General features: G+C 47.6%; 53 protein-coding genes, 1 tRNA gene and 3 pseudogenes (1 of these 57 only partly in view). 26 read left to right on the forward strand and 31 right to left on the reverse strand.

Annotation, left to right across the window (positions count from 1 at the left end; genetic code table 11):
* The first annotated feature begins 73 nt into the window (after window positions 1-73).
* The 3 genes and pseudogenes from ACN0TT_RS05905 to ACN0TT_RS05915 all read left to right on the forward strand — a co-directional run bounded on the left by ACN0TT_RS05905 (window position 74) and on the right by ACN0TT_RS05915 (window position 4,855).
* Window positions 74-1,149 (forward strand): annotated as a pseudogene (locus ACN0TT_RS05905) (IS3 family transposase).
* 212 nt (window positions 1,150-1,361) lie between these two features.
* Window positions 1,362-2,933, forward strand: coding sequence for an EAL domain-containing protein (locus ACN0TT_RS05910; protein WP_417761216.1), 1,572 nt, complete (start codon window positions 1,362-1,364; stop codon window positions 2,931-2,933).
* A 29-nt stretch (window positions 2,934-2,962) separates the two neighbouring features.
* Window positions 2,963-4,855 (forward strand): methyl-accepting chemotaxis protein, encoded by a 1,893-nt coding sequence (locus tag ACN0TT_RS05915; protein WP_417761217.1) that lies wholly within the window; start codon window positions 2,963-2,965, stop codon window positions 4,853-4,855.
* Window positions 4,856-4,996: 141 nt separating this feature from the next.
* Here the strand turns inward: ACN0TT_RS05915 and ACN0TT_RS05920 are convergent, their stop codons facing one another.
* Together ACN0TT_RS05920 and ACN0TT_RS05925 are read right to left on the reverse strand one after the other, a co-directional pair.
* A complete protein-coding gene (locus tag ACN0TT_RS05920; RefSeq protein WP_417761218.1) occupies window positions 4,997-5,356 on the reverse strand; it encodes a hypothetical protein in 360 nt (119 codons plus the stop codon).
* Window positions 5,340-5,610 (reverse strand): annotated as a pseudogene (locus tag ACN0TT_RS05925) (IS110 family transposase); the annotation flags it as partial. The gene ACN0TT_RS05920 and the pseudogene ACN0TT_RS05925, both read right to left, overlap by 17 nt.
* A 206-nt stretch (window positions 5,611-5,816) precedes the next feature.
* Here ACN0TT_RS05925 and ACN0TT_RS05930 point away from each other — a divergent pair.
* A complete protein-coding gene (locus ACN0TT_RS05930) occupies window positions 5,817-6,722 on the forward strand; it encodes a hypothetical protein (protein ID WP_417761219.1) in 906 nt (301 codons plus the stop codon).
* A 347-nt stretch (window positions 6,723-7,069) separates the two neighbouring features.
* Here ACN0TT_RS05930 and ACN0TT_RS05935 read toward each other — a convergent pair.
* Both ACN0TT_RS05935 and ACN0TT_RS05940 read right to left on the reverse strand, forming a co-directional pair.
* Window positions 7,070-7,240: pseudogene (locus tag ACN0TT_RS05935) on the reverse strand (glutathione-dependent disulfide-bond oxidoreductase); the annotation flags it as partial.
* Between the two features lie 194 nt (window positions 7,241-7,434).
* Complete coding sequence (locus tag ACN0TT_RS05940) at window positions 7,435-7,734, reverse strand: hypothetical protein (protein ID WP_417761220.1); 300 nt, start codon at window positions 7,732-7,734, stop codon at window positions 7,435-7,437.
* An 809-nt stretch (window positions 7,735-8,543) separates the two neighbouring features.
* On the opposite strand from ACN0TT_RS05940, the gene ACN0TT_RS05945 reads away from it, so the two are divergent.
* Window positions 8,544-8,828 carry a hypothetical protein gene (locus tag ACN0TT_RS05945; protein WP_417761221.1) on the forward strand — a complete coding sequence of 95 codons (285 nt, stop codon included), beginning with the start codon at window positions 8,544-8,546 and terminating at the stop codon, window positions 8,826-8,828.
* 115 nt (window positions 8,829-8,943) lie between these two features.
* On the opposite strand, the gene ACN0TT_RS05950 is transcribed toward ACN0TT_RS05945, so the two are convergent.
* From ACN0TT_RS05950 to rpsU, 5 genes are all read right to left on the reverse strand, one after another.
* A tRNA-Ile gene (locus ACN0TT_RS05950) sits at window positions 8,944-9,020 on the reverse strand.
* A gap of 176 nt (window positions 9,021-9,196) precedes the next feature.
* Window positions 9,197-11,047, reverse strand: coding sequence for an RNA polymerase sigma factor RpoD (rpoD, locus tag ACN0TT_RS05955; protein WP_417761222.1), 1,851 nt, complete (start codon window positions 11,045-11,047; stop codon window positions 9,197-9,199).
* Between the two features lie 130 nt (window positions 11,048-11,177).
* Window positions 11,178-12,902, reverse strand: a complete 1,725-nt coding sequence (gene dnaG, locus ACN0TT_RS05960; RefSeq protein ID WP_417761223.1) for a DNA primase — start codon at window positions 12,900-12,902, stop codon at window positions 11,178-11,180.
* Window positions 12,903-12,981: 79 nt separating this feature from the next.
* Window positions 12,982-13,428, reverse strand: a complete 447-nt coding sequence (locus ACN0TT_RS05965; RefSeq protein WP_417761224.1) for a GatB/YqeY domain-containing protein — start codon at window positions 13,426-13,428, stop codon at window positions 12,982-12,984.
* A gap of 7 nt (window positions 13,429-13,435) precedes the next feature.
* Window positions 13,436-13,651: a 30S ribosomal protein S21 gene (rpsU, locus tag ACN0TT_RS05970; RefSeq protein ID WP_006080725.1), complete on the reverse strand. Its 216-nt coding sequence runs from the start codon at window positions 13,649-13,651 to the stop codon at window positions 13,436-13,438.
* Window positions 13,652-13,849: 198 nt separating this feature from the next.
* Between rpsU and tsaD the strand changes: the two genes are divergently transcribed.
* Window positions 13,850-14,863, forward strand: coding sequence for a tRNA (adenosine(37)-N6)-threonylcarbamoyltransferase complex transferase subunit TsaD (tsaD, locus tag ACN0TT_RS05975; protein WP_417761225.1), 1,014 nt, complete (start codon window positions 13,850-13,852; stop codon window positions 14,861-14,863).
* A gap of 32 nt (window positions 14,864-14,895) precedes the next feature.
* Here tsaD and plsY read toward each other — a convergent pair whose 3' ends face one another.
* Window positions 14,896-15,501 carry a glycerol-3-phosphate 1-O-acyltransferase PlsY gene (gene plsY, locus ACN0TT_RS05980; protein ID WP_417761226.1) on the reverse strand — a complete coding sequence of 202 codons (606 nt, stop codon included), beginning with the start codon at window positions 15,499-15,501 and terminating at the stop codon, window positions 14,896-14,898.
* A 241-nt stretch (window positions 15,502-15,742) separates the two neighbouring features.
* Between plsY and folB the strand changes: the two genes are divergently transcribed.
* The 3 genes from folB to ACN0TT_RS05995 are packed head-to-tail and all read left to right on the forward strand — an operon-like array spanning window position 15,743 to window position 17,419.
* Window positions 15,743-16,093 carry a dihydroneopterin aldolase gene (gene folB, locus ACN0TT_RS05985; RefSeq protein ID WP_417761227.1) on the forward strand — a complete coding sequence of 117 codons (351 nt, stop codon included), beginning with the start codon at window positions 15,743-15,745 and terminating at the stop codon, window positions 16,091-16,093.
* 8 nt (window positions 16,094-16,101) lie between these two features.
* A complete protein-coding gene (gene folK, locus ACN0TT_RS05990; RefSeq protein ID WP_417761228.1) occupies window positions 16,102-16,593 on the forward strand; it encodes a 2-amino-4-hydroxy-6-hydroxymethyldihydropteridine diphosphokinase in 492 nt (163 codons plus the stop codon).
* A gap of 22 nt (window positions 16,594-16,615) precedes the next feature.
* Window positions 16,616-17,419, forward strand: a complete 804-nt coding sequence (locus ACN0TT_RS05995) for an undecaprenyl-diphosphate phosphatase (protein ID WP_417761229.1) — start codon at window positions 16,616-16,618, stop codon at window positions 17,417-17,419.
* 339 nt (window positions 17,420-17,758) lie between these two features.
* Here the strand turns inward: ACN0TT_RS05995 and ACN0TT_RS06000 are convergent, their stop codons facing one another.
* Window positions 17,759-18,025 carry an Lpp/OprI family alanine-zipper lipoprotein gene (locus tag ACN0TT_RS06000; RefSeq protein WP_417761230.1) on the reverse strand — a complete coding sequence of 89 codons (267 nt, stop codon included), beginning with the start codon at window positions 18,023-18,025 and terminating at the stop codon, window positions 17,759-17,761.
* A gap of 203 nt (window positions 18,026-18,228) precedes the next feature.
* Window positions 18,229-19,464 (reverse strand): multifunctional CCA addition/repair protein, encoded by a 1,236-nt coding sequence (locus ACN0TT_RS06005; protein ID WP_417761231.1) that lies wholly within the window; start codon window positions 19,462-19,464, stop codon window positions 18,229-18,231.
* Window positions 19,465-19,780: 316 nt separating this feature from the next.
* Here ACN0TT_RS06005 and ACN0TT_RS06010 point away from each other — a divergent pair, with 316 nt between their 5' ends.
* Window positions 19,781-21,370 carry an ExeA family protein gene (locus ACN0TT_RS06010; protein ID WP_417761232.1) on the forward strand — a complete coding sequence of 530 codons (1,590 nt, stop codon included), beginning with the start codon at window positions 19,781-19,783 and terminating at the stop codon, window positions 21,368-21,370.
* On the forward strand, window positions 21,370-22,266 hold the full coding sequence (locus tag ACN0TT_RS06015) for a general secretion pathway protein GspB (RefSeq protein ID WP_417761233.1): 897 nt from the start codon (window positions 21,370-21,372) through the stop codon (window positions 22,264-22,266). The genes ACN0TT_RS06010 and ACN0TT_RS06015 overlap by 1 nt, the downstream gene beginning before the upstream one ends.
* 63 nt (window positions 22,267-22,329) lie before the next feature.
* On the opposite strand, the gene nhaD is transcribed toward ACN0TT_RS06015, so the two are convergent.
* The 3 genes from nhaD to ACN0TT_RS06030 all read right to left on the reverse strand — a co-directional run bounded on the left by nhaD (window position 22,330) and on the right by ACN0TT_RS06030 (window position 26,174).
* Window positions 22,330-23,574, reverse strand: a complete 1,245-nt coding sequence (gene nhaD, locus ACN0TT_RS06020) for a sodium:proton antiporter NhaD (RefSeq protein WP_417761234.1) — start codon at window positions 23,572-23,574, stop codon at window positions 22,330-22,332.
* Between the two features lie 269 nt (window positions 23,575-23,843).
* On the reverse strand, window positions 23,844-25,130 hold the full coding sequence (hemL, locus tag ACN0TT_RS06025; RefSeq protein ID WP_417761235.1) for a glutamate-1-semialdehyde 2,1-aminomutase: 1,287 nt from the start codon (window positions 25,128-25,130) through the stop codon (window positions 23,844-23,846).
* A gap of 24 nt (window positions 25,131-25,154) precedes the next feature.
* On the reverse strand, window positions 25,155-26,174 hold the full coding sequence (locus ACN0TT_RS06030; RefSeq protein ID WP_417761236.1) for an aspartate carbamoyltransferase: 1,020 nt from the start codon (window positions 26,172-26,174) through the stop codon (window positions 25,155-25,157).
* Between the two features lie 357 nt (window positions 26,175-26,531).
* On the opposite strand from ACN0TT_RS06030, the gene clcA reads away from it, so the two are divergent.
* From clcA to erpA, 3 genes are all read left to right on the forward strand, one after another.
* A complete protein-coding gene (clcA, locus tag ACN0TT_RS06035) occupies window positions 26,532-27,989 on the forward strand; it encodes a H(+)/Cl(-) exchange transporter ClcA (RefSeq protein ID WP_417761237.1) in 1,458 nt (485 codons plus the stop codon).
* Window positions 27,990-28,115: 126 nt separating this feature from the next.
* Window positions 28,116-28,913 carry a DUF6776 family protein gene (locus tag ACN0TT_RS06040; RefSeq protein ID WP_417761238.1) on the forward strand — a complete coding sequence of 266 codons (798 nt, stop codon included), beginning with the start codon at window positions 28,116-28,118 and terminating at the stop codon, window positions 28,911-28,913.
* A 2-nt stretch (window positions 28,914-28,915) separates the two neighbouring features.
* Window positions 28,916-29,266: an iron-sulfur cluster insertion protein ErpA gene (erpA, locus tag ACN0TT_RS06045; protein WP_238894608.1), complete on the forward strand. Its 351-nt coding sequence runs from the start codon at window positions 28,916-28,918 to the stop codon at window positions 29,264-29,266.
* Between the two features lie 50 nt (window positions 29,267-29,316).
* Here erpA and ACN0TT_RS06050 read toward each other — a convergent pair whose 3' ends face one another.
* The 4 genes from ACN0TT_RS06050 to ACN0TT_RS06065 all read right to left on the reverse strand — a co-directional run bounded on the left by ACN0TT_RS06050 (window position 29,317) and on the right by ACN0TT_RS06065 (window position 32,715).
* Window positions 29,317-29,724, reverse strand: a complete 408-nt coding sequence (locus tag ACN0TT_RS06050) for a hypothetical protein (protein ID WP_417761239.1) — start codon at window positions 29,722-29,724, stop codon at window positions 29,317-29,319.
* 19 nt (window positions 29,725-29,743) lie between these two features.
* The gene (locus tag ACN0TT_RS06055) at window positions 29,744-30,115 is read right to left on the reverse strand and encodes a DUF2750 domain-containing protein (protein ID WP_417761240.1); all 372 of its coding nucleotides are present in this window, start codon (window positions 30,113-30,115) and stop codon (window positions 29,744-29,746) included.
* A gap of 70 nt (window positions 30,116-30,185) precedes the next feature.
* On the reverse strand, window positions 30,186-31,295 hold the full coding sequence (locus ACN0TT_RS06060) for an anhydro-N-acetylmuramic acid kinase (protein WP_417761348.1): 1,110 nt from the start codon (window positions 31,293-31,295) through the stop codon (window positions 30,186-30,188).
* A gap of 13 nt (window positions 31,296-31,308) precedes the next feature.
* A complete protein-coding gene (locus ACN0TT_RS06065; protein WP_417761241.1) occupies window positions 31,309-32,715 on the reverse strand; it encodes a peptidoglycan DD-metalloendopeptidase family protein in 1,407 nt (468 codons plus the stop codon).
* 126 nt (window positions 32,716-32,841) lie between these two features.
* On the opposite strand from ACN0TT_RS06065, the gene tyrS reads away from it, so the two are divergent.
* Window positions 32,842-34,041: a tyrosine--tRNA ligase gene (tyrS, locus tag ACN0TT_RS06070; RefSeq protein WP_417761242.1), complete on the forward strand. Its 1,200-nt coding sequence runs from the start codon at window positions 32,842-32,844 to the stop codon at window positions 34,039-34,041.
* 65 nt (window positions 34,042-34,106) lie between these two features.
* Here the strand turns inward: tyrS and ACN0TT_RS06075 are convergent, their stop codons facing one another.
* From ACN0TT_RS06075 to gltB, 7 genes are all read right to left on the reverse strand, one after another.
* Complete coding sequence (locus ACN0TT_RS06075) at window positions 34,107-34,544, reverse strand: hypothetical protein (RefSeq protein WP_417761243.1); 438 nt, start codon at window positions 34,542-34,544, stop codon at window positions 34,107-34,109.
* Window positions 34,545-34,633: 89 nt separating this feature from the next.
* Window positions 34,634-35,113, reverse strand: coding sequence for a nuclear transport factor 2 family protein (locus ACN0TT_RS06080; RefSeq protein WP_417761244.1), 480 nt, complete (start codon window positions 35,111-35,113; stop codon window positions 34,634-34,636).
* Window positions 35,114-35,274: 161 nt separating this feature from the next.
* Window positions 35,275-35,667 carry a DUF2721 domain-containing protein gene (locus tag ACN0TT_RS06085; RefSeq protein ID WP_417761245.1) on the reverse strand — a complete coding sequence of 131 codons (393 nt, stop codon included), beginning with the start codon at window positions 35,665-35,667 and terminating at the stop codon, window positions 35,275-35,277.
* A gap of 125 nt (window positions 35,668-35,792) precedes the next feature.
* Complete coding sequence (locus ACN0TT_RS06090) at window positions 35,793-36,764, reverse strand: cobalamin biosynthesis protein CobD/CbiB (RefSeq protein WP_417761246.1); 972 nt, start codon at window positions 36,762-36,764, stop codon at window positions 35,793-35,795.
* 7 nt (window positions 36,765-36,771) lie between these two features.
* On the reverse strand, window positions 36,772-37,464 hold the full coding sequence (locus tag ACN0TT_RS06095) for a 5'-methylthioadenosine/adenosylhomocysteine nucleosidase (protein WP_417761247.1): 693 nt from the start codon (window positions 37,462-37,464) through the stop codon (window positions 36,772-36,774).
* A gap of 156 nt (window positions 37,465-37,620) precedes the next feature.
* Window positions 37,621-39,030, reverse strand: coding sequence for an FAD-dependent oxidoreductase (locus ACN0TT_RS06100; protein ID WP_417761248.1), 1,410 nt, complete (start codon window positions 39,028-39,030; stop codon window positions 37,621-37,623).
* A 7-nt stretch (window positions 39,031-39,037) separates the two neighbouring features.
* Entirely contained in the window at window positions 39,038-43,486 is a 4,449-nt protein-coding gene (gene gltB, locus ACN0TT_RS06105) for a glutamate synthase large subunit (protein ID WP_417761249.1), read from the reverse strand.
* 479 nt (window positions 43,487-43,965) lie between these two features.
* Here gltB and ACN0TT_RS06110 point away from each other — a divergent pair, with 479 nt between their 5' ends.
* From ACN0TT_RS06110 to oxyR, 3 genes are all read left to right on the forward strand, one after another.
* Window positions 43,966-44,880, forward strand: coding sequence for a TIGR01212 family radical SAM protein (locus ACN0TT_RS06110; protein WP_417761250.1), 915 nt, complete (start codon window positions 43,966-43,968; stop codon window positions 44,878-44,880).
* Window positions 44,881-44,988: 108 nt separating this feature from the next.
* Window positions 44,989-45,354, forward strand: a complete 366-nt coding sequence (locus ACN0TT_RS06115) for an Hpt domain-containing protein (protein WP_417761251.1) — start codon at window positions 44,989-44,991, stop codon at window positions 45,352-45,354.
* Between the two features lie 210 nt (window positions 45,355-45,564).
* Window positions 45,565-46,473: a hydrogen peroxide-inducible genes transcriptional activator OxyR gene (oxyR, locus tag ACN0TT_RS06120; RefSeq protein WP_417761252.1), complete on the forward strand. Its 909-nt coding sequence runs from the start codon at window positions 45,565-45,567 to the stop codon at window positions 46,471-46,473.
* A gap of 80 nt (window positions 46,474-46,553) precedes the next feature.
* Here oxyR and ACN0TT_RS06125 read toward each other — a convergent pair whose 3' ends face one another.
* From ACN0TT_RS06125 to mutH, 5 genes are all read right to left on the reverse strand, one after another.
* On the reverse strand, window positions 46,554-46,958 hold the full coding sequence (locus ACN0TT_RS06125; RefSeq protein ID WP_417761253.1) for a hypothetical protein: 405 nt from the start codon (window positions 46,956-46,958) through the stop codon (window positions 46,554-46,556).
* Between the two features lie 39 nt (window positions 46,959-46,997).
* Entirely contained in the window at window positions 46,998-47,243 is a 246-nt protein-coding gene (locus ACN0TT_RS06130) for a hypothetical protein (RefSeq protein ID WP_417761254.1), read from the reverse strand.
* A 27-nt stretch (window positions 47,244-47,270) separates the two neighbouring features.
* Entirely contained in the window at window positions 47,271-47,540 is a 270-nt protein-coding gene (locus ACN0TT_RS06135; RefSeq protein WP_417761255.1) for a type I restriction enzyme HsdR N-terminal domain-containing protein, read from the reverse strand.
* Between the two features lie 237 nt (window positions 47,541-47,777).
* A complete protein-coding gene (locus ACN0TT_RS06140) occupies window positions 47,778-48,845 on the reverse strand; it encodes an adenylate/guanylate cyclase domain-containing protein (RefSeq protein WP_417761256.1) in 1,068 nt (355 codons plus the stop codon).
* A 126-nt stretch (window positions 48,846-48,971) separates the two neighbouring features.
* The gene (gene mutH, locus ACN0TT_RS06145) at window positions 48,972-49,643 is read right to left on the reverse strand and encodes a DNA mismatch repair endonuclease MutH (RefSeq protein ID WP_417761257.1); all 672 of its coding nucleotides are present in this window, start codon (window positions 49,641-49,643) and stop codon (window positions 48,972-48,974) included.
* Between the two features lie 705 nt (window positions 49,644-50,348).
* On the opposite strand from mutH, the gene rppH reads away from it, so the two are divergent.
* The 8 genes from rppH to nhaR form a co-directional block, all read left to right on the forward strand.
* A complete protein-coding gene (rppH, locus tag ACN0TT_RS06150; RefSeq protein ID WP_417761258.1) occupies window positions 50,349-50,870 on the forward strand; it encodes an RNA pyrophosphohydrolase in 522 nt (173 codons plus the stop codon).
* 27 nt (window positions 50,871-50,897) lie between these two features.
* A complete protein-coding gene (gene ptsP / locus ACN0TT_RS06155; RefSeq protein ID WP_417761259.1) occupies window positions 50,898-53,132 on the forward strand; it encodes a phosphoenolpyruvate--protein phosphotransferase in 2,235 nt (744 codons plus the stop codon).
* 41 nt (window positions 53,133-53,173) lie between these two features.
* On the forward strand, window positions 53,174-53,974 hold the full coding sequence (locus ACN0TT_RS06160) for a sulfite exporter TauE/SafE family protein (protein WP_417761260.1): 801 nt from the start codon (window positions 53,174-53,176) through the stop codon (window positions 53,972-53,974).
* Between the two features lie 36 nt (window positions 53,975-54,010).
* The gene (gene lgt, locus ACN0TT_RS06165) at window positions 54,011-54,847 is read left to right on the forward strand and encodes a prolipoprotein diacylglyceryl transferase (protein ID WP_417761261.1); all 837 of its coding nucleotides are present in this window, start codon (window positions 54,011-54,013) and stop codon (window positions 54,845-54,847) included.
* Window positions 54,848-55,642 carry a thymidylate synthase gene (gene thyA, locus ACN0TT_RS06170; RefSeq protein ID WP_417761262.1) on the forward strand — a complete coding sequence of 265 codons (795 nt, stop codon included), beginning with the start codon at window positions 54,848-54,850 and terminating at the stop codon, window positions 55,640-55,642. It abuts the gene before it with no gap.
* Between the two features lie 124 nt (window positions 55,643-55,766).
* Window positions 55,767-56,942 (forward strand): Na+/H+ antiporter NhaA, encoded by a 1,176-nt coding sequence (gene nhaA / locus ACN0TT_RS06175; protein WP_417761263.1) that lies wholly within the window; start codon window positions 55,767-55,769, stop codon window positions 56,940-56,942.
* Window positions 56,939-57,322 (forward strand): hypothetical protein, encoded by a 384-nt coding sequence (locus tag ACN0TT_RS06180; RefSeq protein ID WP_417761264.1) that lies wholly within the window; start codon window positions 56,939-56,941, stop codon window positions 57,320-57,322. Before nhaA ends, ACN0TT_RS06180 begins: the two co-directional genes overlap by 4 nt.
* Before the next feature lie 13 nt (window positions 57,323-57,335).
* Window positions 57,336-57,671: the beginning of a transcriptional activator NhaR gene (gene nhaR / locus ACN0TT_RS06185; RefSeq protein ID WP_417761265.1), read on the forward strand. Its footprint extends 564 nt past the window's final position; 336 of the gene's 900 nt are visible here — the first part of the coding sequence; it begins with the start codon at window positions 57,336-57,338; its stop codon lies off the right edge, out of view.

Consider the following 57,671-nt stretch of genomic DNA (forward strand, 5'->3'; position numbering starts at 1 on the left):
GAGGTAATCCCCCCTTAAATTAACTGACGTCAACAGTAGAATTTTCTCGTACGATATGCGCAGGAGATTCTTTATGAAAACATCAAAATTCACCGACAGCCAAATCATGTCGATCCTTAAACAAGCTGAAGCCGGAGCACCAGTTCCAGAACTGTGTCGCGAACATGGCATGAGCTCTGCGACGTTTTACAAATGGCGGGCTAAATTCGGAGGCATGGACGCATCACTCATGGCCCGACTAAGAGAGCTTGAAGCTGAAAATGCTCGTCTTAAAAAAATGTATGCCGAAGAGCGTTTAAAAGCCGAAATCATTCAGGAAGCGATGGCAAAAAAGTGGTAAAGCCGTCGCAACGTAAAGCGATGGCGCAACATGCAGTTGCCAATCGTCAAGTGACTATTCGCTTGGCCTGTGCTGCATTTTTTATCAGTGAAACCTGTTACTGATATCAACCGGTTAACGATGATGAAAATGCGCAGATCGCGGATTTACTTGTTGAGTTAACCGAGAAAGAAACCGATTGGGGCTTTGGGCAGTGCTTTCATTACCTCCGCAACGTCAAAGGTTTTGGTTGGAATCACAAGCGTGTATATCGAATTTACTGCGATTTGGCGTTAAATCTGCGGATAAAGCCCCGCAGAAGATTAAAACGAAACGCACCAGAGCCACTGAAAGAGCCAACTAAACCGAACCAAGTTTGGTCGATAGATTTTATGCATGACCAGTTAGCAGATGGTCGAAGCTATCGGTTATTTAATGTCATTGATGACTTTAAACGAGAAGGTCTTGCGATAGAAGCCGGGTTCTCGCTACCCGCGGTGCGGGTAATTCGGACGCTCAACCAACTCCTTGAATGGCGAACAACACCGAAGGCGATCCGTTGTGACAATGGGCCAGAGTTCATCAGTCACGAATTTACAGAATGGGCGAAAAAGCATGGGATCAGAATTGATTACATTCAACCTGGCAAGCCTCAGCAAAATGCTTACATCGAACGACATAACCGAACGATGAGATACAGTTGGGTCAGTAAACATTTATTTGATACGCTTGAAGACGTTCAGGACTACGCCACTAAATGGCTATGGTTCTATAATCATGAACGGCCACACAAAGCCAATGGAGGAAAGCCACCTTTGATGGCTGCTTAATCTCTACTTTTAACTACGGTTAAAAATGGGAGGATTACCGTGACACAGAATCTGCGCCCTACGACCTTACTTAAAACCTCTAAGGGGAAACATCAAATGGTAGAAAGCTGCCGATAACATTCTAATATCCGCCAATCGTTAAATTGATAATAAAATGCATGTGCCTGTGGATTTTCTATACTTATTTATGTCGATATCTTTCGGATGACCTTATGACCCAAAAAGATAAACTGCTTCGCTACTCACTGATATTATTGATTTACTTGTTCGGCTTGGCAGGTCAAATTCTCTACGGTTATTCTCGTCTGCAACAAACGACAGAATCACGCATTACATGGATTTATGACCAAATCCATATGGGAATTGCCGAAATTACCGATTTTTATGACAGAAAGTTCGTTCGTTATCTCCCAATGAAAAATTGTGAACGTTTCTTGTACGAATCCCAACCACTTTTACTTGCATCACCTTATATTCGTGCTGTCAGTGCCACGCACGGAGGGGTGATCATGTGCAGTTCGATCATGGGACCGGTTCTCAAACAGATTGATAATTGGCAGCCTTCAGGTAGGTATATCGAACTAAAATATGTTGAAAAAACGCCATTTTCTGACTTATTTCCTAAAAATCGCCAAAGTGTTTTAGCATTACATTTTGAACTGGACAATTACTATGGTCTTTATGTCGCCATTTATCCTGAATCACTGTACAAAATTCTAGGCAGCGCCGAGTTTGCAACAACATTTGTCAAGTTTGGAAATGCCACCCTTTATTCAAATGGGAATGTAACCCAAGAGAATAATAATTTAGGTGAAGGTGAATTATTTGCTGTTGGCAGTAACTATCGGATTGAAGATGTTTTAAAATATTCAGTTGAACACTATGGTGTTATTTCACTCATTTGGACCTTTATCATATTCGTTAGTGCAAAAAGTCTAGTGCACCATATGTACCAATTTAATCTCAACTATTGGCGTGTAAGACGTGCCATCAAACTCAAGCAGTTTCATCCTTATATTCAGCCTGTTGTTAATAAGTCAGGCGAAGTGACTGGTGGCGAAGTATTAGTGAGGTGGCACCATCCTAAAAGAGGCGTTATTTCACCGCTCCATTTTATTAACCGAGTAGAAGAAAACGGTCAAATCGTGGGCATTACTTCCGTACTCATGGATAAATGCGCAACCGCATTCGCGAAAGTTGATATGCCTGCAAGGGCACGGGATTTTCGGCTCGGTTTTAACGTATGCCCCATACAGTTTGATACGGAAGTGCTTGTCTCCGATATTCAAAACTTTCAAAAAAAAGTTGCAAAGAATCCTGTTAAATTAGTTATTGAATTGACTGAGCGTCAAGAATTTTCCTGTAATGAGAAATACATAGCTGCCATTCGTTCACTGAGAGAACAAGATGTACTCGTCGCTCTTGACGACTACGGGACTGGTCATTGCTCATTAAAGTATCTGCTTAACACTCAAGTGGATATGATTAAAATCGATATGATGTATGTGGCGACTATTGACAGTGGTAAAACCAAAATACTGGACAATATCATCAACCTTGCTCGTAGCCTTGATGTGCCACTGCTGGCTGAAGGTGTCGAAAATGACGTTCAATTCACCTATTTGAAAAACATGAAGATTGAACGCTATCAAGGATACTTTTTTGATAAGCCACTACCAATAGAAGAATTCATTGAAAAATACATCGCTCCGACCTCGATGAATGCTATTCAGAAAATGTACCTACAATCGTTAATTGCAGCATCAGAACACTCATTTCAGTAAATAAACTTCGTCAACGTAAGGACTAGAACATGAAAACCACCCTTAAAATGCGATTGTTAGCAGCAAGTATGTTGTCGGTTTTTTTGACGATTGTTCTGCTGGTTGCTATGTCTTCGTATTTCATTCGAACTAACGCTATGCATAGTACTGAGCGGGAAGTTAGAACGCTTATCGATACCTTTGCTAATGGCATGGGGACATGGCTGCAAGATAGGCAAAATGCAGTTGCCTCATTAGGTGCAACCATTCAGTCGAATCCGGATGTAGAGGTCACGCCATATTTACTCGAATTGCATAACGCGATGGGCTTTGGGCTAACTTATTACGGTGATGAGCAAGGCAATATGTATAGGCAGGACCCATCTCTACACGTTGATGGGTATGACCCTCGAGTTAGAAGCTGGTATAAAGGCGCCAAAGAAACTGGGCAATTTTTTGTTTCTGCGCCATATGTTAGCGCAACGATGAAAAAGCTGGTGATTACACTATCTCAACCCGTGCAGAAAAATGGACAGTTTGCTGGTGCTGCGGCAGCCAATGTGGCAATTGATACCCTGACAAGCTCAGTCAGAAAGCTCATTTTACCCGGGGATGGTTACGGAATTTTACTGCAAACCAATGGCGTTATTATCAGCCATCCTAATAGCCAGATGAACGATAAGTCCGTATCCAGCTTAGCTAGTCAGTTTACGGATGGCTGGTTGCGAGAGCGAGCTGCGGCAACGACGTTGACAGAGTTTAACTTTGAAGGAAGCCCTAAATTATTCTACGTTGCTAGTGTTCCGAATTCTGACTGGCGGTTACTTTTCGTATTGGATAAAGCGAGCATAATGTCAGAAGCGACATCCCTAGCATGGTGGATGTCGATTTCAGGTGTTGGGTTCTTAATACTATTTGCGTTAATGCTTTTAGCCGTTTTTAAGATGCAATTTGCAGACTTAGAGCGCGTGTCACAAGCTCTCAATGATATTTCTAAAGGTGAAGGTGACCTTACCGTTCGTATCCAAACTAAAAATTCTCATGATGAAATTGGTGTGCTCGCCGGAGGGTTTAACCAATTCGTTACTAACCTCCATGGACTTATTAGCCGTATGGGAGATATCGCGGACAAACTCGGTAGACAGTCGGATGATACCCAGCGAGCAGCCGAGCAAAACCAGCAACATATTGCGATACAGCAAGATGAAATTACTATGGTAGCCACAGCTGTAACCGAAATGGCGAGTGCCACAGAAGAAATTGCTAGTAATGCGGAGCTTACCGCGCAAACTTCACAAGAAGCGGTAAAACTAGCAATAGGTGGTCATCAGCAGGTGGAAAAAAGCCAATCATCTATTCGCAACTTAGCCACTGAAGTGGAAAATGCTGGACATATCATTGGTGAGCTCAACGACCATTCGCAGAAAATTAATGGTATTTTGCTGGCCATTAGCGGCATCGCGGAACAAACCAACCTGTTAGCATTGAATGCAGCAATTGAAGCTGCACGCGCCGGAGAACAAGGCCGTGGATTTGCTGTTGTTGCGGATGAAGTCCGAGTGCTATCACAGCGTACTCATGCCTCGACTCAAGAGATTCAGGTGATGATAGAAACGCTTCAGCACACTGCGGCTAAAGCCGTTTCATCAATGGAGTACAGCCATAAAATGGCTGAAACCAGTGTTGATGACGTTGAAATCGCAAGCGCTAGTCTGCAACAAATTAATAGTGCTATTACCCAAATTTCCGAGATGGCGACGCAAATAGCAACTGCGGCTGAAGAGCAAACCTCAGTCACAAGCGAAATCAACCGTAACACTGAAGCTATTCGGGAAGTATCAACTGGACTGTCTAATGAAGCTGAAGTGGCAACAGCTAAAGCTCAACAGTTATCAGAACTGGCGAATGCACTACAAAGTGAAGTGAGGCGATTTAAACTGTAAAAAAGAAATGCAGCCTGCATCTGCTCATCGGTTGGGGCTGCATTAATCACTATTGCCTAGATGAAGCTAACGAGGTTCCATATGTATTGGCTTAACTGTAACCTGATCTCACAGTTTCCTGCACATCTAGCACGATGAATCTCAAAATTGGTAATTAAACTCAACACGTTGATCTCCATCCATAAAATCTACATGTTCGTTAAAGTTCGCAAAGTATCGCACGTTAAGTCTTGGACTGATCTGATAACTAAGAGCAAGTTCGTGCGTGAGAATATGACTATGCCCTAAACCATAATAATTGTCTTTATAAGTTTCTGAACCAGAAATAGTGGTCAACCAGAATGGGTTGTAATTTAGCCAAATTTTGTCACTTATTTGAAACTTACTATACATACCCACCAAAACATAGATCCCCATGATAGAATAGCCACTATCAATTGAGCCATCATCTTCTATTGCATTTTCACCAACGGATACCCCTGCTCGCATCGTTTGCATCATTCTTTTGCCTTCCAACGAATGGTTTAACATGTTGTGTGGGGATGAGGGCAACCTTAAACCCCAGTTCTTGGAAGATTCTTCCCCAGTGATGCGATGTTGCACACGACTCCATGGCAATAGTCGTCTTTTCAGGCAATTGACGGATGGTATCAAGTAGAGACTTTCCGATTGGATAAAATCGCCCCAGAGATACTTAATACGCATACTTGAAAAGAATTTTTGGCTAAATCAATACCAACAACCTTGATAGACATGTTACTTACTCCTGCTCTGACTTGTACCTAAAGTTTGGTACAGCGACGCTAGAAAGGAGGTGCGTCCATCACATCAAAGCCCATAAAATACAAAAATTAGTAAATTACACTAATTTAAATTAATACTAAGTCTAGTTTTTATATAATAAAAAAGCATATATAGTTCTCCTCGTCGATAACGACTATTCAATATAAATGGATTTTTTATGATCAAAGTTAATCGATTATTAACATTAGGGGTATTAATTTTAATCCCCAACATTGGTTATTCTGCAGTAGATGACACCAATGAATACTCTGCAATATGTAATAGTTGTTCACCTAAGGATATGAATTTACTTGCAGCCAGCATGACTACACAATATGTAAGCCCTAATGACAGCAAGCACAATATCACTAAGATATTACATATTATTGATATGGATCGAAGTACTGTTACGTCATATAGCATGGCTAAGCAAATGATCTATTTACCTTACTTAAACCCTCCTACTTATGATTATGTCCCTCGGTACTACCCAATCAACACTAGTAGTGAATTTAACGAGAAGGCTGTATCACTATTCAATAAATATAGACAGTTATCCCAAGAAGCTGCTTCTATAACTATCCCTACTGAAGTTATGGGGGGCTCATGGGAATGGGTTGGCTGTTCATATTGTGAAAATGATATTGAAGATTATTTGAATCGTACTGGCAACTTTAAAACCACTACGATGGAAGTAAAAAATATTCTTCGCTGGATCAATGTAATAAGTGGCGATATCAATGGTCCTTACACTATACCATTGGCTGATGGTGGTAAGATTGTTATAGAAATTCAATTAATCAATGGTGCTGATGATGCAGAAAAAACCGTCAGAATTAAAATCATTGAAGTCATTGATAAGATGAATAACACAGTTCCACCTACTCGTTCGCAGTCAGAAGCTATAGGTCTTAAAGGCGAGTGGAATCATTACTACCAAGAAATGGATCGCTTTTTATGGAAATATGGCCTTCATATGGTCAATGTTCCCGGCGTTCCCGGCGGTTCTGTTGTAATTCGTGATTGCCGACCACCGGGACAAACATCTCCAGAAACGTTGCCACCATGTGAAGGTGGTCAATAGATAATTTACCTAAACAAATCAGCGGCAAAAGTCCGCTGATTTTTTATATCCAATTAGTCCTCTTAACTAACCAGTCACCCCCTTAACTGCTTGCCTCACTGATTTACAGCCCTGACCATGAACGCCATCACGCTTATTGCTGACCTACGTCGGCGCATTGATAACCTGCTGCGCTTGGGTACTGTTGAAGCAGTCCGAGCCGGCGAGTGCCGCGTTAAATCTGGCGAATTGCTCACGAACTGGCGGCCGTATCTCACCCAACGCGCTGGCAATGGGTATGAAGAACCTGGGTTCATCATTACGGCCATGATATCAGGTTCATTGATTGCAGCACCAACACGCTTGATGATTTTGATTAGAAAGGCATCATATTCAGCTTCTCGCACGCCTAATGCCAGCAACTCTTCCAGCATGATGGCCACTTTCTGCCCGTTGGGTGTTGCTAGAGAATAGAGTTGGAGTTTGTGGTTTCCTACTGGCAAGCTCTCATCATATCTCGCGCCAGCAGTCGGTCTATTACCCGCGATTTCTTGATGCTTTTCCTCAACTAGAGCAGACCACCTTATTAGATATGCTTCGATATGAAGCATGAGCAGAACACTCATTTACGACATTAGCCAAATTAGGTCAACATCATTTCTAATGGCTAAGTGCTTTTGGGCGAGCGTAACTCACAATGGGGCATAACTGTTTTACAAATGCGTTGCTATCATCATAACGTTCGAGATTTATCGATACCGAAATCTTCGGGCGGGAATTCCTGATCTTTATCGAACATAATGGTGCTTCGTCTAAGCTCCCGTAGTGAAGATATGGCGTGTCTGAAACAATCTTCACATAAATCTAAGTGGTATGCAGTGCCGTCAGTCTTCGAGCCGTAGCCCCATTGGGCTTTTAGTTCACCAACTTCTTCATACTTTTGACCGTTTACCTCAATCATGACACTGCTACCGCAGACGTCACATACTCGATCCACAACGATACTAATTAGCTGTTCTTCGTAAAGTTTCATTCTGTTCCTAGCGCGGCCTGATACTGTAATCCACCATGATACATTGTCATGATCCCGTCAACAGGATCTCGCGTCGTACGAATCAAAAGGGTAGGTATTGGCATAACAAGTAGCTAAAAACGATGCGTTTTCCCCCTCTTATCTAAAATATTTTTCTTGCGCATGTTATTGCTTGAAAAATAGCCGTCCCTTTACTGTCCCTTAGATTTTTTCTGTGCTGGTCTGTACACAGGCATCACGAGCAATAGCCTGTGTCGGCGACTCTGCGAGTCGTCCCTACACCATTCTGGTAGGGACGACTCGAACAAAAACAGCTCAGAAAAAACCTCCCGAAAATTCGGGGGGACTTTTCAGCATTTAGTTATTGCATTCTGTGAGATATTCAAATCTGGCAGCGCATGCCGCGATTCATTATCGATAGTAATGGTCCACACCTGGGCGCCATCGAGCTACGGTGCATTCGGGGATGCCCCGAGAGGCACGTAATCCATCTGACGTTTTGGGTTTACCGTCAGAAGCCTCAGAGGATAGTCGTGTAGTTCCTATACGCGCGGAGCCGTAGATGACTCCGTCTATCTGAACTGGTATGCGCTGCCAACCTAACATTACTGATTTCCACTCATTCCAATATCGTCAAATGCTAAATCGGAACCCCAAAGGGGCCCCCCGCTTTGCGCCCCAAACAGCGGGGCGATTTAGCATCTTGACCATATTGTTCATTCGTAGAGCCGCTGTCGTTAGCGGTAAAGCACACCACCTCAGGCATAGCGCCTGAGTTTCTGGCTTTACCACTGAACGAGGACACTAAAATGAAAACTTCATCAACACGCGAACAAAACATCAAACAGTATTTTGATAAAGCAGCAGAGATTGAGTACAGCCTCTTGCCTAAAGCTAAGACAAAGCATAACGAAATAACACTAAAAGAGTTAATCGCTACTGATCAGCTTTTTCGTGTACGTTCTGGCCGTTGCTGGCAGCTTTGGATTTTGCGCAAGGGCATTGCTATGCCAGTAATGCAGAGGAGGGGAGGTTGCTTTGTGGTGAGTATTGAGTTTACTGAATTTAGTGCGTACCAAGAGACGCTGTGTTAGTTTCTTCGGTAGCACAGAGGTAGCACCAGCAAAAAATGCTAATTTTTTTGCATTTTTGATACTCGGGCCAAAAAACAAAAAAGCCTGTAAAAACAGGCTCTTTTGAGGAATTTGATGGTGGCCCCTCACGGACTTGAACCGTGGACCTAACGATTATGAGTCGTGTGCTCTAACCAACTGAGCTAAGGGGCCAAGTAATACTTAACGTATTAAACGCGTTCGAGTATACGAAGTTTCAACTGGGTTGTCATCCCGCTTTTGTTTGAATTGTTCTGTAACGCTTTCAATTGGTTAAGCTATAGACACTTCTATATTTTGCTAAATAAAAAACCCCGCGATGCGGGGCTCTTTTATTAATACGTTAGTGACTATTCATCGAGGAACGATTTCAAAATCTCTGAACGGCTAGGATGACGCAGTTTGCGCAACGCTTTAGCTTCGATCTGACGAATACGTTCACGGGTAACGTCGAACTGTTTACCCACTTCTTCCAAAGTGTGGTCAGTGTTCATGTCGATACCAAAACGCATACGCAGGACTTTCGCTTCACGTGCGGTCAAGCCTGCCAACACTTCGTGAGTGGCGTTTTTCAGGCTCTCGCTTGTTGCGCTATCCAGTGGCAATTCGAGGGTAGTATCCTCGATAAAGTCACCCAGATGTGAATCTTCATCATCACCAATTGGCGTTTCCATTGAGATTGGCTCTTTGGCAATTTTTAATACCTTACGGATTTTATCCTCAGGCATCAGCATGCGTTCTGCCAGCTCTTCTGGTGATGGTTCACGACCCATCTCTTGCAGCATCTGACGTGAGATACGGTTCAGCTTGTTGATGGTTTCAATCATGTGTACCGGAATACGGATGGTACGTGCTTGGTCAGCGATTGAACGGGTGATTGCCTGACGGATCCACCAAGTTGCGTAGGTCGAGAATTTGTAACCACGACGGTATTCAAACTTATCAACCGCTTTCATCAAGCCGATGTTACCTTCTTGGATCAAGTCCAAGAATTGTAGACCACGGTTGGTGTATTTCTTCGCGATAGAAATAACCAGACGTAAGTTGGCTTCAACCATCTCTTTCTTCGCACGGCGAGCTTTCGCTTCACCGATGCTCATGCGACGGCTGATATCTTTAATGGCCATAATGTTCAGGCCAGTTTCAACTTCTACGGCTTGTAGCTTGGTGTGGCAGCGCAGTACGTCTTCTTGCACGTTTTTCAGTGCTTCAGAGTATGGTTTGCCAGCGGCAATTTCGTCTAAGAACCATTGTGGGTTCGCTTCGTTACCGCTAAATAGCTTAACGAAGTTTTTCTTAGGCATTTTTGAGTGTTCAACACACAGCTTCATGATCAGGCGTTCTTGTACACGCACTTTATCCATCATGTTGCGCATGTTTTTCACAAGACGATCGAACTGTTTTGGTACCAGACGGAATTCTTTAAAGATTTCGCCGATTTCAAACAGTGCGCCCACCGCCATAGGGTGGTTACGACCTTTTTCTTCGATAACTTTCAGTGTGTTTTCAAAAGCAGTGCGCAGCTGAGTGAAGCGTTCGCGTGCTTCTTCAGGATCTGGACCTTTGTTGCCTTCATCTTCACTGTCGTCATCATCATCGTCGTCATCGTCATCATCCACGTCGTCTTCATCATCAAGATCATCATCGGATAATTCAGAGCCTACATGGGTGGCACTTGGCCCAACGTTGTCGTCATCGGGATTGACAAATCCAGAGATAATGTCAGACAAACGAATTTGATCCGCTTCGTACTGGTCGTATTGTTCCAGAATCATTGAAATCGCTTGTGGATATTCAGCCACAGAGCTTTGTACTTCGTTGATACCTTCTTCGATACGCTTGGCGATCAGGATTTCACCTTCACGGGTCAGCAGTTCTACTGTACCCATCTCGCGCATGTACATGCGGACTGGGTCAGTGGTACGGCCCAGTTCGTTTTCTACCGAGGCTAATGCTGCTGCAGCTTCTTCTGCGGCATCATCGTCGGTGTTGTCTTCTGACATCATAATGTCATCGGCGTCCGGTGCTTCTTCAAACACGCGAATACCCATGTCATTTATCATCTGGATAATATCTTCGATCTGGTCAGAATCGACCATGTCAGCAGGCAGATGGTCGTTGACCTCGGCATATGTTAAATAGCCCTGCTCTTTACCTTTAGCGAGCAACAGCTTGAGTTGCGACTGCGGAGTATGATCCATAGATATCATCCAAAACTAGGTAACGGTTACAACGGTTTACGGCAGTTAAGGCTGCCGCGCAAACCATCAATTATATACTTTTACACCAATCTGTGCCAGCTTGAAATTGTGCTCTGACGCTCGAAAAACTCTAATGTTGCGCCTTCATGGCGCTTATCAGCTTTTGTAGCTGGACCTTTTCTTCTCGGGTCAGATCTTGTTTCATGCTGAGTGCTTGGTAACGCTGCTCAATATATTGATTATTAAGCCATACCAAGCTTTCCTTGAACCCTTGCTGCAGATGCTCATCCGCCACTTGATGCTCCCATTGAGCAACTTTTTTCAGGGTCGAAAACTGTTCGGTATCCCGATAATGTTCAAGTAGTTGTGCGCTGGTCATCGTACTCGCGCGGGTTAAATCCAGTAATTCAATCAACAGCGCTACACCTGGCATTTTTAGGTGTTTTAGTGCCGGCTGTGGCGGCATTTGATAGCCTAAGTTGGGTTGTTGCACCAACAGGGCTATCGCTAATCTCAGCGGTGTTCCGCGTCCTTTTAATGACGGCGATGATAGACGTTTTTGTTGGCGGGATTTTAACCCCAACATCCGCTTCATCTGCTCGGCATTATCCATGCGCAAACGGCTGGCTAACTGCTCCAGCATCATATTTTGCAGCACTTCATCCTGAATTTTTTCAATCAAGCTGCTGGCGTGTTTGGCCAAGCTGGCTTTGTCGGCACCGTGCTGTTCCGTAAGTCCATTAAAGAGTAGCTCTTCAATGGTGATTGCGCGGTCAATAAGCTGCTCAAATTCCGCCTTACCGACTTTGCGCACCGTTGAATCGGGGTCTTCACCTTGCGCTAAGAACATAAAGCGCACGGTGTCACCCGGTTTCATCAATGGCAGGGCGGTTTCCATTGCGCGCCATGCAGCTTCTTTACCGGCGTTGTCGCCGTCGTAGCAACACACCACCTCTTTGGCGCTGCGTAGCAACATTTGGAATTGTTCACTGGTGGTAGACGTTCCAAGGGACGCTACGGCGTAATCAATGCCAAACTGTGCTAAAGCTACTACGTCCATATAGCCTTCGACGATCATTACCCGCTGTGGGTCGCGGTGTTTCTGCCGCAGTTCATACAGGCCATAAAGTTCGTTGCCTTTATGAAATATGGGCGTTTCCGGAGAATTCAAATATTTTGGTGTGCCATCGCCAAGTACTCGGCCACCAAATGCCACCACACGGCCACGACGGTCGCGGATGGGAAACATCAATCGATCACGGAAGCGGTCGTATCTGCGGCCTTGGTCGTTGGCAATTAACATGCCTGCCGCGAGTAGTTTCTCTTGTGCGTCACTGCTTTTCCCAAGCGTGTTGAGAATGTTGTCCCAACCGTCGGGCGCGTAACCTATACCAAATTGTTCGACAATTTCAGCAGAGAGGCCACGTTTAGCAACATAGTCATTGACTTGTTGTTGCTGTGGGTGATGCTTAAGTTGCGACTGAAAATAGTTGGCCGCAGCTTCCATGAGTTGATAGAGATCGCGACTTAATCCTTCGTCCCGGCGGGGGCCGTTACCGTGCTCACGTGGGACTTCTAATCCCAGTTGGCCAGCAAGTTCTTCAATAGCATCAGGAAAGTCCAACCGATCATATTCCATGACAAAATCGATAGCATTGCCATGGGCGCCACAGCCAAAACAGTGGTAGAACTGCTTATCTCGGCTGACGGTAAATGATGGGGATTTTTCACTGTGGAACGGACAGCAGGCAGCATAATTTTTGCCCGCCTTTTTCAAGGGAACCTTGCGTTCTATCAAGTCAACGATGTCAGTGCGAGCAACTAGCTCATTGATAAAATCACGAGGTATGGCCATTTATCTACCGGTTAAAGTTGAACCGATGTAAACAAACAAGCCGCGCTGTCGCACGGCTTGTTCATACGTTAAAGCACTATCATTGCAGTTTAGCTTTTATCAGTGCGCTTACCGCACCCATATCTGCTTTACCTTGCACTTTAGGCTTCAACGCTCCCATTACTTTGCCCATATCCGCCATGGATGAAGCGCCAGTTGTGGCGATAGCTTCGTCAATCAACGTAGTGATTTCAGCATCCGTAAGCGGTTGAGGGAGAAATGATTCAATCACTTCTACTTCCGCAGCTTCTGCTTGTGCCAGCTCATCACGCCCTGCTGCTGTATATTGCTCTATAGCATCACGACGCTGCTTCACCATTTTGGTGAGCACAGCCAGAACTTGCGTATCATCGAGAGTTTCGCGGGTATCCACTTCAATCTGTTTGATAGCGGCTAATGCCATGCGAACCGTACCTAATCTCACCTTATCTTTGGCGAGCATGGCTTGCTTCACAGAGCCTTTAAGCTGTTCTGTCAGAGTAGTCATAACGGGATTAGTATAAACGTACGCGACGTGCGTTTTCGCGAGACAGCTTTTTAGCCAGACGTTTTACAGCAGCAGCTTTTGCACGTTTACGAGCAGTAGTTGGCTTTTCGTAAAACTCACGGGCGCGAACATCAGCTAAGATGCCAGCTTTTTCGCAAGAGCGCTTGAAACGACGCAGAGCAACGTCGAATGGTTCATTTTCACGTACTTTAATAATTGGCATACGCCATCACCCCTTAGGTGTTAAGTTTGTATTGACCCAAGATTGAGTCAATGGGTTTTAAAATGGTGCGAAATTCTAAACCGAGTTGCCCCCGTTTGTAAAGTGCTGCTTGTTAATCTAGTCATACTGCAACAATTGAATCTAACCCGCTAATGGCTGTAGAATTAGCGCCCACTTTTTATGTTGTTGGTAGTCAGAATGCGAGTACTCGGCATCGAATCATCCTGTGATGAAACAGGGATTGCGGTTTATGACGAGCAGCACGGGTTGTTATCCCATGCTTTATATAGTCAGGTAAAATTACATGCCGATTACGGTGGTGTGGTGCCAGAGTTGGCGTCACGCGATCATGTGCGCAAAATTGTACCGTTGATCCGCGAAGCGCTGGCTAATGCCGATACTACCATTGAACAATTAGATGGTATTGCCTACACCAAGGGCCCCGGGTTGATTGGTGCATTGTTGGTTGGCGCCTGCGTTGGGCGCTCACTGGCTTTTGCTTGGGATAAACCCGCTGTGGGTGTGCACCACATGGAAGGGCACTTGCTTGCACCGATGTTAGAAGCTGATGCACCTGAGTTTCCATTTATAGCATTGTTGGTTTCGGGTGGTCACTCAATGCTGGTAGATGTCAAAGGCATTGGTCGGTATCAGGTGTTGGGCGAGTCAATTGATGATGCCGCTGGTGAAGCGTTTGATAAAACCGCTAAGTTGATGGGCTTGGATTATCCCGGCGGCCCACGTCTGTCAAAGCTGGCTGCTCAAGGTCGCGAAGTGAATTACAAATTTCCACGGCCAATGACTGACCGCCCTGGGCTGGATTTCAGTTTCTCTGGTTTAAAAACCTTTGCGGCTAATACTATTGCGGCGCAGCCCGATGACGAGCAAACTCGTGCCGATATCGCCCGTGCGTTTGAAGAAGCGGTGGTTGATACCTTAATGATTAAGTGCCGCCGCGCCTTAGAGCAAACGGGTTATAAGCGGTTGGTGATTGCCGGTGGCGTGAGTGCTAACCAACGTTTACGCGCGCAACTGGGGGAGATGATGCAAAAACGTGGTGGCAGAGTGTATTACCCGCGTGGCGAATTCTGTACCGATAACGGTGCGATGATTGCTTATGCAGGTCTGCAACGGTTGAAAGCGGGTGAGTTGGAAGACTTAGCCGTGAAAGGGCAACCTCGTTGGCCGTTAGATACGCTAGCGCCAGTATGACGCGTAGCTACAATGCATCATAAAACGGTGACTTAATGTCGCCGTTTTTTATTGCCGAACATCTTAGGTTCTTCACGTCTATACAGCCGCAAAATATTATCTTTATGGCGCAAAATGATCAGTGCCGACAACATGCTTACTGGCAGAATAAAGCGGTCATCAAACCACAAGGTATAAAATGGGGCAAGTAACGAAGTGATAATTGCTGCTAATGACGAATAGCGGCTCACCAACACTACCAATAGCCAAGTGCCCATCAAACTGACGGCCATATAACTGATTGGTGCCATGGCACCAAGCGCCGTTGCCACACCTTTGCCACCTTTAAATTGGAAGAAAATGGGATACATGTGACCAATACAGGCAGAAATGGCAATAATCCCCAGCCAAAAACCATGGATCCCCATGATATAGGCAACGTAAGCGGGCAGTGCGCCTTTCAACATATCAAAGAAAAACACTAACCCAGCAGCCCACACCCCGCCAATGCGCAGTACGTTGGTAGCGCCGGGGTTTTTTGAACCTTGGCTACGTGGATCGGGCAGACCTTTTAAACGACAGACTAAGATGGCACTTGATATTGAACCGAGCAAATAGGCGACAATGATCATAGCGATGATTAACAGTGCTGAGCTCAATTTGGTGTCCTTATCGTCTTAAGGTATTATCGCCGCCACTACGCGAATACACGATGGGATTTTTCGCTGCGCGAATAGGCTATCACGACGCCGGCTATAAGGCTTTAATCTCAAAGTCTTATCCTACTCAAAGTTATGCTGACCCGAAAGCCTAATCGTGGGAAATCTTGTTCTGAGCGCGCGATTATAACGGTAATGTTGTATTTTGCTTATCTGACCTCCAAGGTTAAGCGGGAATTTAATGGATAAAGTGTTAATTAGAGGGCTGCGCGTCGATACAGTCATCGGTATTTATGAATGGGAAAAGCAACTGCATCAGCAGCTGCAGATCGACTTAGACATCGCGTGGGATAACCGCTCGGCCGCAGAACATGACGATTACAGTAAGGCGTTGTGCTACGACACAGTGAGCAAACGGATTGTGGCGCTTATTACTGAAAAGCCGATTGAGTTGATTGAAACCGTGGCAGAGAGAATTGCGCAGTGTTTGCTGGCCGAGTTTCAAAGCAATTGGGTACGTGTGCGAGTAATGAAACCGGGTGCGGTGGACATTGCTGATAACGTCGGCGTTGAAATTGAGCGCAGCAGGTAATCGAGCGCATGGCAAATATCTATATCAGTGTTGGTAGTAACATTGAGCCGCAGCGTTACATTCGAGTTGCTATCAACGAACTACAACAACTCCTTGGCTCGCTTGAGCTTTCTTCCGTGTATGAAAGTGAAGCCGTCGGCTTCAATGGTGATAATTTCCTGAATATGGTTGTCGGGGCGACGACGGCGCTTTCCGTTGCTGAATTGGTACAGCAATTTAAGCAGATTGAACGTCGTAATGGTCGTGCGGCTAATGCGCAAAAGTTCGCCCCGCGCACGTTAGATCTTGACTTATTACTCTATGACAATCAGGTTATTAGTTCGCCAGTTGTGTTACCGCGTGCAGAAATTCTCACCAATGCATTTGTTTTATGGCCGCTAGCGGAACTTGCACCCCAATTACAGCATCCAACCACAGCTATGAGTTACCAAGCTCTTTGGCAACAGTACGATAAGTCACAACAACGCTTGTGGCCTATCACGTTTGAATGGCAGCCGTGACGCCTGTTTTTTGAGGATAATAATGGAAACGTTTCAAGTAGTGGTTTTGGCGTTAATTCAGGGATTGACTGAGTTTTTACCCATTTCTAGTTCTGCACACCTGATTTTACCCGCCCAATTACTGGGTTGGCCTGATCAAGGATTGTCGTTTGACGTTGCTGTCAATACGGGCTCGCTATTGGCGGTAGTTATCTATTTTCGGCGCGAACTGTGGACGATGGCAGGGGCATGGAGTGTCAGTATCGTTAAGCGTGAGTCCAGTGCCGAGAGTAAACTGGCGTGGTGGATTATTTTGGCCACCATTCCAGCTATTATTTGTGGCTTCGCTTTTAAAGATTTTATCTCGACCAATTTACGCAGTTCAGCGGTGATTGCCACCACGACTATTGTATTCGGTTTACTGCTGTGGTGGGCTGACTACGCTGGTAAACGGCAACTATCTGAGTATCAAACTGGTTGGCGTAAAGCGTTGTTTATTGGCGTCGCGCAAGCATTGGCATTGATCCCGGGAACTTCGCGCTCTGGCGCGACCATGACGGCAGGGTTAATGTTAGGGTTAACGCGTGAAGCTGCTGCACGTTTCTCGTTTTTAATGTCGGTACCGGTAAGCCTAGGCGCTGCCATTTTGGTAACTAAGGATTTACTGGAGAATCCGGCAGCGATTGATACCCATGCGCTGATACTGGGCACGGTGTTGTCTTTCATATCGGCCTACGCTTGTATCCACTACTTTTTGAAAATCATCAGCAAGATGGGCATGTTGCCATTTGTGATTTATCGCCTCGCGCTGGGATTGTTTTTGGTCGGCTTTCTATTAGTTGTCTAGCGATACTTAAACTGCTCGATACATTTGGCTTTGAAGGCAATGGTGGGCTGTTGTTTGCGGTAGGTTGGTAGAGTCAACCTTAAGCAATAGTGCAAACCATTGCTTTTATATTGCCACCATTCGGTACGATGCTGATGTGCTGATGTGCTGATGTGCTGATGTGGCGTCTGCTATTGATATGTAGCCGATTTTATCTCAGCTAGGCAGTAGGCGTGTAACTGTGTTTTAAGATTCATCGGTCGCTCTTACACGACTTATCTGCTGTATCAAATACCGACACTAAAAACAAAATCGGCAACACGTCTGTGTTGCCGATTCGTGCTGTAGACGTTGTCTCTACTACTTTTTGTAACGAGAAGCAACGTTGTCCAAACGATCGTTAGCGCGTTTTGCTTCTGCTTGAGCGTCAGCAGCAGCAGATTTTGCATCTCTTACGTCAGCAGCCAGTTTGGTTTGCTCAGATTGCAGTGAGTCAACTTTAGCAGACAGTTGATCAACTTTTGAACCTAAGTTTGCAACACTTTCATTGATAGCGTCAGTGTTTGCACAACCACCCAGCAAAGCAGTCATAGCTACGCCAGCAATCAACAGTACTTTTTTGTTCATGGATAAATCCCTTTTAAAAGAGTTTTGGTTTTAGTGGTTCGACCCCGAAAGATCGATCCCGTGCATTATCTCATAGCCAAAATTCATTTGGCTATGGGGGTCTAAAAATAAAGTAAGAACTACGATATCGAATGCGTCAATAATTGCAACCTTTACGAGCAATTTGCGGATTTTTCTGGAATATTTCGTTAATCTCGCCGTTTTTAAACATTCTGATTGAACTCTGTTAACAGCGTTTTGATTATTGTAGTCCGAATTTTAGCAACCTGCTCTTTGATCTCGGCGCCTTTATACCCTGCGGCGAGAATCGGTTTGATATCCACGGCTGCTGCTTGGTCAAATAGTTGCTGCAGTAACCGCCCTTGTTGGTAGGGCTGCTGCTCGAAACCGGCACGTCCTTGAGCATCCGCTTGGCACACACTCACTAGCTGGGAAACGCGCTGCGGTTTTCGCCATGCATCCATCTGGTCAAGTTTGCGTAAAACCGTACTTGGTTTGAGTTGCGGTAAGTTATGAATATCTTGGTGTAGTTCACTCGCAAGTGATGCCAGTATCCGGTATTCATTCGGTATCCGTAACCGCGTGCACAGCGCCGTTATTGGGGCTATCCCAGCGTGACCGTGACCGTGGTGTTTTGGTAATTCCTCCGCTGGGGTTAATGCCTTGCCTAAATCATGCAAAAGTGTCGCAAAACGTACTTGCGTGTCATCACTGAGCTCAGTTGCTTGTTTTAGAGACAGTAACGTATGCAGACCCGTATCGATTTCTGGATGCCATTGCGTAGGTTGTGGCACGCCGAATAGTGCATCTATTTCCGGCATGACATGGGCTAACGCTCCGCAATCTCGTAGCACTTCAATAAATACCCAAGGCGACTGCGTATTGAGCGCGCGCGCTAGCTCTTGCCAAATGCGCTCGGCACTCAACGCTTCTAGCTCATTACTTGCGGCAATCTCGCGCATTAATGCCATGGTTTCGGGTGCGACGGTAAAACCTAAGTCAGCGTATCGTGCGGCGAAGCGGGCAACACGCAGCACGCGCAGTGGGTCTTCAATAAAAGCAGGCGAGACATGGCGTAATACACGCTGTTCTAGGTCTTGTTGACCACCATAGGGATCAAACAACTGCCCCCGCTCATCTTTAGCAATGGCATTGATGGTTAAGTCGCGCCGTAGTAGATCTTCTTCGAGTGTTACTTCTGGGCTGGCATCTACCGTAAAACCGCCATAGCCTCGGCCCGTTTTGCGTTCAGTGCGGGCGAGGGCATATTCCTCTTGAGTTTTGGGATGCAGAAAGACGGGAAAGTCTTTACCGACTTGCCGATAACCTTTGGCGAGCATCTGCTCCACCGTTGCCCCTACAACCAAGTGGTCACGGTCTTTAATTGTCAAACCTAATAATTGGTCTCTGACGGCGCCGCCAACAAGATAAATTTGCACAATAACTCCTTATTCCTTGGTGGCTGTTGTTTTCTGTTGCAGTGGTTGCTGCCTGAACGGTTTAATTAAAACGTATTCTGTACCTTGTTGCACCTAGCGTTAGGCATTACGGAGCGAGTCTGGTTTATAACGCGTTTAATTTGAACGGAAATCTAACACAAAAGGCCAACAGTCTTCGAGCGTGAGCAGCATATCATCAGCATGCTAGCGACGGCACTTTTTTAAGCACGGCACATTTAATGAGCCAGGGTTTTGACAATCTTTAGCCATGTCTTAAACTGGTCGGCAATTCAGGACATAAGGACTGCCCAGCCCCATGTATAAGGCGTTTTTTGGACTCTCAGACAACCCGTTTTCGATTGCTCCTAACCCTAGTTATCTCTTTTTAAGTGATCGCCACCGCGAAGCGCTAGCGCATTTGACCTATGGATTAGGTGAAACTGGCGGATTTGTGCTGCTCACTGGTGAAGTGGGTACGGGAAAAACGACGGTATCCCGTTGTTTACTGCGGCAGTTGCCAGAAAACACCGATACCGCATTTATTCTTAACCCCTCACTGACCGAATTAGAACTGCTGGCAACCTTGTGCGATGAGCTTGGCATTAAATATGGTGAGCAGCCAACGTTGAAGCAACTGACCGATCTGATTAGTCAATTCCTGCTGAATAATCATCAAGCAGGCCGTAACACGGTAATGATCATTGATGAAGCGCAGCACCTGCGAGCCGAAGTATTGGAACAGCTGCGTTTGCTGACTAACTTGGAAACGGACACGAAGAAATTGCTACAGGTGATTTTGATTGGTCAGCCTGAGTTGCAACATTTGCTAAAGCGTCAAGAGTTGCGCCAGTTGGCTCAGCGCATTACCGCGCGCTATCACCTGTTACCGCTGACCGAGCAAGAAGTCAGCCTTTACGTGCAGCACCGTTTACGTGTCGCTGGACGCAGCGAACCCCTGTTCAATCATGGCGCGATTAAAGCACTGCATCGCTACAGTGGCGGTATTCCGCGTGTGATTAACTTGCTGTGTGAACGGGCATTAATGGCGGCTTATGGGCAGAACCGCACGCCGATAAATAAGCAGATGGTTGATGCTGCGGCTGAAGAGGTACTGGGTGAGCCTGTGGGCAAGGGCAAAGCTCCGTGGGCATGGGGCAGTGCCGCTGTGGTGTTATTAGCTGCGATGGGGACTGGCATTTGGTGGTGGAGCAGTGCCGAGCACTTAGCTACACCTCATGCTGACACTGTTGCTAATGTCACCGCTCTGCCTGCGGTACAACCGCAGACAAACGTAGCCAACCAATTGCTGAGTAATGCCATGTCACAAAGCCAAGCGATAGATACCGCTTATGCCGGCTTGTTTGCTTTATGGGATGAAGCGCCATTTGCAGGTGTGTCGGCCTGCCAGTCGGCGCAACAGCTAGGTATGGTGTGTGCCCAGCAACAAGGTACGCTGCAACAACTGATCGCGATTAATTATCCTGCTGTGGTTTACCTTAAATCTGGCGAGCAGCTCTTTTATGGTGTGCTGGTTAAAAAACAGCAACAACAACTTTTATTACAGCTTAACGAACAGCAATTTTGGGTGTCTCAAAGTTGGTTCGAACAACACTACATTGGCACCTATGAGGTGCTGGCAAAAAGAGCGGCAGATACGCCGAACCAAGTCACCCCAAGTGCCAACCTTGCGCAAGTGCAGTGGCTGGAAAATAGCTTAGCCAAAGCGCAGCAACGTCCAGCGCGTTCAATGAGTTATTTTGATAGTGAGTTGGCTCAATCGCTGCAGCAGTTCCAATCGGCGCATCAACTGCCTGTTGATGGACGCGCTGCGTCCGACACTATCGCAGTATTGGCTTTGTATGCCGCCCATGATGGGCCACAGTTGGTAGCTGGAGACCGTAGCTAATGTCAATTCTATTAGATGCGGTGTCGCGTGCTAAACAGGAACAGCAAGGCGAGCAGATCGATCCTGTGCTATCACCTCGTTTGCCGATGAATCACGTTCAACCCAGTGATAAACGTTGGATTTATGCGGTGTTACTGGTGCTACTCACTATTCTGGTATTGGCGGTGGTGTGGCGTTTAGTGGCGCAACCTCAAGCGGTGCCAACGATAGTGGCTACACCTTCTGCGGTAGTGCAACCAGTTGTAGCACCGCAACCTGAAATTGCGCTAGCGGGCAAAGTGAGTTTACCAATGGCGAAGGCTTTGCCAGCACTGCAGCCTGCAGTGACAGCAGCCAACACTGTGTCATCAACAGAGGTCACCACAACTGAGTCGGTGGTGGATGATACTCCTGCTGTTGAGGAGGTTGAACCGATCATATTAGGTGCGCAAGCGAACGACAAAGGGATGGCAATGTTGCAGCGCCTGCGTGATGGTCAGATGGCTAACGATACGCCCCGTGCTGACAATAATTCCCGCAGCGCAGAATCTACTCAGCGGGAAGTTGATGACGAGCTAGTCAGTCGATTTCAAGCGGCGTTAAGTGAAGTTGAGCGGCGTAATGCGTTGACGCAATCAAATGCGCCATTAGCGGATAACGCGGCGGCCAAACCCACATCGCCAGCCCAATATCCATCCTACGGTGAATTACCCGCAGGCTTGCAGTTGCAAGTGCCGGAATTCAACATTATTGCACATATGTATGCTACCGACCCAAGCAAGCGCTGGCTCAATGTGGATGGCCAAGAGTTGCAAGAGGGCGATAAGATTAAGCAGAAGCTGACGATTAAAGAGATCCGCGCCAACGATGTGGTATTGGAAATCCAAGGGCAAGATTTCCGCGTCCCCGCCATTTAGTCGAGCATCAATTAATAAAAAAGCGCCATCAGGCGCTTTTTTAATGCGTATTATCAGGGCCGCTTAGGCTATCCAATGGCCGAGAAATAAGGTCAGCGCATAACCTCCGCTGTAGCACAGCAGTAGTGCGGGGACATACTTGAGATAAGATACAAATGTCAGCTCCTCAATTTTACTCATGGCGATAATCCCCGATGCCGAACCAATCACTAATAGTGAACCGCCGACGCCCACGGCATAAGTAAGCCCTAACCAGCCCGCTAACGATAACTCAGGTGATGCTTTCAATAGCGCAGCGGTGAGCGGCACGTTATCTAGTAACGCCGAGCCCATACCGGTGACGTAGTTGGCAATTGCAGGATTATGGGAGGCATATACTGCGGCGAGTTGTTCCAACACACCAATCTGTTTAAGCATGCCAACTAACAACAAAATACCTAAAAAGAACAGTAAAGTATCGAACTCCACTTGGCGAATATACTCAAGGATGCGGATCTCCTCGGTATCGGTATGCACTGTCTTACCGACTAAGAACATCACCGACAAACCTGTTAAGAAGGTGAGCACTGGCGGAATCGCCCACAGGATATTGAGCACCATAGTGAGTACGATGGTACTGACAAAAATCAGCGCGATAATTACATCTACGGTTTCAATCGATTGCGTGACGGTGTTGGCATAAACTCGGCCGCTGGCCTTAAAGGAAAACAGCACCGCCAGCAATACAACGCTGGCTGCTGCGGGAATGACTAGCACGAGCAAGTCAGCCATGTTGACGTGACCATCTAAGAAGATCATCAGGGTGGTCACATCACCAGTAATCAGTGATACACCGCCGGAGTTGACCGCAAAGATGATTAGCACCGCCATGCGCCGGCGAATATTACTATCGAGTTTGAAGGTGGTCAGTAATCCAAGTGAAACCAAGGTGGCGGTGACGTTATCGCAGATGGCGGAGAGAAGTAGGGAAAATATCGCCACCTGAATCATTAAAAGCCGCACATTGATACTTTGTGGAAACAGCTTGCTCACCACAATTTGGATCATCCCTTTGGCGTTAAGGTAGGCAACAAATGTCATGGTCGACATTAAAAACAGCCACAAGGTGGCAATTTCTAATAAGTTATCTTCGAGTTGTTGATTAACCGCGCTGGTATCGTTGGCTGAAGGGGCGGCAACAAACAGCGTAATCCATGAGATACAGCCGAGAAATAGCGTGGTTTTGGCTTTGTTAATATGCGTCACTTCTTCAAAGATAATACTAAGCAGCGCCAATACTGCGAGCAGTAGCAGAAACGTATTGAGCATGGTGGTTCCATCCGTAATTGCGGAGTGTCAAAGGGCCGGTTGGTCACGATGCTGGTGGTAAGCGAGATTGATATCGCTGCGAGCAACCGCAGCACCTAGTGTGACGAAGCGCACGAATTGGAACATGTAGCAACGGGTATACGCAATATTACTTAAGTCTTAAATTAAGCTTAATATTGGTGTCCGCGCCAGATAATCTATTGAGTTAAATTGTTTTGTTTGAGTAACATAAAAGGCCCATGATGGGCCTTTTATGTAATGACTCGTGATTAGCCTTTAATACGGGCAAACACGCGGTCAGCAGCGTTCAAGGTCGCGTTAATCTCTTTGTCGCCATGAGACAGTGACAAGAAGCCAGCTTCAAACGCGCTCGGTGCTAAGTAAACACCTTCATCCAGCATGCCGTGATAGAAGGCTTTAAATAGCTCTAAATCACATTTGGTCACTTGTTCAAAGTGAGTCACTTTTTCTGCATCGGTGAAGAAGATACCGAACATACCGCCAACATAGTTAACTGCCATGTTGATGCCATGTTTGGCCGCGGTGGCTTTTAAACCTTCAGCGACTTGTTTGGTTTTGTCTGCCAGCGCTTCATATGCGCCGTCTTTACACAGTTCGTTCAGCTGTGCCAGACCAGCACTCATCGCGATTGGGTTACCAGACAAAGTACCTGCTTGGTAAACTGGACCCGTTGGTGCGATATATTCCATCACTTCTTTACGACCACCGAAGGCACCTACTGGCATACCGCCACCAATCACTTTACCCAACGCGGTAAGATCGGGCTTCACCCCGTAGTGACCTTGAGCACCACCACGAGCCACACGGAAACCAGTCATCACTTCATCGATGATCAGCAATGCGCCAAACTCATCACACAAAGCCCGCAGACCTTGCAGGAAACCGTCAACTGGTGGAATGCAGTTCATATTGCCTGCCACTGGCTCAACGATAATACACGCAATATCTTCAGGATATTGCTCAAAAAGCGCACGAGTGGATGCCAAGTCGTTATAGGTGGCGGTTAGGGTGTGTTTGGCAAAATCCGCCGGAATACCCGGTGAGCTTGGTTGGCCCATGGTCAGTGCGCCTGACCCCGCTTTTACCAGCAGGCAGTCAGCGTGGCCATGGTAGCAGCCTTCAAACTTCATGATCTTGTCGCGGTTGGTGTAACCACGCGCTAAACGGATGGCGCTCATGGTAGCTTCAGTGCCTGAACTTACCATGCGCACTTGTTCGATGGAGGGCACCATTTCGCGCACTTTTTCCGCCATGATGACTTCAAGTTCGGTCGGTGCGCCAAATGACAAACCATTCGCTACGGCTTTTAATACCGCTTCGCGGATCACTGGATTGTTATGACCTAAAATCATTGGTCCCCATGAACCAACGTAGTCGACATAGGCTTTGCCGTCGGCGTCATAAATGTAAGCGCCATCAGCCTTGTCGATAAATCTTGGTGTTCCGCCGACACCATTAAAAGCACGAACTGGTGAGTTTACGCCACCAGGAATGGTCTTTTTGGCCTGAGTAAACAGGTCTTCAGAACGGGTCATATTTCATCCTTTTTAAACGTTCAATTAACGTACGGTTTTGCTTGAGAACCAGTTCACTGGACATTCATATTGTTCCAGTTGGTCAGCTACGCCGAGCGTTAGTGCAAACAGTGCCATACGGATCAACAAGCCATTATCTGCTTGACGGAAAATGGCCAAGCTTGGGTTGTTGTTCAAATCGTTATCCAGCTCGTTTGCCTGCGAACGTGAGTCGCGCGGCAGCGGATGCATGATCACTGTGTTAGATTTACAGTTTTTAGTGTAGATAGCGCTGTTGAGTCGAAACTTACCGCGATATTTATCTGCTTCGTCTTGCGATGGGAAACGCTCTTCCTGAATACGGGTCAGATACAAAATATCAGCCTGATGCAGATTACCTTCCAATTGGTCGGTAATTGTGACGCGGTGGCCAGCGTTTTCAATGTCGGCGATCACATAGTCTGGCATCGCTAATTCTTTTGGCGAAATCAGTGTGAAAGTGATGTTCTTATACATACACAACAAGCGCGACAACGAGTGCACGGTACGGCCGTATTTTAAATCACCCACCATGGCAATGTGCATACCGTTGATGGTCATGCCGTTGCTGTTCAACTCTTTTTTGATGGTGAACAGATCCAGCAGCGCTTGCGTTGGGTGTTCGTTGGCGCCGTCACCACCGTTGATGACCGGCACGCGTGAGCCTTGGGCAAACTCAGCCACTGAATGGGATTGCGGATGACGCATGGCAATCACATCAGAGTAGCTGGACAGCACTCGCGCGGTGTCATACAGCGATTCACCTTTAGAGAGTGATGAGTTGGCCATGCCGACGGTTTCTGAGACGCGGCCGCCAAGCAGGTCGAAGGCGCAGCTAAAGCTGACACGAGTACGCGTGCTAGGCTCAAAAAACAGGTTGCCAAGAATTGCACCGTCTAACACACGAGTACGCTTCTCACGCAGTGCATAGGGAGTCATTTTCTGAGCAACATCAAAGATGGTTTGAATCGAGTCCAGATTTAACTGGTTCACAGAGAGGATATGGGATCCCTGGAATTGGTTCATCAGCCTAGTTTCCAATGTAGGGTGTGCAGGCCACGCCAAAGCTGCACAAGGTTTTATGATATTTGGCTGAGAGCAGACTATAGCAGATGCGTCACTTCAATAAAACGCTCGGCTTTTGAATTTTGTGAACCAATCGCTAATGTATTTGCCGCTAACGAGCGCTAGTTGTTGCATCAGTTGCTAATATGAAGGCGGTTTACGCCGGTAGTAGATGGAGAAAACTATTGAGAAATCGGTAAATTATCAAATAATAATTGGTGAATTGTTGATGTTTGTCATAGCATTATCTCGCTGGATCAATAAGCTATTGCAGCACGCCGTTTCTTACTTAGCCGCCAACTTTAAGTACTAAGAAGTATGCCCAGATTTGCTAATATGCATTTCCCGTTGAAGGGATTGCTCAAACATCGACTGACGCCTGGCTTTTTCACTTCTCAACCCGATTATCTCGTTTTGTTGTCGCTGTCGGCCGTGGTCGGCGCTCTCGCAGGGCTAATTGTGTCGATGTTTGAAGCTGCTATCCATTTAATGACCGATCAGCGGTTACATTTTTTTGATAGTTGGCAACTGCCAGTAGGGATTACTGCGCTGTTAGTGATTTTGGCCGGGGCCTTAGTCGCCGCAGTCGGCTTTGTGTTAACCGCCAAACTGGCACCAGAAACCAGTGGCAGTGGTATTCCGCACGTTGAAGGCGCTTTGGACGGGTTGCATGACATACGCTGGTGGCGTGTGTTGCCAGTAAAATTTGTCGCCGGTGTGCTGACGTTAAGCTCTGGCATGGTACTAGGGCGAGAAGGGCCATCAGTGCAAATCGGCGGTGCTGTCGGCCGAATGTGCGCCGCGCTTATCAGTAAATATCCCTATGCACCACACGTGCTTACCGCCTCTGGTGCCGCAGCGGGGTTAGCGGCCGCGTTTAACGCGCCTCTGGCGGGTATTCTGTTTATCATCGAAGAGATGCGGCCACAGTTTCGCTACAACTTCACCTCATTCAAATGCGTCACATTAGCGTCGTTGATGGCGACTATCGTGCTGCGTTATTTCCATGGCCAAGACGCCGTAATGGACATTCCCACCTTTCAGGTGCCGCCGTTAGGTTCACTGTGGTTGTTTCTATTACTCGGGATTATTTTTGGGGTTATCGGTACTTACTTTAATTTATGGGTGCTGCACTGCACTGCCTTTTTCAAACGGTATCACCGCAACAACATATTACGCGTAGCCAGCACTGGCGCAGCATTGGGTGGTCTATTCGCCTTGTTCCAACTCTATCTACCTTCGATTTCTGGTGGTGGTGTAGCGCTGATCACCGAATTTGTGCGTGAGCCAATGGCGTGGGGCATCATGGTATTAATTTTTGTGGTGCGTTTAGTGGCAACCTTAGGTTGCTTCTCCTCCGGGGCACCCGGCGGGGTATTTGCGCCGATGCTAGCACTGGGAACCTTGCTGGGTTTGGCTTACGGCACCGTGGCGGCAGGTTTGTTCCCCTCTTTGGTGGCAGAGCCTGGGGTATATGCGGTTGCAGGAATGGGCGCATTATTTGCGGCAACGGTTCGTGCACCGGTGACTGGCATTATTCTGGTGGTTGAGATGACTGACAACTATCAGTTGATTATGCCATTGTTGATGACCTGTCTTGGCGCAACGTTTATTGCGCAAGCTTTAGGGGGCAGCCCGTTGTATTCTGCCTTGTTGACTCAGTCGCTTTCTACCAATGCGCCACCAGCTGCGCCGACACCAACTACAGCAAGTGCGGCTGCTGAGACAGCGGACAACAACATTCCCGTTGCCAGCGCGCCAACCAAAACGGAATAAGCGCCTTCCGTACTCATTAGAGCACCGCTTAAGCAATAGACATTGACTGTGGTGCTTTTTTCACAGTGCCTTGTTGCGATATGATGGCAAGTTACTTCGCTTTTAGACATGTAAGGTAGTATTTTCATGGCTTCATTTCGTCGCTGGTGGTTTCGAACCCAATTGCGCGAGCGCCAGCTTCGGCCCTCATCCAACTACTTGTTAGCATTAGTTTTCGTAGCCTTTTGTATCGGCGCTTTAAGTTACTATTTATATTCAGATAATTCGCCAACAGGGAATGGTCATGCCCGTAAGCAACTTGTTAAGTATCAGCAGGAATTAGAAGCGCAAGCCAACGCGCTGGCGAATCGTAATTTGGAGTTAGCGCTGGCGCAAAACACCAATAAAGAGATGCAAGATCTGTTTACTAAACAGCACCAACGGCAGCAAGAGTTGGAACGCGAACTGAGTTTTTATCGCAGTGTGATGGCGCCAGAAAATAACGTTGATGGTGTGGCGATTAACAGTTTAGAGCTGCAACCTCGGCCATTACCGCAGCAGTATCACGCTAAGTTGATCTTAACGCAGCTGAAAAAACGCAAGCAGCAGTTATCGGGTTATGCCGAGCTCACATTGAAGGGAATTAAAGACGGCAAAGACGTTGAGATCCCGTTGGCATCGATCAACAATGGCGCTAAACTCCAGTTCAGTTTCCGCTATTTTCAGGTGATAGAGACCGATATCTCGTTACCTGAGGCATTTGAGTTACAACAGATTGCGGTCAAGGTGGTCGTACCGAGAAGTCGTTGGAGCAAAGGTGGTGAAACGGAGCAAAGCTTCAGTGTGCCAGAATTGCTCAACGGTGAGAAAGACACCAGCATAATACTTGAACAAAACAGTCAGGTAATAGATAATCCGCCGCAGCAAGAAGACGTCAAGGGGTAATAATGACTGAGCAAGCAGATGCAGCAATGCCGATTTCATTTACAGATGCGGCAGCAGCCAAAGTAAAGGCTTTGCTGGACGAAGAGCAAAATAACGAACTTAAACTGCGTGTTTATGTCACAGGTGGCGGATGTTCAGGTTTCCAATACGGTTTTACCTTCGATGAAAAAGTTAATGAAGGTGACTTTACCATTGAGAAGCAAGGTGTACTGCTAGTGGTTGATCCGATGAGCCTGCAATATTTAGTGGGCGGCGAAGTGGATTACACCTCAGGTTTGGAAGGTTCACGTTTCTTCGTGAAAAACCCGAATGCTAAAACAACCTGTGGTTGTGGGGCGAGTTTCTCTGTCTAATTTGTCAGGTAGCTGACACAAAAATGCCGCTAATGTTAGCGGCATTTTTTCTAGCTCATAATGTTAAAGCTGTTTTTTCGTTGGAACCATTGAGTGACTTTCGCGGTAAACAGTAGCCATAAGTGCAACATACTGAGTAGCAGCGCGGCAGCAAATATAGCCCATTGAGGCACGGTGGCCAGTACACTGTTGCTCCACCACGTTTGCCATGCTTGCGCGAGTTGTGGATTCTGTTGTAGCAGGTAAGGCGCCATCGACACACTCAGCAGAATAAACACCGCTAAACCGCGTAAAATCCAACCTGTGGCTTGTTGTTTCGCGAATATAGACAGTACCACCATCAATAGGAGTAGCGCAGGGACGACCGCCACCCCGTTCACTAAGGCGGTTAGCGCCAGCACACTGTAAACAATGCACAGTAAGATCAAGCGGTTGGGCATAGTGAATTTTATCGGCACAGCAATGTCTCGCTATCTGTTAGTGCTTGGTTTTTGGCTTTAATTGGCTTTCCAACTCGTAAGGTGGCACCACGACACCTAAATCATCTTCCATTGGGAATACCGCGACGAACAGCTCATCGTCTTCCATGCCAGGAACCCAACGTTCTAGCCAGTCGACCAACGGGATAGACAGTGGACGGCAGTCTTGCCATTCATCTTTAATCCATGCGATAGCCGCCGCTTCTGTTGGCCATACTGGAATGCAATCTTCATCATCAGTGGTAAGCATTACACAGCCATCATCATCCTGAATAACCCACAGTTCTTTGTGTTCTTTCGCTTGTTCAACAAGATATTGATAGCGTTGCTCTGGGGTGTAGTTAGCAAAATTGGTGTTACTGTTTTTCATGTGGTTCCTACAGATTCGGACGATGATTCAGCGGCGCATACTATCACCAGTCAATGCGCCGATAAAGCGGTTAATCCGCCGGGAATAGTGCACCTAATACCGCACTGCGTGATGCCCCCGTTACTGCGGGCAGGTTGGCGTACAAGTTGGCTTTAAAGCGCATTGCTAGCCACGCGAAGGCGATACCTTCAACCCATTTAGGGGCAACGCCTAGCGCATCGGTAGTGGCTATGTGATGGCTTGACAGTAATTCCGTCAAACGGCGCATTAGCTCACCGTTGAGAGCGCCACCGCCACAAACATACACCTCGCCACTGTCGCATAAACGAGTGATCTCTCCGGCGATACTATGGCAGGTGAGGTCCATTAGTGTTGACTGAATATCCTCTTCACTAAGTTGCGAAAATTCAGACAACTGTTGCTCTAACCAAGCTTGGTTAAACAGCTCGCGGCCAGTACTTTTGGGCGCCGGCTGTTGAAAATAGGGGTGCGATAACAGCTGTGTGAGTAAAGGTATAGAGGTTATTCCCGTGGCTGCCCAGGCGCCATCTTTATCAAACGGCTCTTGTTTCACTTGCTGTGTCCACGCATCGATCAGTGTGTTGCCTGGACCTGTATCGTAACCAAGCACTTGCTTAGCATCGCCCGGTAGCCAGGTCACATTGCCAATACCACCAATATTGAGAATGACGCGGTTAACGTCAGCTTTGGCAAATACTTGCTGGTGGAATGCAGGGACTAATGGTGCCCCCTGACCGCCAAGTGCGATGTCTTTGCGACGAAAATCAGCGATGACATCAATGCCGGTTTCTGCGGCGATCGTGTTAGGGTCACCAATTTGCAGGGTAAAACCGATTTCTAAATTGGGCATATGGCGCACGGTCTGGCCGTGGCTGCCAATGGCAATAATCTCTGATTTGTCGACATTCGATTTAGCCAGCAGCGTGTTAACTGCTTTAGCGAAGATTTTGCCAACGGTACGGTCTAGACGACCTAAGCGATTAATTTCATCGTTGCCCGGCTGACACAAACGTTGCAGCCCTTTATATAAATGGTCGGGGTAATCTTCGGTGTGATGAGCAATGAGTGTCGGCTGACCTTGGTCAAATTTAACCAGCGCAGCATCCACGCCATCCATACTGGTGCCCGACATTAAGCCGATATAATAACCTGTTGTGATATCCATAATCCCTTCACTGTTGCATTGCGACTTGAACTTGTTTCTGCTGATTAAGCGATGCCATCAACTTCTTGCTGAGTGCCATAAACGCGGAGCGCTCTTGGCTGGCGATAGGGTCGGCCTTCGGCAACTCAACCGTTCTTGGGTTGCGGTGCACACCGTTCACAATAAACTCGTAGTGGAGGTGAGCACCAGTAACGCGTCCGGTTTTACCTAGCGTGCCGATGATCTGTCCCTGCTTCACATTGTCCCCAAGTTTTACTTTACGCTTATTGAGGTGCAGGTATTTGGTGGTGTACGTCGCACTATGGCGAATAAACACGTAGTTACCATTAAAGCGGTTATAGCTGGCTTCGACAACCTTACCGGCGCCAGCCGCTTTGATTGGGGTACCGATGGCGGCAACGTAATCTACGCCGCGGTGCGGTCGAACTAACCCGGTGACGGGGTGTAAACGCTTAGGGTTGAAGTTTGAACTGACGTACTTGAAGTCTACCGGCGAGCTTAAGAACGCTTTACGCATACTGCGGCCGTCTTCTGAATAATACTGGCCGTCGCTATAACGCACGGCGGTAAAGCGCTTACCTTGGTTAATAAACTCAGCGGCAAGGATGTTGCCGTTACGCAAAAATTCACCATCTGCGTACTCTTGTTGGTAGATCAGCGAGAAGCTATCGCCGTTACGAATGTCGAGAGCAAAGTCGACATCCCAGCCAAAGATGGTTGCCAACTGCATAATCTGCGCCGGATTTAGCCCAGCATCAACCCCCGCATTCCAGAAGTTGCTTTTGATATTGGCATTAACGAAGGCTTGGCGATTTTCAACTTGTTTGGCTGTCACGGACTCTTTAAAGCCGTCGCCATCATGCTTAATGGTGAGTGTGGAAATGGCATCAATGCGGTACTGTAGCATTTCTAATGCACCGCTACTGTCTTTGCCGATGGTAATCTCTTCGCCCGGCATGATCTTAATCAGGTGTTTTTTGGCCAACGGCAGTTGAGTGATGTCATACACTTCGCGAGCGGTGAGTGACGCACGTTGGAATAGCGCCGCGAGCGTATCGCCACTTTTTACCTCAAAATGCTCCATCTCTGCCATATTGGGTGTTTGCTTATCGACCTGAGGCTCCAGTGCTTCGCTGGTTTTCTCTGCGAGATCGGCTGTAATGGCTTCAGCTGCTTGTTCGGAGGCTTCGATTTCGCCGCTTTCATCAACGTTTTGTACGCTAGGATTATCAGGTGTGCGAAACGCCAATGGCACGTCATAGCGTATCTTGCTTGACGATGTTGGTGTTTGTTTAGAGGCTTCGGCACGTTCCTGTGGAATGAATATCAGCAAGAGAGTGGTCATGACCAGCACAGCAAGAATGACTTGGTGCTTTTTCGGTAGCAATGTAAATAGAGTAATGAATTTTGCCATTGAGCCTGAATACCACGAAAAAACAGTGACTAGATATAAGCCGTTAGTTTACACGCTTTCAATTAGGCTGGCTAACAAGTACCATAAGCCTCTTTATTTTTGTGCCTTGGGGGAGTTCTAGGCAAGATGACTGATTTAGCACAAGTATTAGCAGAAATTAAACGTGGTACAGAAGAAATTCTGCTGGAATCCGATTTGCTGGAGAAGCTGAAAGAAGGTCGTCCGCTGAAGATCAAGCTTGGCGCTGATCCGACTGCGCCTGATATCCATTTAGGCCACACCGTGATTTTGAACAAACTGCGTTTGTTCCAAGAGCTCGGCCATGAAGTGATTTTCTTGATTGGTGACTTCACTGGCATGGTGGGGGACCCGAGTGGTAAGAATACCACGCGTCCACCGCTGACTCGTGAGCAAGTGACAGCTAACGCGGAAACATACAAGCAGCAAGTGTATAAAATTCTTGATCCAGCCAAGACCCGTATCGAGTTCAACTCTTCTTGGTTAGAAGCGTTAGGGGCTGCAGGCATGATCCGTTTGGCTTCACATCAAACGGTGGCGCGGATGATGGAACGTGATGACTTTAAGAAACGCTATGCTGCGGGTCAATCTATCGCGATTCACGAATTTATGTACCCGCTGTTGCAAGGTTGGGATTCGGTGGCGTTGCATGCGGATGTTGAACTGGGCGGCACTGACCAGAAATTCAACCTGCTGATGGGGCGTGAACTGCAAAAAGCGGAAGGCCAAAAGCCACAAACCGTGATCATGATGCCGCTGCTGGAAGGTTTGGATGGCGTGAAGAAGATGTCAAAATCTTCAGGCAACTACATCGGTGTGAGCGAAGCGCCGGATGAGATGTTCGGTAAGCTGATGTCGATCTCTGATGAGCTGATGTGGCGTTACTTTGAGCTATTATCTTTCCGTCCATTGACTGAAATTGCTGACTTTAAACAGCAAGTTGCCGATGGTGCTAACCCACGTGATATCAAGATCCTGTTAGCGAAAGAGATTATTGCTCGCTTCCATGATGCAGCGGCCGCCGATGGCGCTGAGCAGAACTTTATCAATCGTTTCCAAAAAGGGGCGATGCCAGATGATATCCCTGAAGTGACGCTGGTTGCGGGCGCTGAAGGTATGCCATTAGCCAATCTGCTGAAAGAAGCGAGTTTGGTTGGCTCAACCTCAGATGCCATGCGCATGGTTAAGCAAGGTGCGGTCAAGATTGATGGCGAAAAAGCCGAAGACAGTAAACAAAGCTTTGCTGCGGGCACTACCGCTATCTTCCAAGTAGGCAAGCGTAAGTTTGCTAAAGTGACCTTGAGTTAAGCCTGTTGTTCGCCATCAAAAAAAGGAAGCCAATGTGCTTCCTTTTTTAATGCCCAGCAGGCTAGTTATGGTTGTGGCTTAGTTAACTGGCAGTTGTTGGTGCCATAAAAATTGTCATTCTGGCAGCGCCAACTCAGCCCCGCTTTACTTACTTTCCAGCCTTGTCGATGTTTATCTAAGGAGAGAATGAGTAGCAGCTGCGGGTGCTGGTCAGTGGATGGCCGCAGATTGTAGGTAATCACATTGCCATTGTGTTCCTGCGCTTTAATCAACTCATAGTCTTTGCCAACAAAATGCTGACTGATACTTTCCGGACTGGTCGTCCAGCTGGCTTTGGCGCGAGTGGCTTGCTGTAGCTGTTGGTTGAAATGATGGACGGGTTGTACTGCATAGGACAAAACCATGGGAATATCCCCCGTCACGCTGGGATTAACAGCGGCTTGCGCGTTGGTCATCAACCACATACCGCCACTGGCCAGCAACGCTAAATAGCTGTGTATCATGGGTACCTCTTATCGATGCAATCACGCTGAATGCGTCGCTACTGCAATATTCGACAAGCATGAACCAGTGAAGTTTCCGAGTAGAGTAATTATTGCGCGGCTAATTGGTCAGACATGGTTTGATAGTCGATATAATCGAGGTGCTGGTTGATGCGATGACGGCCAACGTCAACATTAAGCGTGGTGACGCCCGGTATGGCAATATCAATCACCTTACCCGGTTTACCAAATTGCTCACCCGGCCCTTTGAAGTGGTAGTTACCAATCATGACCACTAGCGAGCCAGTGTTGAACATATGTTCGACGTTAAAGTCATATTCCAACACGCCGCGGTGGGCACGCTCGAAAAACTCGATGATATGACGGCCGCCGACATAAGTGCGGCCTGCGGTGGCATCGGTAAATACCGATTCGCGGCTATAGAAGGTATCTAAGGTATCGTAGTCGTGCTCTGTCAGTGCTTTGATGTAGTTAATTGCGAGTTGTTGCTCTTCCGGCATCTGGCCATTGTCAGCGGCAAATGATAGAGAGGAAAACAACAGCAGCAGTAATAACAACAAAAAGCGCAAAGTGAATATCTCTTATTAGTCCCGATCGAACATCATCGTCTGCTTCGGCGTAGTGAAAGAACACTTCCGAATAATGCCTTTAGCGGGCGGATGAATCAACCCTAAACCGCTGGTTTATTGGGCACGATAGCCATGTTAACCACCACTGTGTTGCGGGCTGATTACAAACCGTCCAATCCTTTGAGATGGATGTTAAGCGCATCGACTGAAATACGGATTTCTAGCACAGATAACACCAGCGAGTACAACAGCAATAACAAGCTGGCACCAAACACCACTGAGCCACTTTGGTTAAAACCGAGGTAGATCAAAATCATGCACAATACACACAGGGCAAAGCTGGTCACGCCAGCTTCCTGCATGCGGCGGATAATCACGATGCGTCTTCGTAGATTCTTCAATTGCAGGTGGGATACGGGCTTTTCGGCATCACTTAAACTGCGGATCAGCGCTGCCAGTGAAAAGAAACGATTGGTATAGGCGAGCAGCAACAGTGAGATTGCTGGAAACAGCAACGCTGGCGTGGTCAGCGAAATATGAGTACTTTCTAACACAAGGTTACCTACGTTTAGTTAAGTGTTAAAGATAAAGTGCTTGGCTGCGCGGAGCATTAAACCCAATGGCATTATCTGATCAGTCAACGACAACTCGCCGCGATATTGACCGATAAGCCGCGGTGCTAACGCAAGCGTAATAACACCCACAGTGCCGGCATAATCAAACTGAAACCTAGCCAGAACCAACGGCTGGTATTGGCTAAGCTTAGCGCGCGTTGGATATCACGGTTATGGGGTAGACGTGGCACTCCTACTTTTGCTACCGCCATCCGTTCACCTTGATATTTGCGGGCGCCACCCAGTTCTATCGCCAAAACCGTGGCGGCCAATTGGCAAATTTGTAGATAACCTCGTTGGGCAATTGCAAATGATGGCAAACGCAGCAGCTGCTTGAGTGCTGCTGGGCCACCTTGGATTGCTAACGACAAGCGGCACGCTTGCACTGGCAGCCAAAACAACCAATGGTTAAGCCACATTACGCCGCAGCTAAAGTATTGGTAGCGCGGATTAGCGGGTGACCAACGTTGTTCCAGGGCTTTTAGCATAAGCGCTAGTAGCACTAACGGCACACCACCTAGCCAATAAAATAACACAACGGCAATACTGCCATACGCGGCCGAGGTCATAGCCAGCTCAATCGCCGTTTTGGCAATACCCGTTTCGGATAAGATGGCCGTATCACGGCTGGCCCATTGACTTAGCAACTGTCGTGCTTGAGTTTTGTCGGCAACCAGCAAAGCGCGGCTCACGTGGGCTAAGTCTCGTCTGGCGTGCAAATCACGCATGCAGCAGTAGAGTAGGGCGAGTTCAAAGAAACTGGGATACGCCGCCAGTTCTAACAGAAACAGCACAATGAGCCAGAACGGCACGACCAGCAGTAGCATAGCCATCCCTCCCGCGATGCGTTGCTGGCTGGAACTGCGATTAGGCCGGCAGACTTTCTGTGCCATGCGTCCGCCTAGCTCAGCAAACCAATACAGCGGGTTAAACCGCTGCGGTAGAGGCAGAAGCAAGGCGAACGACAGCGCGAGCGCTATGATGCCAAATCGCAGCAGTAATGGACCATCCTGAGAAACGAACTGTTGCAGCATCATGGCGATATTACAGGTGGGTGAGCATGCCCATCACCATCTGCGCTGAGTGAGCGCCAGCTTTGATGATGTAGCTGTCAAAGTCCACAGGTGAGTCATTGTTTGCGTTGTCTGACAGTGAACGGATAACCACAAATGGCACGGCAAATTGGTGACATACTTGCGCAATCGCGGCGCCTTCCATCTCACAAGCGGCCATGGTTGGGAAATGCTGACGCATTACAGCGGTGCGCTGTGGATCGCAGATAAAACTATCGCCAGTGCAGATTAATCCTTCGATAGTCTGTACTTCACCTAAGCCAGAAATAGCATCACGCGCGGCTTGTTTTAATGCTTCATCGGCAATAAATGCGGCCGGTTGTTGCGCCATTTGGCCGATTTCGTAACCGAAAGCGGTTACATCGACGTCGTGGTAACGGACTTCACTTGAAATCACAATATCACCAATGTTGAGGCTATCGACAAAACCACCGGCTGAGCCAGTGTTAATGACGGCATTGACGTGGAAGTGCTCAATCACCATGGTGGTTGCCATGGCTGCCGCTACTTTACCGATACCAGAACGGGTAATAACCACTTGCTTATCTGCCAGACGGCCTTCAGTAAATTCAATGCCGCCGATAGTGGTAGTGGTGGCGTCGGTGACCGCTGCAATCAGTTGTACAACTTCCGGCTCCATCGCGCCAATAATGCCAATTTTCATCAATAAACCTTTTCAATAAATGGGTGCTGCTTTTGGGCGCCAACTATAACACAGTTCTATCAGCCACTAACAAACCGCACATTCACAAAAAAGCGCACGCCTGAAACTCAGGGTGCGCATCAAATGTGACTGATTTTGAGGGAAGTTAAAACCAGTCTAGTCGTCGAGGTAATTCAGAATGCCGAGTGCTGCGTCACGCCCTTCGGCGATGGCAGTTACGACTAAGTCTGAGCCTCTGACCATATCCCCACCCGCAAACACTTTCGGGTTGCTGGTTTGGAATGGGTTATCACTCGCCTTGGGCGCGACCACGCGGTTCCATTGGTCGAGTTTGATATCAAAATCGGCAAACCAGCTAGCTGGGCTAGGCTGGAAACCAAAGGCGATGATAATGGCATCGGCATCTAACAGCTGCTCGCTGCCAGCAATGGCTTCGGCACGGCGACGGCCACTGGCATCGGCTTCACCCATACAGGTTTCTACACATTCAATGGCCACTACTTTACCGTTTTCAGTTTTAATTGCCGTCGGTTGACGGTTAAACAGAAACTCTACGCCTTCTTCGCGCGCGTTTTTCACTTCGCGGCGTGAGCCTGGCATGTTTTCTTCGTCACGACGATAGGCACAAGTAACTGAAGCAGCGCCTTGGCGAACAGCTGTGCGTACACAGTCCATTGCCGTATCACCACCGCCGAGCACCACCACTCGTTTACCTTGCAGATTGATGTAAGGCGTGCTGGCATCTTGCTCACCGAGCAGTGATTGGGTGTTACCAATCAAGTAAGGCAACGCTTGAATGACGCCATCGGCATCTTCGCCCTCAAGGTTGGCTTTCATGGCGGTGTAAGTGCCCATGCCGAGGAATACCGCATCATACTCAGCTAGCAGCGTTTCAAAGGCGATGTCCTTGCCAATCTCAGTACCTAAACGGAACTGCACGCCCATGCCTTCCATCACCGTGCGGCGAGTTTGCATCACTGCCTTATCCAGCTTGAATGAGGGAATGCCGTAAGTGAGCAGACCACCAATCTGTTGGTTACGGTCAAACACTACCGCTGTCACGCCGTTGCGAGCCAGAATATCCGCACAACCCAGCCCAGCTGGACCAGCACCGATAATGGCAACTTTTTCTTTGCGCGGTGTGACATTGGCAAGGTTAGGGCGCCAACCCTGAGCGATAGCCGTATCGGTAATGTATTTCTCTACGTTACCGATAGTGACTGCTCCAAACTCGTCGTTTAACGTACAGGCGCCTTCGCATAAGCGATCTTGTGGGCATACTCGACCACAGACCTCTGGCAGCGTGTTGGTTTCGTGTACCAGATCTGCGGCTTCCATAATACGTCCTTGCTTGGCTAGATTGAGCCAGTTAGGAATGTAGTTATGCAGTGGGCAGCGCCATTCGCAGTAAGGGTTACCACAATCAAGACAACGGTCAGCTTGTTCGTTCACCTGCGGTTGCGAGAACGGTTGATAGATCTCGATAAACTGGCTTTTGCGTTTCTCAATTGCCTGCTTATCTGGATCGACGCGATCAACCTCGATAAATTGAAAATTGTTACTCATGGTAAACTTACCCCGTTTTTACCGCTAACTCTGGAGCTGGTGTCTGCACTTTTAGCAGATCCGCTGCCGCAATATTCTTCGGCTTAACCAGTACAAAACAATCCAGCCAATTTTCAAAATCATGCAAAATGGCCTTGGCGTGCTCACTGCCAGTTTCGGCAACGTGTTCCTCAATCAGGCCGCGCAGATGCTGTTGATGGATTGGTGCATCCACTTTCAACACTTCTACCATCTCCTGATTGACGCGACGACCAAACTTGCCGAATTGGTCAAACACGTAGGCAAAGCCGCCCGTCATACCCGCACCGAAGTTCACCCCAGTTGTACCCAGCACCACCACGATACCGCTGGTCATATATTCACAGCCGTTATCGCCGAGGCCTTCCACTACTGCCAGAGCGCCAGAGTTGCGCACACCAAAGCGTTCACCAGCGCGGCCAGCTGCAAATAGTTTGCCGCCAGTTGCGCCGTATAGGCAGGTGTTACCAATAATAGAGCTTCGTTCTGTTTTAAATGGGCTACCGTGTGGCGGATGGATGGTGAGCTTACCGCCAGACATGCCTTTGCCAACATAGTCGTTGGCATCGCCGCACAGGGTCATCTCTAAGCCAGCGTTATTCCATACACCGAAGCTTTGCCCCGCACTGCCATTAAACTGCAGCTTAATGGTTTCTGGACAGCCTTTAACGCCCCACTTGCTCGCTATGTAACCTGATAGTGTGGCACCGACTGAGCGATCAGTGTTGTTGATGCTGTAGCAAACGTTAAAGCCTTCACCTTTGTTCACTGCATCGGCGCACTTAGCAACTAACTCTTGGTTAAGTTCGCCTTTATCTGCGGTCACGTTGGTTTCTTTCCAAGTCAATGCTGTTGAGGCTTTCACTTCTGGACGGAACAGAATTGGTGATAAGTCCAAACCTTGCTGCTTGTCGGTTTGGCCTTCCAATAGTTGCAACCATTCGCTGTGACCAACGAGGTCTTCAAAACGGCTGACGCCGAGTTTCGCCATCCATTCACGCACATCGCGTGCGACGAATTGGAAGTAGGTCATCACGCGCTCAGGTAAGCCATGATAATGCTTGTTACGCAGCGTTTCATTCTGGGTAGCTACGCCGGTTGCACAGTTGTTTAAGTGGCAAATACGCAGATAACGACAACCCAAGGCAATCATTGGTACTGTACCGAAACCAAAGCTTTCAGCGCCGAGCAGCGCGGCTTTAATGACGTCAGTACCAGTTTTCAGACCACCATCCACTTGTAAGCGGATTTTGTGGCGCAGGCCGTTTGCCACCAGTGCTTGATGCACTTCGGCTAAGCCTAATTCCCATGGGCTACCGGCATATTTAACTGAGGTTAACGGACTCGCGCCTGTACCACCGTCGTTACCCGCAACGGTAATCATATCGGCATACGCTTTCGCTACACCGGTAGCAATGGTGCCGATGCCGGGCTCTGATACCAGTTTGACTGACACCATAGCTTTCGGGTTGATCTGTTTCAGGTCGAAAATCAGCTGCGCCAAATCTTCAATCGAGTAGATGTCGTGATGTGGCGGCGGTGAAATTAACGTCACCCCTGGGCGTGCATAACGCAGTGATGCGATTTCGACGCTCACTTTGTGGCCCGGTAGCTGACCACCTTCGCCCGGTTTAGCCCCTTGCGCTACTTTAATCTGCAATACATCGGCGTTAACTAAGTAGTGTGCGGTAACGCCAAAACGGCCGGACGCAATCTGCTTAATGGCGGAGTTACGTTCAGTGTTGAAGCGGCGTGCATCTTCACCACCTTCACCTGAGTTGGAGCGGCCACCTAAGCGGTTCATCGCAATAGCCAGCGCTTCGTGCGCTTCTGGGCTTAATGCACCAATACTCATGGCGGCGGTATCAAAACGAGAATAGAGGTTGGTATCTGCCTCTACGTTATCCACGCTGATAGCAGGCAATTCGCTCTTAATCGCCATCAAATCACGGAAAGTAGCTACCGGACGTTTGTCTACATGGTCGGCAAACTTCAGGTAATCTTCATAACTGCCGGAGGCTAGCGATGCTTGTAAGGTGTTGACGACATCGGGGTTAAAGGCATGGTATTCACCACCTTCAACATATTTGAGTAATCCACCTTGGGTCATCGGAATATGGGAGCGGAATGCTGCAGTGGCCAGTTTTTGCTGGTCGGCTTCGATGCCTGCATAGCTGACGCCCTGCACACGGCTTACCACACCATTAAAGCATTGCTTGATCACATTATCGGCAAGACCGATGGCTTCAAACAGCTGGCTGCAGCGATACGAGGCCACGGTGGAGATGCCCATTTTAGACATGATCTTACGCAGACCTTTCTCAATACCTTGGCGATAGTTGAGCATTAAGCCTACCATATCTGTTTGGCCATAGTTTGGTGCCATGCCCGAGATAGTTTCATACACTAAGTATGGATAGATCGCTGTGGCACCAAAGCCAAGCAGTACGGCAAAGTGGTGTGGGTCGCGCACCGAACCTGTTTCGACAATGATATTGGTATCACAGCGCAGGTGTTGGTTTACCAGCATTTGTTGCACTGAACCTACGGCCATCACCATCGGTATGACCAACTTTCCTTTTTCAATATTACGGTCGGACAACACCACAAGGGTGGTGCCAGTGCTAGCATAGCGTTCCGCTTCAGCAGTAATGCGCTTAACTGCAGCCTCAAGGCCTTCCTCAACGTTATAACTCAGGTCGACGATGCTGGCCTTGTAGTTGGTGCTGTCGAGCTGTAATAACTGATTGAAGTCGCTATACAGCAGTACTGGCGAGTTAAACATGACTCGATAGGCATGACCGGTTGTTTCGTTGAACATGTTCTGTTCTTTACCGATACAGGTGGCCAACGACATGACGTGTTTTTCACGCAGTGGATCGATAGGTGGGTTGGTCACCTGAGCAAACTTCTGGCGGAAGTAGTCATACAACGTGCGTTGCTTGCGTGACAACACGGCCATTGGCGTATCATCACCCATGGAGCCGATCGCTTCTTCTCCATTCGCTGCCATCGCCCAGATCACTTGGTCCAACTCTTCACGGGTATAGCCAAAATATTTCTGATATTGCAGCAGTTTGTCTGCCGGAAACTCACTAACACCCAATTGCTCTTCGGGCAGTTGCTCCGCTGGCGTCAAGGTGCGGCTGTTCTTTGCCATCCACTCTTTGTATGGGTGACGACGTTTCAAATCATTATCGATTTCAAACGATTGGAATAAGCGACCGCTTAAGGTATCTAACACCAAAAGCTCGCCTGGGCCAACACGACCTTTTTCAACCACTTCATCTGGTGCGTAGTCCCAAATGCCCACTTCTGAAGCTAGGGTGATGATCCGATCTTTAGTCACCACATAACGAGAAGGGCGCAAACCGTTACGGTCAACCGCACAGGCTGCGTAACGGCCGTTGGTCATAACGATACCCGCTGGGCCGTCCCATGGTTCCATATGCATGGAGTTAAAGTCGTAGAACGCTTTTAGCTCTTCATCCATTTCTGGATTACTTTGCCACGCTGGTGGAATCAGCAAACGCATCGCTCGATACAAGTCCATGCCGCCAGCGAGCAGCATCTCTAACATGTTATCGAGCGATGATGAATCTGAGCCTGTTTCGTTTACAAATGGCGCTGCTTGCTGTAAATCGGGCAGCAGCGGTGAGGTAAACTTGTAGGCACGAGCGCGCGCCCACTGGCGGTTACCCGTAATTGTATTGATCTCGCCGTTGTGCGCGAGGAAACGAAACGGCTGTGCTAATGGCCATTTCGGTGAGGTATTGGTAGAAAAGCGCTGGTGGAATAAGCAGATGGCACTTTGCAAACGCATGTCCGCCAGATCACTATAAAACGCTGGCAGATCGGCTGGCATCATCAAGCCTTTATAGACAATGACTTGACCAGACAAACTCGCGACATAAAAGTCAGCGTCGCTTACCAACTGCTGTTCAATGCGGCGTCTGGCCATGTAGAGGCGACGTTCCACATCGCGTTCACGCCAACCGACAGGCGCGTTGACCAGTACTTGCCAAATATCCGGCAAGCTCGCTTTACCTATTTCGCCCAGTACGTCTGGATTAACTGGGACTTTACGCCAACCGGCAACACTGAGGATCTCTTTTTCTAACTCTTGTTCCACTAGCTGTTTGGCGGCTTCTGCGCGCTCTTGATTTTGGCTAAGGAACAACATGCCCACGGCAAATTGGCGGCTTAAGTGCCAGCCTTCCTCTTCAGCAATGGACTCAAAAAAGCTGCGTGGCATTTGCATAAGCAAACCACAGCCATCACCTGTGCGACCGTCTGAAGCAATCCCACCGCGATGTTTCATCCGGTCTAATCCGTGAATCGCTGTTCGCACAATACGGTGACTTGCTTCACCGTCCATCTGTGCGATCAGACCAAATCCACAGTTTTCCCGCTCGAAACTGGGATGATACAAACTCATACAAACCCCCCAAAAACGTCGACAACTTGAATCTGAATAGATGGCTGTCTATAGATATGCACCCGAACCAATCAAATTATCCCGAGAGTTTGCAAAGGTCAAACCAAAAGATTGCATATATTCAAGACAATTTACGCGGTTTTTTGCATAAAACAGAAAAACATGCCGTTAACGTAAACTGAGAGGCGTTACGTATAACATTATGAATAAATGGGATTTTATAAATTGGTTAAAATAATGAATACGCTTAATTAACAATATTTAAAAGATAATTTATAACTTCTGTTTGATGTTTTTTTAAGCATACGGTGGTTGTATTTTTACGCGAACATTGTGATTAAATATTCATTTTTTGGGTGTTGTTAGAGCGGGATGTAGCAGAGCGAAGTGACCAGATAAGCGGAAGATTGACTTAGCACAAGCCAATATTCACAGCGAGTCAGTAACATGCGTGCGATGATTGTCGTACGAGTATCCTGATGGGACTTGATAAGTTTGTCTATACCTTTGGCCGTTATTGCCAACAACAATTTGGTCAGCGCGTGCAAAAGCTCACGTTGGACGCCAAATTTACCTGCCCCAATCGAGATGGCACACTCGGCGTCGGCGGTTGTACTTTTTGTAATGTCGCCTCATTTAGCTATGCCGCGAATACCGACGCGACACTCAGCATTGCCGAGCAGTTGCACGGAGGTAAACAGCGGCTACGCGAGAAAGCAGAGAAGTTTTTAGCCTACTTTCAGGCTTACACTAGCACGTATGAAGAGTACTCCTTACTAAAGCGCCGCTATGATGAGGCGCTAAAATGCGCTGACTTAGTGGGGCTTTGTGTGGGAACGCGCCCTGACTGTGTTCCCGATTCAGTGCTGCAACTGTTAGCACAATATCAGCAGCAAGGGTTTGAGGTGTGGTTGGAGCTGGGTCTGCAATCGGCACATGATCAGACGCTGCGCCGCATCAACCGAGGCCATGACTTTGCCGCTTATCAAGATGCGGTATTGCGTGCTAGAGCGTTAGGGTTAAAGGTCTGTACCCATCTGATCTTAGGTCTGCCAGGTGAGACACCTGTTGAGCATCAGCAAACGTTAGAACGCGTGTTAACGTTGGGCGTTGACGGTTTGAAATTACATCCGCTACATATTGTTGAAGGCAGTGTCATGGCTAAAGCATGGCGAGCAGGGCGCTTGCAACCACTGACGATAGAGGAGTACGCCGACTCAGCGACAAATCTTATTCGTCGCACGCCCGCCTCGGTGGTTTACCATCGGGTTACCGCTTATGCTAAACCGCCTATTTTGCTGGCGCCGCAGTGGTGTTGTGGCCGTTGGACAGGGCTTACCGCTGTGGTCAACAACTTAGAACGCATGGGTGCGCAAGGGTCATTGCTGTTATAAGGATTAAGCATTTATCGCTTCAGTCGATAAGGAAGTTACTGTACGAGTTGCGCCTGTGTTCGAAGCAGGTATTATGTTCATAATTTTGATGTTGCAAGGAGTGCCTTGATGGCGAATGGCGAATTGGATTCAGTGCTCGATCTTAATACTCTGGAACAATACTGCAGTGCAATTGGTGCGGGCACCCTATTGCGCAGTGTGGTGTTATTTGAGCAGCTGTTACCGGAGTATTTGGCAAATTTGAAGAATGCCTATCATGAAGGTAATAAAGATGTGCTTTGTTCTGAGGCTCATAAGTTCAAAGGCGCTGCCGGCTCAGTTGGTTTAAAGCGAGTGCATTTATTGGCGCAGTCACTACAACATGGTGAAGACCCACAATGGCCAGTACATCATGCGCAATGGCTCAACGATATTCTCAGCCTAGTAGAAGGTGATTTGGCGCAGTTAAAAGCCTTTCTCGAAGCCAAAGCCTAATCCTACCGTCAAAGAGGGCGACGTTTGCGCCCTCGTAAACTTCCGTTGGTACACCTTATTTTGTTGTCTCTGCGCGACTCTGTTATCGTTATGCTCGTTTAGCTATGACATTTTGAAAGATATTTTTGATGAGCCTCTAGCGTTATCAGCGCGATTTTTGTATTGTGGTATTGTATTACAAATTGAGGTAGACAATTGGTGTCTAAAACAATGAAACATTTGCCCAGCCTAAAAAATCTGTATTACCTGGTAAATTTGCACCAGGAACAAAACTTTAACCGCGCGGCCAAGCTGTGCCATGTCAGCCAGTCAACGCTTTCAAGTGGCATTCAGAACTTAGAAGAGCAGCTGGGATACCAGTTGATCGAGCGTGACCATAAGTCATTTATGTTCACTGCTACTGGAGAAGAGGTTGTCCAGCGAGCATTAAAAATATTGACTGACGTTGATGATCTGGTGGAACTGGTGAAAAACCAAGGTGAGCCAATGACAGGTGAAATTCGTCTTGGCTGTATACCGACTATTGCACCGTTTCTATTGAGCCGTGTGGTGCGTCAGTGCCAGCAAAGCTATCCGACCCTGAGCTTGCTGCTGAAGGAAGACACGACCGAACGCTTGCTGGCTTCATTAGGAAAAGGCGAGCTAGATCTGTTGTTGTTAGCGTTGCCAGCGGATGTCTCTGGTTTCCACAGCATGAAAGTTGGGCTCGATCCGTTCAAAATGGTAATCCACAAAGATTTGGCCGCTGATATTCATCACCCGATCGATTATCAAACATTGCCTGATGAAAGCATCTTTTTGCTGCAATCTGAGCATTGTATTACTGGTCACGCTATCAGTGCTTGCCAACTCGGTGACAGTGCTAAGGTTAATCCGTTCGCCGCCACTAGTTTGCACACTCTGGTGCAGATGGTGAATAGCAAATTGGGCACCACGTTCTTGCCGCAGATGGCCATTGATGCAGGTATTTTAAAAGATACCGACTTAACTGTGATGACGCCGCCTGGGGATGCTCCTTACCGCGAAATTGGCATTGTGTGGCGTCAAACGACCAGCCGCATTATGACCTTTAGAACGCTGGGGCTTGAGATCCAAAAGTTACTGCAGCCACAAGAGTAACCGCGTATATTTACAAGAGAAGCCGCCGAAGGGCGGCTTTTTTGCGATGGTAGATATGAACATCTTTTATCAGGCTTCCGCTAGCTGCTGATAATGTTTAGTATTGTCGAGCTGTGCAATGCGCTAGATGCCGTCGACGGATTCAATTTGTAGCCGTGTCTTAGTTTTTTGCTCATCAAACACGCCGATATACTTGGTAGATTTACCAAAAAATGCAGTCGGCAGAGTGGTTTGCGGTTATTATCATCGAGCAATATGCCAAAGTAGCTTTGAGTGTCTCTAGCCACAATCCGCTTAACATCAAATTGAGCGCGTAAAGTAGCGTGTACCACGTTATAGCCGTCTAACTCTTCTTGGGTTGTTTCAATCTTGGATTCTTTTACCGAATCCTCCGCCATCTCATCAATCGCTGTTGTGGTCGGTGGTTCGTCTCTGTTTGGTGAGGTCAGCGCACTCTTAAGGCGCTCATTTACGCTATCACTCAAGAATTGCTTAAGTGCTTTGCGGACAATGACGGCGGATTGCTATTTAACTTTGGGAGAGAGTACACCGTCGTAGACGTGGGACGTCAAGAGCTTAATTAGCTCTTCCTCTGGTTTTTGAAACTGTTTGTTCAGTAAGCGCTTAACCGCTGATCGGTACGTTAACTCACCGGCGGTATCGACGACCGATTCAACATCAAATACTTGCTTGGTGAGCTTTTTGAACCCAGGAACAATGTGCTCATCAATATCTAGTAAATCCAGCACCATAAATGGCTTCTCATCCATCTTGTTTGGCGCATCAAGATCGGTAAATTACTGGTACTCGTGGCCGTTGGTTAAGATAGCAATACGGGCATTGGTGACCGAGAAATACCTAAACAGCTGAGCGGTATGTTTAAGTGTCAGCTTCTCACCGAAGCATTTGCACTCAATCAGAATCTGTACCGCACCTTCTTTCAGAATAGCGTAATCGACCTTTTCGCTCTTTTCGTCCTTTTTAGTGGCTTTGGCAGCGGTAAATTCCGGTACCACTTCGGATGAGGCAAAAATGTCATAGCCTAAGACACTGTGAAGAAATGGCATGACTAAAGCGTGTTTGGCTGCCTCCTCGGTTTCGAGCGAGGGGTCTATTTGATTTGCTTTTTTGAGAGTAATTGTAAGTGCTCAGTAAAATCCATATTTGATAGTCCGCAAGCGGAAGGTGCTATCAATGCAATCACTGTTGCTTGAAAAATAGTCTGGCAGTTCGCGTTTCTCGTTATTAGTTAATTTTTTGTTAAACAGTGTAAGCTGGGGAGAGCGAATGGTTGGGAAGTTAACCTACTTGGGTTTTACCCCGTAAACCTCTATCGAGTGCTGTTTACCTTTGAGTTTGACCGGACCAAGATTCATTAACTGATACTCGCTATCACTGTTGTCCAAACGGGAGACTAACGCGCCAGATAACAACATGCGCTGCCCGAGCGGATTACACTGATCTTGCAGACGAGCCAGAGTATTGATCACATCGCTAAAGAAGCTGATCTCCTGTTTTTGCACGCCTACCACGGCGGCCACTACCTGACCACAATGTGCTGCTGCCTTAAACTTAGGCACAAATCCGTAGTGCTCTTCAAAATAACGTCGCTGCCAATTGAGCTGCTGGCTGAACTCGAAATAGATATTCATGCAGCGGTCATTTTTAATGCCCTTATCCAACGGCCAGTGAATGAGTACCGCATCGCCCATATAGCGATAGATCTCAGCCTCATTATTATTCACCGTTTCGGTGAGCAGGCTAAAGCAATCTTGAATGAGACGACTAAAACGATAGTCGCCTAACGATTCGGCGTGGGTAGTGGACGCTACCATATCGAGGTAGAGGAATAAGCGTTGTTCATAGCGTGGTTTATGGTATTTACCCATACCGATGTTCAACAGAATTCGCGGCCCAACCAGCAACGCCATTTGTTCAATAAAGGCTAAGCCAACGCGGACAACCACTAAATATATAATCAGCGCTTGGAACGATGGGCTATAAAGAATATGCACCGTCAGCATCTGCCTTAGGGTAGCAATGTGGTTTTCTAGCGCCCACATATTGAGATATTGCGTCATGTAGGCGAGGGTGGTTGCCCCGAGTAATAGGAACAAGCCTTTAAATACTACCGAGAATATATAAGGTAGGCGGTTGATAGCGCTAAAGTCGGCGATGAGGTTGGACATCCAGTGCAGACTGCCAAAAATCACCCCTAAATAGATAGCGAGAGTGGCAAAATCACCTGAGCTGACAGCCCACTGCGGGACTTCTAAGGTTTGGGAATACCTGAAAAACACAAATGCAGACATTGCTCCGGTCCAAGCCAGAATAGCAAACAGTAACTTTTTAGCCTGTACTTGAGCTCTCACGAAAAATACTTGCCCGACACTATAAATAACACCCTATTCCCAAGACGCGCTAGTTTATCGATATAACCTTAGTGTTTCCAGTGATATATGTGATCTGCATCAACTCAAAGTCAATTGATATGGGGTTTACCCAAAATATTGACGCAAAATTTTGGCAGTAAACTGGGTCTTTAAATAGAAGCCTCGCGGATTAGTGAGCTGCACGCTACCGTCTTCAGCGATACTCTCAGTAAGCACTTTACTGTTAGCCGCTTTAGGGCGTAACTGCAGCACTTCACCATGGCGTGCGGTAATTTGGCTGACTTTGCCAAGGCTTATTAGCTCCATGATCTCCTCCCAGTCTTGCTGTAGTTGCCGCTGCTGCTCGGCATTCGGCTGCCACAAAATAGGCATGCCGATGTGGCGTGCGGCTATCGGTATGCTGCGCTCGCCTTCAACTGGGATCCACAATACACGCTGAAGCTTGTGATATACCAAACTCTGTTGCCAGCTTAAGCCAGTCACATTGTGCAGCGGGGCGACGCAAACATAGGTCGTCTCCAGTGGGAGGCCATTGGCGCTCAAGGGGATACTTTTTAATTCAACACCCAAGTGTAAGAAGTCTTGCTCAGGCTTTGAACCAGCCTCGGCACCGAGTGCCGTTTCAAGTAACTGACCAATCCAGCCTTTATCACGATTCAGATTTTCAGGCACGGCAATATTCAATGCGTGCGCCACATCGGCTAGTGTGAGTCCTGCTAGCGCTTCTGCGCGCTGCATCAGTTCGTCGATAGTTGCCGGAGGTGTAGTAATGATCATTTTAATCGCTATTAACTGACAAAATGTGGATATAAAGGTGAGTGTATAAATAATGACCGCTAAAAATCATCAGATAAATAACTCTGTTATCTACAGTCTACTTACATGAATTTTAAAGAAAAATACTATCTCTGTATATCGGTGAAAATATTTTTACCTTTTTACTCTCTGGATTCCCCCTCTTTGCCAACAAAGTTATCAACAGATTTTTGGGATAACCCACAGGTGTGCCCATTCTCTGTAGTCACTGTGGTTAACTGCTATGAATGTAATCAAAATGTCTCATAGTTATAGCTAAAATCGATGCGCTTGTTGAGCTGATGCACTGCCATCTGTCTCATTAGCGTGATTTTATTTTTTCTGGTTGTTTTGTGTGCAATGTTTATCTTGTTTTGTACAACTACAAGCGGATTGATATTAAAGTTGTTATATTTCATCGTGTTAAATGGTTATTTTTGATGAGGTGATGCTATATGTTTCACTGTTTTTGGTACTTTTTCCCAGCTGTTCGCCAGTTGCAAACATAGATATCCACAGTTTTTGTGGATAGATGCAGTAAAGTGACCACAAAAAGTGAATAACTTTTATATTTTGGAGAAATTGTTCAACTTTTTTATTGGCATTTGCTATGTAGATGGCAATTGCTGCCACGCGAGGTTTGTGAAACAATCAAGCTATTAATCTTGCTCGTTTTTTGGAGTCCATGTGATTGATAGCGATGGTTTTCGCGCTAATGTGGGCATTATTATCTGTAATAAGATTGGTCAGGTCATGTGGGCACGCCGTTATGGTCAGCACTCATGGCAATTTCCCCAAGGGGGCGTTGACGAAGGCGAAACCGCAGAACAAGCCATGTATCGTGAGTTGTTCGAAGAGGTGGGCTTGTTACCTGAGCATGTGCAGATCTTAACGTCTACTCGATCTTGGCTACGCTATAAGTTGCCAAAGCGCCTTGTTAGACAAGACAGTAAACCTGTTTGTATCGGTCAGAAACAAAAATGGTTCTTACTGCAATTGAAGTCAAATGATAATGCGGTAAACCTAAGTGCCTGTGGTCATCCTGAATTTGATGATTGGCGTTGGGTCAGTTATTGGTATCCTGTTCGGCAAGTCGTATCTTTCAAGCGGGACGTTTACCGTAAAGTGATGAAAGAGTTTGCTGTAACAGCGCTCGCTATGCAGCAACGTGAACCAAGACGACGTAATCGTAGTCGTCCGTCTCGTTAAGCGGGAAAGGATTTCAGGGGGAAGCCGTTGCTAAACATACTCAGGGATATCACTCAGGCGGTTGCTGGCGCCAAAGATCTCGATGCCGCATTGGAGTTGCTCGTTGGCCAGATAAAGCTCGCGATGCAAACCGAATGCTGCTCTATCTACATCCTTGATGAAGATGAATTGGTATTGTCAGCGACTGATGGGTTAAAACCTGAATCAGTTGGCCATGTCAGAATGCCATTATCTGAAGGCTTGGTCGGTTTAGTTGCTGAACGTGAAGAGGCAATTAACTTGGCTGATGCGCGCCAGCATGCTCGGTTCAAACTGTTCCCTGAAGCTGCCGAAGAGGAATATCGTGCCTTTTTGGCAGTGCCTATTATTTATCAAAAACAGCTGCTCGGCGTAATTGTGGTGCAGCAAGCCAGTGCGCGTCAGTTCAGTGAAGGTGAAGAAGCCTTTTTGATGACGTTAGCGGCGCAGCTCGCCATGGCGGTAAGAGGTCTTAAGCAAAAGGCCGTGGTGCAGCACCGCCGTCAGCAAGTCTTATTCAACGGTACGCCTGCATCTAATGGTATCGCTATTGCCAACGCGTTAGTTTTGGGTGGCGATATTTCATTAGAACAACCCGATATCCACTGCCGTGATGTTAATGCCGAAACCGAGCGCTTAACCCAAGCGATTGACCGTTGCCGTAATAATCTCGCTAACTTAGCGCAGCGTTTTGACCGCGAACAAGATCAAGAAGTCGTCGCTATCTTCGCTGCACTGCAGTCACTGCTGGAAGATGAAAGCCTTGGCGGTGAATACCTGCGAGAGGTGGCCGTTGGTTGGGTCTCTGAGTCTGCAGTGAGTCGTGTATCTAAACGCTACATCGAACAGTTCCAGTCGATGCAAGATGTCTACATAAAGCAGCGCGCCAGTGACATCCGTGAACTGGGGACTAAAGTTTTACGGCAGTTGGTGGAGCCTGAGCAACTGGAGTTAGATTCAGAGCGGCCAGTTATTTTGGTGACAAAAGAGGCTGATACTACGCTGCTAGCGGAATTTCCGCGTGGCAAGCTGGTGGGGATTGTCACTGAGTTGGGTGGGGTGAACTCACATGCCGCTATTTTGGCGCGGGCAATGGGTATACCGGCGTTGACTGGGGTGCAACAGGTACTTGCGGCTAAACTTAACCGTAAGTTGTTAGTGCTAAATGCCACCCGCGGCAGTTTGATGGTTTCGCCTTCACCTTCTGTTATCAGTGAGTTCCGCTTACTGATGAACGCGGAAAAGGCGCTGCAACGTCAATACGTGCAGGAGTTGCATCTCCCAGCCGAAACACTTGATGGTCAGCGCATTAAACTGTATCTCAATGCAGGTTTGCTTAGCGGCCTTGAGTCTGAAATTGCTGATGGTTCAGATGGAATTGGTCTGTACCGTACTGAAATCCCGTTTATGCTGCAGCAGCGTTTTCCGAGTGAGTCGGAACAGATCACCGTCTATAAGCAAGTGTTTAAAGCGGCCAATGGCCGGCCCGTGACCATGCGTTCCTTGGATGTGGGGGGCGATAAGCCGTTACCTTATTTCCCAATTAAAGAGGAAAACCCATTTTTGGGCTGGCGTGGTATTCGTTTGTCGCTGGATCATCCAGAGTTATTTTTGGTGCAGATCCGCGCTATGTTGCAAGCCAATGGTGACGGTGAGCAGCTAAGTGTGCTGTTGCCGATGGTCAGTAATCTCGAAGAGATCGATCATGCGTTGGAATATTTTGAGCAAGCCTACCAAGAGTTAACTGCGGATGTGAACCCCAATTTAAGCCGGCCACGGGTTGGCATTATGCTGGAGGTTCCTGCTATTTTGTTCCAACTGGAGGAAGTGGCAAAGCGCGTTGACTTTATCTCGGTGGGGAGTAACGACTTAACCCAATATCTGTTAGCGGTGGATCGCAATAATCCTCGGGTGACCTCGTTATTTGATAGTTATCATCCTGGGGTGTTACGTTCGCTGAAAAGTGCTCACGAGCAATGCGTGACTTATGGGCTAGCGGCCAGTGTGTGCGGCGAGATGGCTGGGGAACCTGCTGGTGCTTTGTTACTCACAGCAATGGGATACCGTCATTTAAGTATGAACCAAGGCAGTTTGGCGCGTATCAACTACCTGCTCAGACGGGTAAGTTTAACCGAGCTAAAGGCATTGTTGGATGTAGCCTTGACCAAGCGTAGTGGCCAAGACGTTCGTGAACTCTTGCGTGAGTATCTCGCCCACAAAGATCTTGCTGCTGTCTTAAATTAACCTTACCCACAGAGGATGCCCATCCCTATGGGCGCGCTGACATGGAATTATTATTAATATTAGCCGTTTGTGCCATCCTAGGGGCCGCTGTCGGTTTTTCGGCGGGGCTGTTGGGGATCGGCGGCGGGTTAATCGCCGTTCCCGCACTGCTGTATATTCTGCCAATAGCTGGTGTGCCGCAGCAGAATATTCCTCACGTTGCTATAGCTACTTCGTTGGCGGCGATAATTCTTACCTCTTTTGCGTCAGCTAGGGCGCACCATAAGCATGGAAATATCGATTGGCGGCTATTTTTACCTATGCTGCCAGGGACGATGGTCGGTGCGATGTGCTCCGGTTTTATCGCGGAACTTATTGCCGGAGAAGACCTCAAAAAAGGGTTTGCGGTATTTGTTATCTTGATGTCTATCAACATGGCATATCCATATAAACCAACGGGGAAACCTCGCCGGTTGCCACCGTTTCCGGTGTTGTTCATTGCATCAGCCGCGATTGCGGTATTGTCGGCGCTGATGGGCGTCGGTGGTGGCGCAATGATGGTGCCATTCTTGTGTTTATGTGGGTTAGAAATGAAAAAAGCGGTTGGATTCTCATCAGCTAACGGCATGCTGATCGCGCTCTGGGGCAGTTTAGGGTATGTTATTGCCGGCTGGAACGTACAGGGGATGCCTACAGGCTCTTTCGGTTATATCTATTTACCTGCCCTTGCAGGCATTATTGCCACATCAATGTTGGTTGCACCGCTAGGCGCTAAAGCTGCCAGCACTTGGCCAACCGCTGTGTTGAAGAAAATTTTTGCCGCGTTGTTATTAGTGGTTGGCCTGAAAATTATCATTGGCTGACAAGTTAGTTATTTTATTTCGGAATATCAATAGATTATGGCATTGCAGTTTCCTGAAATCGACCCAATTATGGTGTCATTCGGTCCATTAGAGATCTTTGGACACTCGTTTGAGCCAGCGCTGCGTTGGTATGGTTTTATGTACCTGATCGGTTTTGTCGCCGCCATGGTGCTACTCAATCGTAAAGCTGATCGCAGTAATGGGGTTTGGTCAAGAGAGCAGGTCTCCGATTTGCTGTTCTACAGTTTCTTAGGGGTGATCCTCGGTGGCCGCATCGGCTATGTACTGGTTTATCACTTTGACTATTTCCTCGCAGACCCACTGTATCTGTTTAAAATCACCGAAGGCGGTATGTCGTTCCACGGTGGTCTTGTGGGCGTGATCTTGGCAATGATTTTTATTGCTGTGCGGCAGAAGCGTAGTTTCTGGGCGGTATCAGACATTGTTGCTCCGGTGGTACCCATCGGATTGGGCGCAGGACGTATCGGCAACTTTATCAATGGTGAACTTTGGGGGCGCGTGACTGACGTGCCTTGGGGAATGGTATTCCCATCTGGGGGGCCATTGCCTCGTCATCCATCGCAGCTTTATCAGTTTGCGTTGGAAGGCGTGGCCCTGTTTCTGCTGCTGTATTGGTTTAGTAAGCGTACGCAAAAGCCGGGGGCTGTTTCAGGGATGTTCCTGCTTGGATATGGTATTTTCCGCTGTGTAGCTGAGGCCGTACGCCAACCTGACGCGCAAATGGGCTTCTATTGGGGCGGCTTAACCATGGGGCAGCTATTGTCGATTCCTATGGTATTATTCGGACTTTATTTGATTTTTAGACACAGTAAACAGGCTACCGCGGCTTCGGCGGTGGAAGGAAAGCAATAAATGCGACAGTATCTTGATTTAATGCAGCACGTACTCGATAACGGTACGGAAAAGTCCGACCGCACTGGTACTGGCACTCGCTCAGTTTTTGGTCATCAAATGCGGTTTGACTTGAGCCAAGGCTTTCCACTGGTAACCACTAAAAAATGCCATCTTCGTTCAATTATTCACGAGTTGCTGTGGTTCTTGCAGGGGGATACCAACATTGCCTATCTCAAAGAAAACAACGTTTCCATTTGGGATGAATGGGCTGACGAAAATGGCGATTTGGGCCCAGTCTATGGTGCGCAGTGGCGTAGCTGGCCAACACCTGATGGCCAACATATCGACCAAATCACGCAAGTGATAGAGCAGATTAAGCAACAGCCGGATTCGCGTCGGTTGATTGTGTCGGCATGGAACGTGGCGGAGTTGGATAAAATGGCATTGGCACCGTGTCATGCATTTTTCCAGTTTTATGTCGCAGATGGCAAATTGTCATGTCAGCTGTATCAGCGAAGTTGCGATATTTTCCTTGGCTTACCTTTTAATATCGCGAGCTATGCCTTGTTAACTATGATGGTGGCGCAGCAATGTAATTTGGAATTAGGTGAGTTTGTTTGGACTGGGGGCGATACCCACCTTTATTCGAACCATCTGGAGCAAACTGCACTGCAGCTTACCCGCGAGCCTCGTGCGTTACCTACGATGAAGATTCTGCGCAAACCAGATACTATCTTCGACTATCGTTTCGAAGATTTCGAATTGTCCGGTTATGAACCTCATCCGCATATCAAAGCGCCTGTAGCTATCTAAATTTTCGCTTCTAAATGCAGGTTAACTCGGAATAATCGAGTTAATCTGCAGATTCTTTCGATTTTTACTGTTTCTGTTTCGCAACTATACTTATTTGATAAGTCGTTATTGGAGCGAAATAAAAATGGAAAAAGTGATTCGCAATTTTCTCAGCCAAGAATCGGCTGGGGGTATTTTGTTATTGGTAGCCGTTGCTTTGGCTATGATCTTTGCTAATACCCCGTTATTCGGCCTGTATCAGGGCTTTTTAGATACTCCCTTACAAATCAGAATCGGTGCATTAAATATCGATAAACCACTGTTGCTGTGGATTAACGATGGTCTCATGGCGCTGTTTTTTCTTCTAATTGGTCTGGAAGTTAAGCGAGAGTTATTAGAAGGGGCACTTTCAAGTGTGTCTAAAGCATCGCTGCCGACGTTTGCCGCGTTAGGTGGCATGTTACTTCCCGCGTTAATCTATGTGGCATTCAACTTTAATGATGATGTCACCATTGGCGGCTGGGCGATTCCTGCTGCTACCGACATCGCCTTTGCCCTCGGAATCATGGCGTTGCTCGGCAGCCGTGTTCCAGTGGCGTTGAAAGTGTTTTTGTTGGCGCTCGCCATCATCGATGACTTAGGTGTTATCGTAATTATTGCACTGTTCTATAGCGCAGACTTGTCAGTTACTAGCTTGATCGTGGCCGTGGCTGCAGTGGTAGCCTTGGTTGTGTTGAACCGTAAAGGTGTAACCTCACTAGGTGCTTACGGATTTGTTGGACTTATTTTGTGGGTGGCGGTACTCAAATCTGGCGTACACGCAACCTTGGCAGGTGTAATTATCGCCTTTGCTATTCCGCTGCGCGGCAAAAATGGTGACTCACCGTCCGAGCATTTGGAGCACAGCTTACACCCGTGGAGTAATTTCCTTATTCTGCCGATATTCGCGTTCGCTAATGCTGGGGTCTCTTTGGCGGGCGTCTCTGTGGATAGCATTTTGTCACCTGTACCTTTGGGTATTGCCTTGGGGCTATTACTGGGTAAGCCGCTGGGTGTGATGTTATTTAGCTTTATCGCGGTTAAGTTGCGTTTAGCCGAATTGCCAGAAGGTATCGGTTGGCGCCATATCGCCCCCGTCGCGGTGATGTGCGGTATCGGTTTTACCATGTCGATGTTTATTGCTTCTTTGGCCTTTGAACATGGCGGTGTGATTTATGGTGATCTAGCTCGTTTAGGTATTTTGATGGGGTCGTTGGTTGCCGCAGTTGTGGGTTATTTCTGGTTATCTAAATCTTTACCAGCAGCAGGAGAGCAAGTATGAAACGATGGTTGATAGGAATGTCACTAGTCGCTGCCATAGTGCCAGCGGTCAACGCTTCACAAGTTGAACAGTGTCAAGCTGACCACCAAGCTAAGGCGTGTACCGCATATCTTGAAGGCATTGTTGATGGCGCCTTAATGTACAAACCTCGAGCCGTGGGGGCTCGCTTAGAAAGCGATGACTATAGTTCGCGAGCATTGAAGTTCCGTGGTGGTAAGCGTTACCAAGAGGCGAATCGCCAGTATTGCTTAGATCGCTTGCCTGATCGCGATAATTTGGTGCTGGCGCTTGTCGAAGGTTTTGAATCGGGTAATATCGGCAACGCTGAAGAGTTACAGGAGGGCGTATTTGCCTTGCTGAACTGCCAACGTATGAACTAGCAGAGGAGTCGGCATGTCGCACTTGAATTATAACCATCTCTATTATTTTTGGATGGTGAATAAGAAGGGATCCGTGACCAAAGCCGCCGAAACCTTATGTCTTACGCCGCAAACGATTACTGGGCAGATCCGCGCTTTTGAGGAACGCCTCAATGGCGCGGTATTTAAGCGTAGTGGCCGTAAACTTGAGCCCACCGAACTTGGTGAGCTCATTTTTCGCTATGCCGACAAGATGTTTGCCTTGTCCTACGAGATGCTGGATGTTCTCAATTACCGTAAAGATGACCGCGTGTTGTTTGAGGTCGGTGTGGCTGATGCGTTGTCGAAAGCGCTGGCCGGTAAAGTGCTA

This window comes from Shewanella sp. (assembly GCF_048265805.1).
In the GTDB taxonomy this organism is placed as follows: domain Bacteria; phylum Pseudomonadota; class Gammaproteobacteria; order Enterobacterales; family Shewanellaceae; genus Shewanella.

Excerpts from the sequence above, each read along its gene's own strand:
- rpoD (WP_417761222.1), bottom strand. The coding sequence starts at position 11,047 with ATGGATCATACTCCGCAGTCGCAACTCAAGCTGTTGCTCGCTAAAGGT.
- gltB (WP_417761249.1), bottom strand. The coding sequence starts at position 43,486 with ATGAGTTTGTATCATCCCAGTTTCGAGCGGGAAAACTGTGGATTTGGT.
- ACN0TT_RS06040 (WP_417761238.1), top strand. The coding sequence starts at position 28,116 with ATGGCTTCATTTCGTCGCTGGTGGTTTCGAACCCAATTGCGCGAGCGC.
- ACN0TT_RS06115 (WP_417761251.1), top strand. The coding sequence starts at position 44,989 with ATGGCGAATGGCGAATTGGATTCAGTGCTCGATCTTAATACTCTGGAA.
- ACN0TT_RS06000 (WP_417761230.1), bottom strand. The coding sequence starts at position 18,025 with ATGAACAAAAAAGTACTGTTGATTGCTGGCGTAGCTATGACTGCTTTG.
- ACN0TT_RS05930 (WP_417761219.1), top strand. The coding sequence starts at position 5,817 with ATGATCAAAGTTAATCGATTATTAACATTAGGGGTATTAATTTTAATC.
- ACN0TT_RS06180 (WP_417761264.1), top strand. The coding sequence starts at position 56,939 with ATGAAACGATGGTTGATAGGAATGTCACTAGTCGCTGCCATAGTGCCA.
- ACN0TT_RS05945 (WP_417761221.1), top strand. The coding sequence starts at position 8,544 with ATGAAAACTTCATCAACACGCGAACAAAACATCAAACAGTATTTTGAT.
- ACN0TT_RS06110 (WP_417761250.1), top strand. The coding sequence starts at position 43,966 with ATGGGACTTGATAAGTTTGTCTATACCTTTGGCCGTTATTGCCAACAA.
- ACN0TT_RS06160 (WP_417761260.1), top strand. The coding sequence starts at position 53,174 with ATGGAATTATTATTAATATTAGCCGTTTGTGCCATCCTAGGGGCCGCT.
- nhaD (WP_417761234.1), bottom strand. The coding sequence starts at position 23,574 with ATGCTCAATACGTTTCTGCTACTGCTCGCAGTATTGGCGCTGCTTAGT.
- ACN0TT_RS05920 (WP_417761218.1), bottom strand. The coding sequence starts at position 5,356 with ATGATGCAAACGATGCGAGCAGGGGTATCCGTTGGTGAAAATGCAATA.
- ACN0TT_RS06130 (WP_417761254.1), bottom strand. The coding sequence starts at position 47,243 with ATGGATGAGAAGCCATTTATGGTGCTGGATTTACTAGATATTGATGAG.
- ACN0TT_RS06100 (WP_417761248.1), bottom strand. The coding sequence starts at position 39,030 with ATGAGTAACAATTTTCAATTTATCGAGGTTGATCGCGTCGATCCAGAT.
- ACN0TT_RS05915 (WP_417761217.1), top strand. The coding sequence starts at position 2,963 with ATGAAAACCACCCTTAAAATGCGATTGTTAGCAGCAAGTATGTTGTCG.
- clcA (WP_417761237.1), top strand. The coding sequence starts at position 26,532 with ATGCCCAGATTTGCTAATATGCATTTCCCGTTGAAGGGATTGCTCAAA.
- erpA (WP_238894608.1), top strand. The coding sequence starts at position 28,916 with ATGACTGAGCAAGCAGATGCAGCAATGCCGATTTCATTTACAGATGCG.
- mutH (WP_417761257.1), bottom strand. The coding sequence starts at position 49,643 with ATGATCATTACTACACCTCCGGCAACTATCGACGAACTGATGCAGCGC.
- tsaD (WP_417761225.1), top strand. The coding sequence starts at position 13,850 with ATGCGAGTACTCGGCATCGAATCATCCTGTGATGAAACAGGGATTGCG.
- ACN0TT_RS06065 (WP_417761241.1), bottom strand. The coding sequence starts at position 32,715 with ATGGCAAAATTCATTACTCTATTTACATTGCTACCGAAAAAGCACCAA.
- ACN0TT_RS06030 (WP_417761236.1), bottom strand. The coding sequence starts at position 26,174 with ATGAACCAATTCCAGGGATCCCATATCCTCTCTGTGAACCAGTTAAAT.
- hemL (WP_417761235.1), bottom strand. The coding sequence starts at position 25,130 with ATGACCCGTTCTGAAGACCTGTTTACTCAGGCCAAAAAGACCATTCCT.
- ACN0TT_RS06095 (WP_417761247.1), bottom strand. The coding sequence starts at position 37,464 with ATGAAAATTGGCATTATTGGCGCGATGGAGCCGGAAGTTGTACAACTG.
- thyA (WP_417761262.1), top strand. The coding sequence starts at position 54,848 with ATGCGACAGTATCTTGATTTAATGCAGCACGTACTCGATAACGGTACG.
- ACN0TT_RS05940 (WP_417761220.1), bottom strand. The coding sequence starts at position 7,734 with ATGAAACTTTACGAAGAACAGCTAATTAGTATCGTTGTGGATCGAGTA.
- ACN0TT_RS05910 (WP_417761216.1), top strand. The coding sequence starts at position 1,362 with ATGACCCAAAAAGATAAACTGCTTCGCTACTCACTGATATTATTGATT.
- dnaG (WP_417761223.1), bottom strand. The coding sequence starts at position 12,902 with ATGGCCATACCTCGTGATTTTATCAATGAGCTAGTTGCTCGCACTGAC.
- ACN0TT_RS06075 (WP_417761243.1), bottom strand. The coding sequence starts at position 34,544 with ATGATACACAGCTATTTAGCGTTGCTGGCCAGTGGCGGTATGTGGTTG.
- ACN0TT_RS05995 (WP_417761229.1), top strand. The coding sequence starts at position 16,616 with ATGGAAACGTTTCAAGTAGTGGTTTTGGCGTTAATTCAGGGATTGACT.
- lgt (WP_417761261.1), top strand. The coding sequence starts at position 54,011 with ATGGCATTGCAGTTTCCTGAAATCGACCCAATTATGGTGTCATTCGGT.
- ACN0TT_RS06015 (WP_417761233.1), top strand. The coding sequence starts at position 21,370 with ATGTCAATTCTATTAGATGCGGTGTCGCGTGCTAAACAGGAACAGCAA.
- ACN0TT_RS06090 (WP_417761246.1), bottom strand. The coding sequence starts at position 36,764 with ATGATGCTGCAACAGTTCGTTTCTCAGGATGGTCCATTACTGCTGCGA.
- ACN0TT_RS05965 (WP_417761224.1), bottom strand. The coding sequence starts at position 13,428 with ATGACTACTCTGACAGAACAGCTTAAAGGCTCTGTGAAGCAAGCCATG.
- folK (WP_417761228.1), top strand. The coding sequence starts at position 16,102 with ATGGCAAATATCTATATCAGTGTTGGTAGTAACATTGAGCCGCAGCGT.
- tyrS (WP_417761242.1), top strand. The coding sequence starts at position 32,842 with ATGACTGATTTAGCACAAGTATTAGCAGAAATTAAACGTGGTACAGAA.
- ACN0TT_RS06010 (WP_417761232.1), top strand. The coding sequence starts at position 19,781 with ATGTATAAGGCGTTTTTTGGACTCTCAGACAACCCGTTTTCGATTGCT.
- ACN0TT_RS06055 (WP_417761240.1), bottom strand. The coding sequence starts at position 30,115 with ATGAAAAACAGTAACACCAATTTTGCTAACTACACCCCAGAGCAACGC.
- rpsU (WP_006080725.1), bottom strand. The coding sequence starts at position 13,651 with ATGCCAATTATTAAAGTACGTGAAAATGAACCATTCGACGTTGCTCTG.
- oxyR (WP_417761252.1), top strand. The coding sequence starts at position 45,565 with ATGAAACATTTGCCCAGCCTAAAAAATCTGTATTACCTGGTAAATTTG.
- ACN0TT_RS06135 (WP_417761255.1), bottom strand. The coding sequence starts at position 47,540 with ATGCCATTTCTTCACAGTGTCTTAGGCTATGACATTTTTGCCTCATCC.
- folB (WP_417761227.1), top strand. The coding sequence starts at position 15,743 with ATGGATAAAGTGTTAATTAGAGGGCTGCGCGTCGATACAGTCATCGGT.
- nhaA (WP_417761263.1), top strand. The coding sequence starts at position 55,767 with ATGGAAAAAGTGATTCGCAATTTTCTCAGCCAAGAATCGGCTGGGGGT.